The organism is Methylorubrum suomiense, from assembly GCF_022179765.1.
Taxonomy (GTDB): Bacteria; Pseudomonadota; Alphaproteobacteria; order Rhizobiales; family Beijerinckiaceae; genus Methylobacterium; species Methylobacterium suomiense.
Window position 1 is genome coordinate 113805 of the sequence record NZ_BPRE01000008.1, and the last position, 55356, is coordinate 169160.

57 protein-coding genes and 1 riboswitch (1 of these 58 cut by a window edge) are annotated in these 55356 nt (G+C 67.8%); of the genes, 24 read left to right on the forward strand and 33 right to left on the reverse strand.

All coding sequences use genetic code 11. The annotated features are described in order from the left end of the window. The 3 genes from MFF26_RS14330 to trhA all read left to right on the forward strand — a co-directional run. Positions 1-176 carry the 3' end of a COX15/CtaA family protein gene (locus tag MFF26_RS14330; protein ID WP_137829598.1) on the forward strand. 955 nt of this gene lie to the left of the window's left edge, so 176 of the gene's 1131 nt are visible here — the last part of the coding sequence; the start codon falls outside the window, past its left edge; the stop codon is at positions 174-176. A gap of 3 nt (positions 177-179) precedes the next feature. Next, positions 180-1238: a glycosyltransferase family 61 protein gene (locus MFF26_RS14335; RefSeq protein WP_137829597.1), complete on the forward strand. Its 1059-nt coding sequence runs from the start codon at positions 180-182 to the stop codon at positions 1236-1238. 261 nt (positions 1239-1499) lie between these two features. Further along, complete coding sequence (gene trhA, locus MFF26_RS14340) at positions 1500-2180, forward strand: PAQR family membrane homeostasis protein TrhA (protein ID WP_137829596.1); 681 nt, start codon at positions 1500-1502, stop codon at positions 2178-2180. Between the two features lie 5 nt (positions 2181-2185). Here the strand turns inward: trhA and MFF26_RS14345 are convergent, their stop codons facing one another. Then, on the reverse strand, positions 2186-2437 hold the full coding sequence (locus MFF26_RS14345; protein WP_137829595.1) for a hypothetical protein: 252 nt from the start codon (positions 2435-2437) through the stop codon (positions 2186-2188). Positions 2438-2702: 265 nt separating this feature from the next. Beyond that, positions 2703-2808: riboswitch (TPP riboswitch) on the forward strand. 70 nt (positions 2809-2878) lie between these two features. Between MFF26_RS14345 and thiC the strand changes: the two genes are divergently transcribed. Both thiC and MFF26_RS14355 read left to right on the forward strand, forming a co-directional pair. Further along, on the forward strand, positions 2879-4771 hold the full coding sequence (thiC, locus tag MFF26_RS14350; RefSeq protein WP_137829594.1) for a phosphomethylpyrimidine synthase ThiC: 1893 nt from the start codon (positions 2879-2881) through the stop codon (positions 4769-4771). 305 nt (positions 4772-5076) lie between these two features. Further along, positions 5077-5319, forward strand: a complete 243-nt coding sequence (locus MFF26_RS14355; RefSeq protein WP_238308128.1) for a flagellar protein FlaG — start codon at positions 5077-5079, stop codon at positions 5317-5319. A 315-nt stretch (positions 5320-5634) separates the two neighbouring features. On the opposite strand, the gene MFF26_RS14360 is transcribed toward MFF26_RS14355, so the two are convergent. Then, complete coding sequence (locus tag MFF26_RS14360; protein WP_137829592.1) at positions 5635-6009, reverse strand: flagellar biosynthesis regulator FlaF; 375 nt, start codon at positions 6007-6009, stop codon at positions 5635-5637. A gap of 170 nt (positions 6010-6179) precedes the next feature. Between MFF26_RS14360 and MFF26_RS14365 the strand changes: the two genes are divergently transcribed. Beyond that, complete coding sequence (locus MFF26_RS14365; RefSeq protein ID WP_137829591.1) at positions 6180-6428, forward strand: hypothetical protein; 249 nt, start codon at positions 6180-6182, stop codon at positions 6426-6428. A 13-nt stretch (positions 6429-6441) separates the two neighbouring features. On the opposite strand, the gene MFF26_RS14370 is transcribed toward MFF26_RS14365, so the two are convergent. The 7 genes from MFF26_RS14370 to MFF26_RS14400 all read right to left on the reverse strand — a co-directional run bounded on the left by MFF26_RS14370 (position 6442) and on the right by MFF26_RS14400 (position 10686). Further along, positions 6442-6579 carry a hypothetical protein gene (locus MFF26_RS14370; RefSeq protein WP_171015468.1) on the reverse strand — a complete coding sequence of 46 codons (138 nt, stop codon included), beginning with the start codon at positions 6577-6579 and terminating at the stop codon, positions 6442-6444. A 158-nt stretch (positions 6580-6737) separates the two neighbouring features. Then, the gene (locus tag MFF26_RS14375; RefSeq protein WP_137829590.1) at positions 6738-7052 is read right to left on the reverse strand and encodes a hypothetical protein; all 315 of its coding nucleotides are present in this window, start codon (positions 7050-7052) and stop codon (positions 6738-6740) included. Positions 7053-7169: 117 nt separating this feature from the next. Next, positions 7170-7739 (reverse strand): metallophosphoesterase, encoded by a 570-nt coding sequence (locus MFF26_RS14380; protein WP_137829589.1) that lies wholly within the window; start codon positions 7737-7739, stop codon positions 7170-7172. 64 nt (positions 7740-7803) lie between these two features. Next, a complete protein-coding gene (locus tag MFF26_RS14385) occupies positions 7804-8865 on the reverse strand; it encodes an energy transducer TonB family protein (protein WP_238308129.1) in 1062 nt (353 codons plus the stop codon). A gap of 4 nt (positions 8866-8869) precedes the next feature. Further along, entirely contained in the window at positions 8870-9337 is a 468-nt protein-coding gene (gene tolR, locus MFF26_RS14390) for a protein TolR (RefSeq protein WP_137831311.1), read from the reverse strand. A gap of 180 nt (positions 9338-9517) precedes the next feature. Next, on the reverse strand, positions 9518-10222 hold the full coding sequence (locus MFF26_RS14395) for a MotA/TolQ/ExbB proton channel family protein (RefSeq protein WP_137831310.1): 705 nt from the start codon (positions 10220-10222) through the stop codon (positions 9518-9520). Positions 10223-10299: 77 nt separating this feature from the next. Then, complete coding sequence (locus MFF26_RS14400; RefSeq protein ID WP_238308150.1) at positions 10300-10686, reverse strand: Tat pathway signal protein; 387 nt, start codon at positions 10684-10686, stop codon at positions 10300-10302. A gap of 581 nt (positions 10687-11267) precedes the next feature. Here MFF26_RS14400 and MFF26_RS14405 point away from each other — a divergent pair. Further along, a complete protein-coding gene (locus tag MFF26_RS14405) occupies positions 11268-11699 on the forward strand; it encodes an Hsp20 family protein (protein WP_137831314.1) in 432 nt (143 codons plus the stop codon). 139 nt (positions 11700-11838) lie between these two features. Beyond that, positions 11839-12123 carry a BQ00720 family protein gene (locus MFF26_RS14410; RefSeq protein ID WP_238308130.1) on the forward strand — a complete coding sequence of 95 codons (285 nt, stop codon included), beginning with the start codon at positions 11839-11841 and terminating at the stop codon, positions 12121-12123. 45 nt (positions 12124-12168) lie between these two features. On the opposite strand, the gene MFF26_RS14415 is transcribed toward MFF26_RS14410, so the two are convergent. Continuing rightward, complete coding sequence (locus MFF26_RS14415) at positions 12169-12957, reverse strand: alpha/beta fold hydrolase (RefSeq protein WP_238308131.1); 789 nt, start codon at positions 12955-12957, stop codon at positions 12169-12171. 128 nt (positions 12958-13085) lie between these two features. Between MFF26_RS14415 and MFF26_RS14420 the strand changes: the two genes are divergently transcribed. After that, complete coding sequence (locus MFF26_RS14420) at positions 13086-14324, forward strand: glycosyltransferase family 4 protein (RefSeq protein ID WP_137831306.1); 1239 nt, start codon at positions 13086-13088, stop codon at positions 14322-14324. 167 nt (positions 14325-14491) lie between these two features. Next, positions 14492-15013, forward strand: coding sequence for a translation initiation factor IF-3 (gene infC / locus MFF26_RS14425; RefSeq protein WP_238308132.1), 522 nt, complete (start codon positions 14492-14494; stop codon positions 15011-15013). A gap of 100 nt (positions 15014-15113) precedes the next feature. Here infC and MFF26_RS14430 read toward each other — a convergent pair whose 3' ends face one another. Then, entirely contained in the window at positions 15114-15878 is a 765-nt protein-coding gene (locus MFF26_RS14430) for an alpha/beta fold hydrolase (RefSeq protein ID WP_137831304.1), read from the reverse strand. Positions 15879-15989: 111 nt separating this feature from the next. Here MFF26_RS14430 and MFF26_RS14435 point away from each other — a divergent pair, with 111 nt between their 5' ends. Further along, positions 15990-16820, forward strand: coding sequence for an FkbM family methyltransferase (locus MFF26_RS14435; RefSeq protein ID WP_137831303.1), 831 nt, complete (start codon positions 15990-15992; stop codon positions 16818-16820). A gap of 101 nt (positions 16821-16921) precedes the next feature. On the opposite strand, the gene sfsA is transcribed toward MFF26_RS14435, so the two are convergent. After that, on the reverse strand, positions 16922-17632 hold the full coding sequence (gene sfsA, locus MFF26_RS14440; RefSeq protein WP_137831302.1) for a DNA/RNA nuclease SfsA: 711 nt from the start codon (positions 17630-17632) through the stop codon (positions 16922-16924). 97 nt (positions 17633-17729) lie between these two features. Here sfsA and MFF26_RS14445 point away from each other — a divergent pair, with 97 nt between their 5' ends. From MFF26_RS14445 to MFF26_RS14470, 6 genes are all read left to right on the forward strand, one after another. Continuing rightward, complete coding sequence (locus MFF26_RS14445; protein ID WP_137831301.1) at positions 17730-18491, forward strand: competence/damage-inducible protein A; 762 nt, start codon at positions 17730-17732, stop codon at positions 18489-18491. A 91-nt stretch (positions 18492-18582) separates the two neighbouring features. Beyond that, complete coding sequence (fliN, locus tag MFF26_RS14450) at positions 18583-18903, forward strand: flagellar motor switch protein FliN (RefSeq protein ID WP_137831300.1); 321 nt, start codon at positions 18583-18585, stop codon at positions 18901-18903. An 18-nt stretch (positions 18904-18921) separates the two neighbouring features. After that, positions 18922-19965, forward strand: a complete 1044-nt coding sequence (locus MFF26_RS14455; protein WP_137831299.1) for a flagellar motor switch protein FliG — start codon at positions 18922-18924, stop codon at positions 19963-19965. A gap of 64 nt (positions 19966-20029) precedes the next feature. Next, entirely contained in the window at positions 20030-21094 is a 1065-nt protein-coding gene (flhB, locus tag MFF26_RS14460; protein ID WP_137831298.1) for a flagellar biosynthesis protein FlhB, read from the forward strand. Next, complete coding sequence (locus tag MFF26_RS14465) at positions 21091-21537, forward strand: BspJ family T4SS effector nucleomodulin (RefSeq protein WP_238308133.1); 447 nt, start codon at positions 21091-21093, stop codon at positions 21535-21537. Before flhB ends, MFF26_RS14465 begins: the two co-directional genes overlap by 4 nt. Positions 21538-21723: 186 nt before the next feature. Continuing rightward, entirely contained in the window at positions 21724-22407 is a 684-nt protein-coding gene (locus MFF26_RS14470; RefSeq protein ID WP_137831313.1) for a response regulator transcription factor, read from the forward strand. Positions 22408-22410: 3 nt separating this feature from the next. Here MFF26_RS14470 and MFF26_RS14475 read toward each other — a convergent pair whose 3' ends face one another. From MFF26_RS14475 to fliF, 6 genes are all read right to left on the reverse strand, one after another. Continuing rightward, positions 22411-23046 carry a transglycosylase SLT domain-containing protein gene (locus MFF26_RS14475; protein ID WP_137831296.1) on the reverse strand — a complete coding sequence of 212 codons (636 nt, stop codon included), beginning with the start codon at positions 23044-23046 and terminating at the stop codon, positions 22411-22413. Further along, positions 23000-24616 (reverse strand): flagellar hook-length control protein FliK, encoded by a 1617-nt coding sequence (locus tag MFF26_RS14480; protein ID WP_238308134.1) that lies wholly within the window; start codon positions 24614-24616, stop codon positions 23000-23002. Before MFF26_RS14480 ends, MFF26_RS14475 begins: the two co-directional genes overlap by 47 nt. A gap of 308 nt (positions 24617-24924) precedes the next feature. Beyond that, the gene (locus MFF26_RS14485) at positions 24925-26205 is read right to left on the reverse strand and encodes a MotC family chemotaxis protein (protein ID WP_137831294.1); all 1281 of its coding nucleotides are present in this window, start codon (positions 26203-26205) and stop codon (positions 24925-24927) included. Further along, on the reverse strand, positions 26202-27623 hold the full coding sequence (locus MFF26_RS14490) for a MotB family protein (RefSeq protein ID WP_137831293.1): 1422 nt from the start codon (positions 27621-27623) through the stop codon (positions 26202-26204). Before MFF26_RS14490 ends, MFF26_RS14485 begins: the two co-directional genes overlap by 4 nt. Position 27624: 1 nt before the next feature. Continuing rightward, on the reverse strand, positions 27625-28356 hold the full coding sequence (locus MFF26_RS14495; protein ID WP_137831292.1) for a hypothetical protein: 732 nt from the start codon (positions 28354-28356) through the stop codon (positions 27625-27627). Then, the gene (fliF, locus tag MFF26_RS14500; RefSeq protein WP_137831291.1) at positions 28356-30044 is read right to left on the reverse strand and encodes a flagellar basal-body MS-ring/collar protein FliF; all 1689 of its coding nucleotides are present in this window, start codon (positions 30042-30044) and stop codon (positions 28356-28358) included. Before fliF ends, MFF26_RS14495 begins: the two co-directional genes overlap by 1 nt. A 207-nt stretch (positions 30045-30251) precedes the next feature. Between fliF and MFF26_RS14505 the strand changes: the two genes are divergently transcribed. Further along, the gene (locus MFF26_RS14505) at positions 30252-30479 is read left to right on the forward strand and encodes a hypothetical protein (RefSeq protein ID WP_137831290.1); all 228 of its coding nucleotides are present in this window, start codon (positions 30252-30254) and stop codon (positions 30477-30479) included. A gap of 306 nt (positions 30480-30785) precedes the next feature. Here MFF26_RS14505 and fliP read toward each other — a convergent pair whose 3' ends face one another. The 10 genes from fliP to flgB all read right to left on the reverse strand — a co-directional run bounded on the left by fliP (position 30786) and on the right by flgB (position 37179). Next, positions 30786-31550, reverse strand: coding sequence for a flagellar type III secretion system pore protein FliP (fliP, locus tag MFF26_RS14510; RefSeq protein ID WP_137831312.1), 765 nt, complete (start codon positions 31548-31550; stop codon positions 30786-30788). 77 nt (positions 31551-31627) lie between these two features. Further along, positions 31628-32113, reverse strand: a complete 486-nt coding sequence (locus MFF26_RS14515) for a flagellar basal body-associated FliL family protein (protein ID WP_137831289.1) — start codon at positions 32111-32113, stop codon at positions 31628-31630. Between the two features lie 114 nt (positions 32114-32227). Next, positions 32228-32938: a flagellar basal body L-ring protein FlgH gene (gene flgH, locus MFF26_RS14520; protein WP_137831288.1), complete on the reverse strand. Its 711-nt coding sequence runs from the start codon at positions 32936-32938 to the stop codon at positions 32228-32230. Beyond that, on the reverse strand, positions 32938-33549 hold the full coding sequence (locus MFF26_RS14525; protein WP_137831287.1) for a MotE family protein: 612 nt from the start codon (positions 33547-33549) through the stop codon (positions 32938-32940). The genes flgH and MFF26_RS14525 overlap by 1 nt, the downstream gene beginning before the upstream one ends. Continuing rightward, positions 33546-34673 (reverse strand): flagellar basal body P-ring protein FlgI, encoded by a 1128-nt coding sequence (gene flgI / locus MFF26_RS14530; RefSeq protein WP_171015574.1) that lies wholly within the window; start codon positions 34671-34673, stop codon positions 33546-33548. Before flgI ends, MFF26_RS14525 begins: the two co-directional genes overlap by 4 nt. Before the next feature lie 11 nt (positions 34674-34684). Further along, positions 34685-35182: a flagellar basal body P-ring formation chaperone FlgA gene (gene flgA, locus MFF26_RS14535; RefSeq protein ID WP_137831285.1), complete on the reverse strand. Its 498-nt coding sequence runs from the start codon at positions 35180-35182 to the stop codon at positions 34685-34687. A 50-nt stretch (positions 35183-35232) separates the two neighbouring features. Next, a complete protein-coding gene (gene flgG, locus MFF26_RS14540; protein WP_137831284.1) occupies positions 35233-36021 on the reverse strand; it encodes a flagellar basal-body rod protein FlgG in 789 nt (262 codons plus the stop codon). A 14-nt stretch (positions 36022-36035) separates the two neighbouring features. Next, a complete protein-coding gene (gene fliE, locus MFF26_RS14545) occupies positions 36036-36368 on the reverse strand; it encodes a flagellar hook-basal body complex protein FliE (protein ID WP_137831283.1) in 333 nt (110 codons plus the stop codon). An 11-nt stretch (positions 36369-36379) separates the two neighbouring features. Then, complete coding sequence (flgC, locus tag MFF26_RS14550; protein ID WP_137831282.1) at positions 36380-36796, reverse strand: flagellar basal body rod protein FlgC; 417 nt, start codon at positions 36794-36796, stop codon at positions 36380-36382. After that, complete coding sequence (gene flgB / locus MFF26_RS14555; RefSeq protein WP_137831281.1) at positions 36796-37179, reverse strand: flagellar basal body rod protein FlgB; 384 nt, start codon at positions 37177-37179, stop codon at positions 36796-36798. Before flgB ends, flgC begins: the two co-directional genes overlap by 1 nt. 146 nt (positions 37180-37325) lie before the next feature. Between flgB and MFF26_RS14560 the strand changes: the two genes are divergently transcribed. Beyond that, positions 37326-40004, forward strand: coding sequence for a heparinase II/III domain-containing protein (locus tag MFF26_RS14560; protein ID WP_238308136.1), 2679 nt, complete (start codon positions 37326-37328; stop codon positions 40002-40004). Positions 40005-40093: 89 nt separating this feature from the next. Here the strand turns inward: MFF26_RS14560 and MFF26_RS14565 are convergent, their stop codons facing one another. From MFF26_RS14565 to dnaG, 3 genes are all read right to left on the reverse strand, one after another. After that, positions 40094-40468 carry a hypothetical protein gene (locus tag MFF26_RS14565; protein ID WP_137829346.1) on the reverse strand — a complete coding sequence of 125 codons (375 nt, stop codon included), beginning with the start codon at positions 40466-40468 and terminating at the stop codon, positions 40094-40096. Between the two features lie 316 nt (positions 40469-40784). Continuing rightward, entirely contained in the window at positions 40785-42782 is a 1998-nt protein-coding gene (gene rpoD, locus MFF26_RS14570) for an RNA polymerase sigma factor RpoD (protein ID WP_137829345.1), read from the reverse strand. 205 nt (positions 42783-42987) lie between these two features. Continuing rightward, positions 42988-44901 (reverse strand): DNA primase, encoded by a 1914-nt coding sequence (dnaG, locus tag MFF26_RS14575; RefSeq protein ID WP_137829344.1) that lies wholly within the window; start codon positions 44899-44901, stop codon positions 42988-42990. A 106-nt stretch (positions 44902-45007) separates the two neighbouring features. Between dnaG and MFF26_RS14580 the strand changes: the two genes are divergently transcribed. Continuing rightward, positions 45008-45976, forward strand: a complete 969-nt coding sequence (locus tag MFF26_RS14580) for an SMP-30/gluconolactonase/LRE family protein (RefSeq protein WP_137829343.1) — start codon at positions 45008-45010, stop codon at positions 45974-45976. A gap of 215 nt (positions 45977-46191) precedes the next feature. Beyond that, on the forward strand, positions 46192-47346 hold the full coding sequence (locus MFF26_RS14585) for an L-dopachrome tautomerase-related protein (RefSeq protein WP_137829342.1): 1155 nt from the start codon (positions 46192-46194) through the stop codon (positions 47344-47346). Positions 47347-47355: 9 nt separating this feature from the next. Here the strand turns inward: MFF26_RS14585 and MFF26_RS14590 are convergent, their stop codons facing one another. Beyond that, entirely contained in the window at positions 47356-47814 is a 459-nt protein-coding gene (locus MFF26_RS14590; RefSeq protein ID WP_137829341.1) for a GatB/YqeY domain-containing protein, read from the reverse strand. A 205-nt stretch (positions 47815-48019) separates the two neighbouring features. Here MFF26_RS14590 and carA point away from each other — a divergent pair, with 205 nt between their 5' ends. The 3 genes from carA (at position 48020) to MFF26_RS14605 (ending at position 54797) form a co-directional block, all read left to right on the forward strand. Next, complete coding sequence (gene carA / locus MFF26_RS14595) at positions 48020-49279, forward strand: glutamine-hydrolyzing carbamoyl-phosphate synthase small subunit (protein ID WP_137829340.1); 1260 nt, start codon at positions 48020-48022, stop codon at positions 49277-49279. A gap of 216 nt (positions 49280-49495) precedes the next feature. After that, positions 49496-50509 carry an adenosine kinase gene (locus MFF26_RS14600; protein ID WP_137829339.1) on the forward strand — a complete coding sequence of 338 codons (1014 nt, stop codon included), beginning with the start codon at positions 49496-49498 and terminating at the stop codon, positions 50507-50509. A 259-nt stretch (positions 50510-50768) separates the two neighbouring features. Continuing rightward, positions 50769-54797 (forward strand): PAS domain S-box protein, encoded by a 4029-nt coding sequence (locus MFF26_RS14605; protein ID WP_171015460.1) that lies wholly within the window; start codon positions 50769-50771, stop codon positions 54795-54797. Positions 54798-54898: 101 nt separating this feature from the next. On the opposite strand, the gene MFF26_RS14610 is transcribed toward MFF26_RS14605, so the two are convergent. Continuing rightward, positions 54899-55318: an FKBP-type peptidyl-prolyl cis-trans isomerase gene (locus tag MFF26_RS14610; protein ID WP_137829337.1), complete on the reverse strand. Its 420-nt coding sequence runs from the start codon at positions 55316-55318 to the stop codon at positions 54899-54901. Positions 55319-55356 lie beyond the last annotated feature (38 nt).

A 55356-nucleotide genomic window follows, 5' to 3' on the forward strand; every position in this document is an offset into this window, starting at 1 on the left:
TCGTCACCCTCCTGCTGCAGGTCCCGCTCTGGGCCGGTCTCGCCCATCAGGTCTTCGCCATGGCGGTCCTCGTGATGGCGACGGTCCATGCCCGGCTCAGCCTCGGCCTCGGCGCGGCACCGATCGTGTACCGGCCGACCGTGCCGATCGGCTTCGAAGCCCTCGCCGGACGATAACCGGTGGCGCGGCCGGCGCGGGGTCGGCTCCAGCCCTGCCGAACCCTGTGGGGCACCTGCGAGCGAGTCGAGGCGCCGCCCCGCCTCCGGCGCTACGGTCACGTCGATTTTCATCCCGTGCGCACCGACGGTCCCTGGGGCCTGTTCGGCCGCGATGGGCGCTGTCTCGGCGCCGGGCGCGCTCCCGTCGCTGGGGAGAGCCTGACGGAACCGGATCGGGTCGAGACCGGTCCGCTCCTCTTCATCGGCCTGCTGGCGCTCCATTACGGGCATTTCGTCGTCAACACCCTGCCGCATCTCTGGCCGCTCGTGGGCTGGACGGGGCCCCGGCCCAAGCTGCTGTGCCATGCCGAGCCCGGAAGCTGGCATCGGGCGCCCTTCCTCGAACGCATTCTGGAACGCCTCGGATATCGTCTCGACGATCTCGTCACCTTCGACCGGCCGGTGCGCCTCTCCGACGTGCTGGTCCCCGATCCGGCGCTCCATGAGCAGACGCGCGTTCACACGGTCTACGGCGATCTCTGCCGCATGGTCGGGGAGGGCTTCTGGGCGGCGTCGGAAGCCGATTCCGTGTCACGCCCGGTCTATCTCGCCAAGACGCGGCTCACGTCGGGCGTCACGCGCTTGGTCAACGAAATCGAGATCGCCGACGAACTCGATCGGCACGGCGTCGAGATCGTCACCCCGGAGACCCTCGATTTCGGGGCGCAGATCCGCCTGATGTCGAGCCGGCGGGTCCTGCTCGGCACGGTCGGCTCGGCTTTCCACGGTTCGGTCTTCGCGGCACCGGGCCGGCGCCTCGTCGGCCTCAACTGGCAGCCCGCGCTCAATGCCAATTTCCCCCTGCTCGACGGGCTCAACGGCACGCAGGGCCGCTACTACCATGCGCCCGGCACGGTCCTGCGCGAGCCCGGGGCCTTCGAGGTCTCCTGGGAAGTGCCCGATCCGCGCGGGCTCGCCCGCGACCTGCTGGAACGGGCCGAGCGTCTCGACCGAGGGGAGCCAGACCCGCGGACGGGCATCTGGCAGCGACGGATCCGCGGCTTTCGGTCCCGATCCTGATCCGGACGCCGGTTTCAGCCGTTGGCCCGGAACCTGCTGCGAGACGGGGGTCGGTTCATGAAAGCGTCGCGAACCGTGTCGATTCTGTCCCATCGCTCGAACGGCAATGCAGCATGAACTTCGTCTTTTCTTGCATTGCACAAGGTGGGAGTAGTCGTCGTTTGTTCACGAAGGGTGTGGAACAAGATGGAATGCGTAGTTCGCTGATGGAACGACTCGTGACGCTGAAGACTTGAGGTTCGACCAGTACGGGAGCAGAGGATGATTCTCGCTGAGGACGGCCGGCCTGTGGCTCTGACGTGGAACTACACGCCCAGTGAGATGCGGGCGGATGGTGCCGTCCATGTGGCGGGAGTCGTTCTCGGAGTTCTCGGCGCGGTTTGTCTGATTGTGACAGCGGCGCTCACGCATCTCGGTTGGTTGGAGCGGGCCTCTCTCCTTGTCTACGCGACCGCAATGGTGGCGATGCTCGGCGCGTCGGCGGCCTACAACATGTGGCCCGTCTCGCCGCGCAAATGGATTCTGCGCCGCTTCGATCACGCCTTCATCTATCTGATGATCGCCGGCACCTACACGCCGGTCGTCGCCCTGGTCGGCTCGGGGCCGGTCGCCTGGAGTCTCCTGGCCCTGGTGTGGACGGTGGCGCTCGCTGGCATCGCCATCAAGATCCTGATGCCGGGCCGCTGGGACCGTGTCTCGATCGTGCTCTACCTGATGCTCGGCTGGAGCGGCGTCCTCGCCTACGAATCGGTCATCTCGGGCCTGACGCCTTCGGCGTTCTGGCTGCTCGCTGCCGGCGGCCTGCTGTATTCGGTCGGCGTCGTCTTCCACGTCTGGCGCGGATTGCCGTTTCAGAATGCGATCTGGCACGGCTTCGTGCTCGCCGCGACCGCGTGCCATTACGGCACGATCATCACCAGCGTTCTCGCTGCCGGAGCCTGAGCTCTTCAGGCGGTCTCGGGTTCGCTGCCTTCCCCGATCGTATCCGAGGCCCGCTCGACGGCGCTGATCGCGTCGAGAAGGTGCTGAACGCTCCGCTCGACCTCGATCTGCGGGCGATTCATGGCTGCTGCCCGCTCCACCAGACTTTCGAGTTGATCCAGCAGCTCCAACAAATCGCTGGCCACGGCAGCGGCATCGCTGGCAGCGCGGCGATGCGTGGCGGGTTTCAGTTTGCGGAAGGGGACAACCGTGCTCATCGAGTGTCTGTGTCGCGGATGGCGCCGCCAGGCACCACCCCAGGACCCGCGCCCATCCACATCTGCGGGGCGATTGCGGCGCGTCTGCGGGCTTTCCTGCTCGGATTGGTGAGTTTTGGGTGAGGCGCTTCTTCTGGATACGCGGCAAACCGGCAAGGTTCGGGCGAGGCGCCCACTCACCGGAAAGCCGCCGGTAAAACCGAACACTCCGATTCGTCCGTTTCACGGCACGGATTGACAAGGATGGCGCGGCGGAAGAGGTTGGAATCGTTCCGAGGGGGGCCCTGTACGGGGCTGAGAGTGGGCGAGACGCCCTGACCCTTGAACCTGATCCGGCTCGTACCGGCGGAGGGACGGGAACCTGTGGCCGGCGCGAGAGGCGTCGGCCTTCCGCACCATCGTCGGGACCACGGGTCGCCTCCCACGCCAGGAGCGACAGCGATGAACGCACCCGTCCGTCCCAAAGATTTTCCCCAAGGCACTCCCGCCAGCGTCACGACCGGACCGGTCCAGGGCTCGCGCAAGGTCTACGACGCGGCCCCCGGCCATCCCGATATCCGGGTGCCCTATCGCGAGATCGGCCTGTCCGATCCGAAGGAGGCGCCGGTGCGGGTCTACGACCCGTCCGGCCCCTACACCGAAACGGATGCCGCCATCGATCTCGAGAAAGGCCTCCCGACGGCGCGCGAACCCTGGATCGCCAAGCGCGGCTACGCGGCGGTGAAGCCCCGTGAGGTGAAGCCCGAGGACAACGGTTTTGCCTCCGCCGATAAGCTCGTCGCCCCGTGCCCGGCCGAGCGGACGATCCGCAAGGCGGCGCCGGGTCAGCTCGTGACGCAGTACGAGTTCGCCAAAGCCGGCATCATCACCGAGGAGATGATCTACGTCGCCCACCGGGAGAATGCCTGCCGCGCCCAGATGCTGGATCAGGCCCAGGCCGCCCTCGCGGACGGGCAGAATTTCGGTGCCGCGATCCCACCCTTCATCACCCCCGAATTCGTGCGCGAGGAGGTGGCCCGGGGCCGTGCCATCATCCCGGCCAACATCAACCACCTCGAACTCGAGCCGATGGCGATCGGCCGCAACTTCCTGGTGAAGATCAACGCCAATATCGGCAACTCCGCCGTGACCTCGTCGGCGGCGGAAGAGGTCGAGAAGCTGGTTTGGTCGATCCGCTGGGGTGCGGATACGGTCATGGATCTTTCGACCGGCCGCAACATCCACAACATCCGCTCCTGGATCGTGCGCAACTCCCCGGTGCCGATCGGCACGGTGCCGATCTACCAGGCACTGGAGAAGGTCGGCGGCGACCCGCTCAAGCTCGACTGGGAAGTCTTCAAGGACACGCTCATTGAGCAGGCCGAGCAGGGCATCGACTATTTCACGATCCATGCGGGCGTGCGCCTCGCCCACGTTCCGCTCACGGCGCGCCGCACCACCGGCATCGTCTCGCGCGGTGGCTCGATCATGGCGCGCTGGTGCCTCGCCGGGCACCGCGAATCGTTCCTCTACGAGCGGTTCGACGAGATCTGCGACATCATGCGGGCCTACGACGTCTCGTTCTCGCTGGGCGATGGTCTGCGCCCCGGGTCGATCGCCGATGCCAACGATGCGGCCCAATTCGCCGAGTTGGAGACCCTGGGCGAACTCACGCAGATCGCCTGGGAGAAGGGCTGCCAGACCATGATCGAGGGCCCCGGCCACGTGCCGATGCACAAGATCAAGGTCAACATGGAGAAGCAGCTGCGCGAATGCGGCGAGGCGCCGTTCTACACCCTCGGCCCGCTGACGACCGACATTGCTCCGGGCTACGACCACATCACCTCGGGCATCGGTGCGGCCATGATCGGCTGGTTCGGCTGCGCCATGCTCTGCTATGTCACGCCGAAGGAGCATCTCGGCCTGCCGAACCGCGACGACGTGAAGACCGGTGTCATCACCTACAAGATCGCCGCCCACGCCGCCGACCTCGCCAAGGGTCACCCCGCCGCGCAGCTGCGCGACGATGCCCTGTCCCGCGCCCGGTTCGACTTCCGCTGGGAGGATCAGTTCAACCTCTCGCTGGATCCGGACACGGCGCGCAGCTTCCACGACGAGACCCTGCCGAAGGACGCCCACAAGGTCGCCCATTTCTGCTCCATGTGCGGCCCGAAATTCTGCTCGATGAAGATCACGCAGGATCTGCGCGCCGACGTGCTCGCCATGGAGGAGGCCGGTATCGTGCTCGGCGAGGCCAAGCCTCTCTCGGAAGAGGAGCGCAAGGCCGGCATGGCGGCGAAATCGCAGGAATTCTTGGCCGAGGGCGGCAAGCTCTACGTCGAGGCGGCCGAGTAAGGACGAGAGGGGGCGGTCACGAGGGCCGCCCCTTCTTCTACCAGAGGGAACATTCGCTCGAATTGTTCGGACCCTCTCAACAGACTATCGACGGTATCCCACGTCGGTAGGGGAGAGTCGCCAGCTCTTAAGACTCCGCTCACGGGAATCGCGATGTCTTGAGGTTCATGCTTCGTGCTTGAACCGAAAGGACATCTGTCATGGACCCGATCCGTCCGTTGTCCCCATCGCCCTCCGTCGGGCCTTCCAACGCCGTCACGCCGGTCCGCCCCATAGTCGGAGCGTCGAATGGATCGGAGTCTCGGGTGCTTGATCCCGCCGTCTCCATCGATGTGCGCCCGCAGGCGGGTGACGCCAAGCCAACCGAGCCGGATCGGCGCGCCTATGTCCGCGACCGTGATAGCGCGGCACTCGTCTTCCGCGTGACCGATCCCAAGACCGGCGACGTGGTGATGCAGATCCCCGACGAAGTCGTCCTGCGCGCCCGCGCCTATGCCCGTGAAAACACGACGGCGTTCAGCGGCGAACGGCTCGTCAAAACAGCTTGAACGGCGAGCCTCCGATCGGAAATCCCGCTCGGTTGCTCTCGCGCGGAACGGCTCGACCCGACATTTCTCGGGAAGCTCCGATGAAACGCGCGCATATCAATGGCCGGTCGTCGCGATAGCGAACTCCGTCTGTGGACCTCGCCGATCAGGGGTGAGGCAAAGCTCATTTCTCGGTGAGGCGATCAGCCCATCGTGGGCCAATTCGGCAGCGCATCGCCGTCGCGCTTCAGCGTCGGCATGAGTTTGAAGACAGATGCGGAAACGCGACGTGGTTCGCTGAGCCGACGCCCCTCGAACCGGCGCTCTGCAATGCGCTCAGGCGCTCGCGCCGGGATCGCCCTGGAGGCCGGCGGCGATGTGGTTGTTCAGCGAGACCAGCGACTCGATCTTCTCGCGGTTCGGCTCGATCATCGCGTCGACGATCGTGCGGAACACGTAGATCGACAGGCGGCTGATGCCGGTGCGGATCTCATCGGGGATCGGATTGGCCGGGTCCGTGACCGCGGCAGCGAGAATCGTCCAAACCCGCTGATTAAACACCAGGGCTTCGTTGAGGGCGGTACCGGAGGTGATCTCGGAGCCGAGGGCCTGAAGCTTGCCTGCCGCCTTCAGCAGAACGGCAGCTTCCGCCTCACGGGGTGGAAGCGCGACATGCGCGACCTTCGCGTAGGCACTGGCCCCATACGACATCGGCTGATCCCTCGTGCGCCGGACGCATATGACGTCCGTCCGGCCCATGTGGCATCCGGTTTATTAAAACCCCGTATGCAACATGGGTTGCCGTAATGGCGCCCCGAAAGGGGGCGAGGGGTCTGTTGTGGACAGCTCGCGCCGCGATCCGGGTCCGGGACCCGACACGAATGACGAATTTCTTTTTAGGTCTCATTGCCGGCTGCATTATTGCCGGCGTCGTCACAATCTCGGCGGCGCGCAATCCCGTCGTCCAAACGCGTCTCGGGCTGATGCCCACCGTCGCTCAGGCTTCTACGCCCCCGACGCCGATGGCCCGAATCGAGCCGCCGCGTTGCCCCGAAACACGGGCGGAAACGCCCGTCGGTCGAACTGACATGCTGTTCTCGCGGAGCCGTCTGTGGTCGATCAAGCCCTGAGGCTCGAGTGACATCAGACGCTGGTGCCGATCAGGAACATCACCATCGTGGTGGCCAGCGTGCAGCCGAGGAAGCCGCAGAGAGCTGCCGCGAAGGACGGACCGGTCTGCAGCGAGGCGGTCTGGGTGGAGGTGTCGGCCACGATGTTCATGACAAGGCTCCAAATCAAGCGATCTCGTTGAATTGACGATGTGGCGAACGGTCAGGCTCGGCGGTGCGTGGACGCACGTCGAGGCTCGACAGAACAAGGCTCTGCCGGGTCACGTCAGGTGATGTGTGGGTGGGGTAACGTCGCTGGCGACGCCGCCCTCAATCGCAGCGATTCAGGCGCTTGGCGACGCGGAGATCGCGAAGTTCGCTGCGGAGATCGATCGAGACCACGTCGGCCCCGCAATCCTCGAACGCGTCCTGCGCCTCGTGATAGCGGTCACCCACTTCGTCGAGGGTGTCGCAGACCCGATCGTGATTGCCCAGACGCGCTTCTTGGCGCGCCTGATAGCGAAGAGCGCCCGCTTCCTCGACCTTGCGCCGGCCGTCCAGGCAACCGGGCGCCGCAACGGCGGATGTGGCGATGCTTGCGCCGACGAGAACGGCCGTGAGGCCGGCAAGAACGGTGTAACGCATGGACAAACCGACGATGTTTCGACCGAGGTCGTGGGGGGTGTAACCTTGCGAGACCGTTACTCTCTCAGCTTTCGCTGCGACGCATCGCCCTCGCTTATGGTCTGATGAACGGTGCGGCTAAGCCGATGGTTCCGGCAACTTTTCAACGCCCTTGACGGAACCTTTGCGGGACGACCGTGGGCTCCCGCCTCGCCGGCGCGATGACAGAATTTGCGCCAGCGTCACGGGCCGAAGGCTCTGTGCATCGACGCCGACATCGTATTGGCGTGGGATCGGCTTGAGCCGTCCGTGGGAATGGCCGTGGAGATTGATGGCGCCGCGTCCGAGGCCATTCCACGTTCGGAACGCGTAGTGACAGAGCACCAGCCGGCGCTCGTCGACCGCAATCTCCGCGTAATGCGCCACCGATGCCCAGCCCGGCGCGGACAGCGTTGCGGCCTTATCGTTGTTGCCGACGATGAGATGTTTGTGCCCGTTAAGAGCGGCCAACATTTCAACAATGCGTTCGGGCGGCGGCCCGAGGGCGAAGTCGCCAAGATGCCAAACCGTGTCGTCGGGACCGACGACGGCGTTCCAGCCGTCGATCAGGGCTTGGTCATGGGTCGGGAGGTCGGGGAAGGGACGCCGGTCGATCCGGAGGATGCGCGGATCGCCAAAATGCGTATCGCTGGTGAAGAAGGTCGCCATCGAGGCGGCATGTAGTGCGGCGAGACCGGGCGCGACATGCCCGGTCTCCTGATGCAAATCGTGCTCAGTCGGTGAAGCGCATCGGCACCGTCACCGACAGGCTCGGCTGGTCGAAGCCAGCGGGAGCCGGCGGCAACGAGCCCCGAACCGCCGCGAGTGCAGCGGAATCGATCGCTGGAACGCCGCTGCTCGATGCCAGAGAGGCACTCGTCACCGAGCCGGATCGGGTCACCGTGAAGCGAACGGTCGCGACGCCGCCGCCGGTACCGCTGGCGGCATTGCGGTTCATGCGACCCCTGATGGTCGAGGACAGCATGCTCTTCCAGGCCGCCAAGGCGTTCGGATTGCCGCCGCCGCTGCGTTGGAGTTGGCTCGCCTGCTGATTCGCCTGCGCGGCACCCTGGGCGTTCTGCGTGGCTCTCCGTACCGCGTCTCGCTCGGCCTTGGCTTTGATCGCGGCCTTGCGCTGTTCCTCGCGGACCTCACGGCGCTCCGCCTCACGCTTCCGCTCCAAGAGCTCCTTGCGGCGGGCCTCGGCGATCTTGGCCGGATCGGGCTCCTTGGGCTTGGGCTTCACGGGCTCCTTCGGTTTGACCACGACCGGTGGCGGGGGCGCCAGCGGCTCGGCCTCCGGCGCCTGCGAGGTGATCACCTGCTCTTCTGGGGGCGGGGGCGGAGTCTCGGGCGGCATCTCGGCCACGGCTTCCGGCGGCGGAGGCGGGGGCTCCACTTCCTCCGGCATGACCTGGGTCATCTCGGTGGGCGGCGGCGGCGTCACCTCCTGCGGTACGACCTCCGTGACCTCCGGCGGCGGGGGCGGCGGAACGGGCGTTTCCTGGGTTTCGATCGGATTCGCCGTCGTCGGCTCGGCCTCAGGCTTGGCTTCTTCCGGCACGGGCTCGGCCGGCGCCGCTTCCAAGGCTTCCTGCGGCTGAGCCTCCTCCATCGGGGGAGTCAGGTCGATGGAGATTTCCTGCTCGCCCGCCGATTCCGGAGCGTGCAGATTCATGTAGGCGAGGCCCGCGAGCCCCAGCAGGTGCAGCAGCAACGCGACGGCGAAGGCGGCGACGAGCGGACCCTGGCCCCCATCGGGACCGCCAGGGGCGCGTTCAGCGTAAGCGGCCATGGTGCTACTTGGCGGCTCCGGCGGCGGGGGCGGCGCCGCCCGGCGATTGGGCGATCAGCGAGACCTTGGTGAAGCCGGCCTGGGCCACGACGCCCATGGTCTCCAGGATCTTGCCGTAATTCGCGTCGCGATCACCGCGTACGAGGACGACCTGATCGGGATTCTCGCCCTTCAGCTCCTTGAGGCGCGGCAGCAGCGTTTCGGCGGTGAACGGGTCCTTGGCGATGTAGGCGTTGCCATCCTTGTCGATGGACACCTCCAGCGGCTTCTGCGCCTGCGCCACCTTGGCCGCGCTGGTCTTCGGCAATTGCACCGGCACGCCGGTGGTCATCAGCGGTGCTGCCACCATGAAGATGATGAGCAGCACCAGCATCACGTCGACCATCGGGGTGACGTTGATTTCGGACATCGGCGTGGCGTCGAGGCCGTCCTCGTCGTCGCCACCCCCGGTGCGCAGGGATCCCATGGCCATGTGTTTCGCCCTCCCGGGCAGCGCGCCTTCGCCGGCCGGGCGGAGATCGCGTTGGAGTTGGTGTGTCGGATCGTACGAAGGGCGCAACGCTGACCGGGCGGCCGTTTCAGTGGGGCCGCACCGAGGCGTCGAGGCCGGAGCGCTCAGCGACCGGCCGGAGCCGGTCCTACGCCTGTTCGATTATTCGGCCGCGGCGGCCCGGGCCTGCGGACCGCGGTCGCGGGCGAGGCGATTACCGAGGATCGAGATGTACGAGACGAAACCCGACTGGATGCGTGCCACGTCGCCGGAGAGCTTGTTGTAGGCCATCACCGCCGGGATCGCGACGACGAGGCCGATGGCGGTCGCGAACAGGGCCTCCGCGATGCCCGGCGCCACCACCGCGAGGCTGGTATCCTGGCTCTTCGCGATCGACGAGAACGAGTTCATGATGCCCCACACCGTGCCGAACAGGCCGATGAACGGGGCGGTGGACCCGGAGGTCGCCAGCAGCGGCAGACCTCCCTGCAGGCGCTTCACTTCGAGACTGAGGGCGCCCTTCATGGCGCGCTCGATGCGGTCGCGGCGCTCGGCCCGGCTCTCGCTGGGATCCTGGTCACGCCATGCGTCGAGGCCGGCATGGACGATGCGGCCGGCGATGCCGTCCTGCTTGGTGTCCACATGGCCTTCCTTGCGGACCATCGCCTCGAACGCCTTGGCTTGGCGCTTGGCAGCGGCGAGCCGCACGATCTTCTCGAAGACGACGGTCCAACACGCGAGCGAGGCGACGACCAGGAGGATCATCACGCCCTTCACGATCGGATCGGCTTGGAGAAACAGACCGATGAACGAGAGGTCATGGCCAGCCGCAGCGGCGGCTTGCACGGGCGCGGACGTCGAATCCATCTGAAACTCCTCGTCATTCGGTGTCGGTTCGCCCCGCCCCCCGGGGCCGTGCAGCCGGCGAGCCGGCTGGTCTCAAATCAGCGGTCGAAAGCGGCCGGCGTCTTGGTGGCGGTCTCGATCCGTTCCAGGCAGGTCTCGCGGCTCGCGTCGCCCCCCTCGCAGGCCAGCACGTCGTTGAGCAGGATGCGGCCGACCTTCGGGCAGGCGAGACCGGTGAAGTCGAAGAGCCGGACGACCGTCTTCTTCTCCTGCAGCGGGCCGAGTTCCACGGCCAACCGCTTCTGCGCGACGCCCTCGGTGTCGAAGGCGAACAGATCGACCTTGAGCGATTTCAACGCCGGCCCCCGGCCATTGTCGACGAGCATGTAAGTGCGGCAGGCCTCGCCCGCCGGTTCGAGCCGGTTCAGCTCGATCTTGAGCGGTGCGCCCTTGGTCCCACTCTCCTGAGCCACAGCACCCGTCATCGTGAGGGTCAGGGCGATACCCGCCAGCATTCCGATCCCGCGTACTGCGCGCATCATTCCCCTGGTTCCCTGCATCACGACGCGTGTCCCTCCCTGTCGCGGCTCGGCGTCTGACCGCCCGCGGACCTCACCTTCCGCTCGGATGAGCACGAGAACCTTGGATCGCTCTCGACCAGTGCGAATGCTCCAGCGGACATTGTCCGCGCGGCGATCCTAAAATGTTCCGGATACGGCGAAGCCCGAGCAGCGCGCTCACCACGAGTGCATTGCCCATATTATTCGCGTGCCTATCCGAGAAACAGGTCCGGGATCAAGGCGAAGCCTGAATTTCAGAGTAATTCCAAACTGTTACTTGGGCTCAGCTTGGCCGTAAAATTATGCCGATTCATCCCGTGATTGTTTGCGCAATGTCCATGGACAGGCCTCCAAAGCGGCGGGCCCGATGGAGGGGGCGCATCTTGATCGCCGGGGATTCGCTTTCCATATCGGCGTCAAGGCTGCTGCCGTCAGGCGGGCCCGAGACTGTGAGGCGCCACCGGGATCGCGCATCCCAAGGGCCTTGCTGGAGGTTCGAGTTGACGATGACGCGGCCATCACCGTTCGGGCACCCATTCTTGCTCGGCTTCGATGAGATTGAGCAGGCCCTTGATCGTGTGGCGAAGGCAGGAAGCGATGGCTACCCGCCTTACAATATCGAGCGCGTATCCCGTAACGAGCGAGAGCCGGAGCGGCTTCGAATTACGCTGGCGGTTGCCGGCTTCACGCAGGACCAACTCGACGTCTCGCTCGAGGAGAACCAGCTCGTCGTCCGTGGTCGTCAGGTCGACGACAAATCGCGACAGTTCCTACATCGCGGAATCGCGGCGCGGCAGTTCCAGCGGGCCTTTCTCCTAGCCGATGGCATGGAGGTGCTCGGGGCCGATCTGGCCAACGGGTTGCTTTCGATCGATCTAGTCCGGCCCGAGCCGGAGCGGATCGTCCGCAAGATCACGATCTCCTCGAAGGACGACTGAGGCGCGTCGCCTCTCGGACGCGGCGACGCACCGCAGGCCGGGTCCTTCGAAACACGAATCGCTGTCAACAACCGGGTTTGTGGTCGCCGAAGTGCGGGACCATATCCGGCTTACGCTCTGCCTCGGAAGGAGGGCACTGATGAACGAGTTCACCATCACCGAATCAACCGTCGATACCGCTGCGACCCCCAGCATCGATCCGGCCGAGTTTGCCGCGCTCGGCGAGGGTCACATCGCCTATGTCCGCCCGATCCGTTCGGACGAGGTGCGTGCCCTGTTTCCGCAGGCGCCGGAGATGAGTCCAGGCCTCGATCTGTTCGCCCTCCTCTCGGCATCTGGCGCTCCGATCATGCTGACCGACTCGCGTGAAGTCGCGGTGGCGAATGCGATGGCCCATTCGCTCTATCCGGTCAGCCTCCACTGATCCCGCGCTGACCGCCGCGCCGGCCCTATCGGGCCGGCGTTCGTCTCACGACGTCATCGCCGCCACTGTCCGAACCAGGAGTTCGATATCCTGCGGACGCGAAAGGCGATGATCGGCATCCTTCACGAGGGTGAGGCGCGCGCCCTCCGCCGGTAGGCGTTCCAGGATGCGCAGGGCGTGTCCGTAGGGGACGTCGGGGTCGCGCATGCCTTGCAGGATATGGACCGGGCCTGCCGGATCCAGATCGGCGTCGAGCAGAAGGTGCCGACGTCCATCCTCGATCAGCGCCATCCGGATCGGGTCGGGCTCGGGAGCATAGTCGGTCGGGCGATACCAGACACCGTCGCGCTCCAACGTCGCGCGGATCTCCGGCGGGAACGAGTCCCACATCAGCTTCTCGGTGAAATCGAGGGCGGGGGCGATCAGCACCATGCCGCCGAGCTTTTCGCCCCGCCGCGCGCGGTTGCGGGCCGCGAGGCAAGCAATCCAGCCGCCCATGGACGAGCCGACGAGGATCGGACTTTCGCCCGCATGGGCGGCGATCACGGTCTCGGCATCCGCCAGCCAATCGGAGATCGTGCCGTCCTCGAAGCAGCCTTCCGATTCGCCGTGGCCGGAATAATCGAACCGGACCATGCGGCGGCCCGCCCGCGCGGCCCAGGCGTCGAGGGCGGCGGCCTTCGTTGCCCGCATGTCGGAGCGGAAGCCGCCGAGCCAGACCACGGCCGGGCCTGCGCCGTCGCGTATCCGCACCGCGAGCCGCCGGGGCCTTTCACCGTCGGTGGTCAGAAAATCCACGGGCAGGTCGTCGGGGGAGGGAGGCGTCGTCGTCACGTCCGCGTTGATCCTCGCAATTCGAGAAGACCCGATGGGGTTTCGTTTACCGAACCGTAAAGCGCTTGGGTTGATTCATAGGTGATGAACGTGTTTCGAGCGACCCTCCCGCAGCCGCGGATCCGGCGATGAACGGGGTCGGCTTGTCCGGCGGCCCGGTGCGAACGGCCGAACCTTCACCTCTCGCCGGTGCCTCGATCCTGCAGATCATTCCGGCTCTTGAAGCGGGCGGCGCAGAGCGCACCACCGTCGATGTCGCCGAAGCCTTGGCCGCCTCTGGCGCCCGTGCGCTGGTCGCCACGGAGGGGGGGCGCCTCGTCGGCGAGCTTCAGGCTAAGGGCGGCGTCTGGGTGCCGTTTCCGGCCAACACCAAAAACCCGTTCGCCATGGCCCTCAATGTCGAGCGGCTCGTCCGGCTCTGTCGCCGCGAGGGCGTGCAGATCCTGCATGCCCGCTCCCGCGCCCCCGCCTGGGTCGCCCTGGGCGCCGCGCGCCGTCTCAAGATTCCCTTCGTGACGACCTATCACGGCAGCTATTCGGGCCGGACTGCCGTCAAGCTGCTCTACAATTCGGTGATGGCCCGGGGCGATGTCGTCATCGCCAACTCGCATTACACGGCCGATCTGATCCGCCGGGCCCATCCCGATCAGGCGGGCGATCGCATCGTGGTGATTCACCGGGGCACGGACCTGTCGACCTTCACCCCATCGGCGGTCGCGCCGGGCCGGGTCGAGGCCCTGCGCCGGGCCTGGGGCGTCGCCCCGCACCAGCGGGTCGTGCTTCTCGCCGCGCGGCTCACCGCATGGAAGGGGCAGCGCGTGCTGATCGAGGCTTCTTCACGCATGCGCGATCGCGGCCTGACCGATGTCGCGGTGGTTCTCGCGGGCGACCCGCAGGGCCGAGCCGCCTACGAGCGCGAACTCGATGCTCTGATCGAGGCACGCGGGCTCAAGGAAATCGTGCGCCGGGTCGGTCATTGCACCGACATGCCGGCAGCCTTCCGGGCGGCCTCGGTCGTGGCGGTGCCCTCCGTCGAGCCCGAAGCCTTCGGGCGTTCGGCGGTCGAAGCGCAGGCCCTCGGCATTCCCGTGGTTGTTTCCGATCTCGGGGCCGTGCCGGAAACTGTTCTGGCGCCGCCCGATACCGATCCCGCTCAGCGCACCGGCTGGCGCGTGCCGGCGGGCGATGCCGCGGCCCTATCGGACGCGTTGAGCGAGGCCCTCTCCCTCGGGGCGAGCGCACGGGACGCGATGGGGCGGCGGGCTCAGGCCCATGTCGAGGCGAATTTCTCCCTCGACCGCATGATTTCGGGCACGCTCGACGTCTACGCGGATCTTCTCGGACGCGGATCAGGGCTGAAACGGTGAACCGAACTCAGTTCCACGAGTTGACTCCGCAAGAAGATTTGCCAAGTTAGCGCCGTCCGGCCGAGCCGGATCGATCGGTGGCCGGGGCTCGCTCGACGCGGGATCTTCAGGCTGCCGTTTCGTCGTTGATACAGGAGAACCAAGCCATTCGCAGACCAATGAGAGCCATGCCGGCCCCGCAGAAGGACGGGCCGCGCGCCAACCGGGACATCCGCGGCGTACGCGAAGTCCAGCTGATCGACCAGGACGGTCAGAACCGGGGCGTCGTGCCCTTCTTCGATGCGCTCGCCATGGCCGAAGAAGTCGGCCTCGACCTCGTCGAGATCGCGCCGAACTCCGCGCCGCCCGTCTGCAAATTCCTCGATTACGGGCGCTTCCGCTTCAACGAGCAGAAGAAGCAGAACGAGGCTCGCAAGCGGCAGAAGACGGTCGAGGTGAAGGAGATCAAGCTCCGCCCCGGCATCGACAAGCACGATTACGACGTGAAAATGAAGGCCGTGCAGCGGTTCTTCGAAGAGGGCGACAAGGTCAAGGTCACCCTGCGCTTCCGCGGTCGCGAGATGGCGCACCAGGATCTCGGCCTCAAGCTGCTCGAGCGCGTCAAGAGCGAGACCCAAGAGGTCGCCAAGGTGGAGAGCGAGCCGATGCTCGAAGGCCGCCAGATGATCATGATCCTGGCGCCCCGCTAGAGAAATTCGTCCGGACCTTCGGACCAATGCGCTGCTCCCTCGGGAGCGGCGCATTTTTTTGTTGGCGGAACGCGTTGCGCAGTCCGCATCGGGCGCCGCGTCAGGGCCGTTGCGCGAGGAATTCCAGGACGCCCTTGCGGTGCAGTTTGTCGCCGACGGCGGTGGAGTGGTCGCGCCCGGGCAAATCGAGGGCACGGGCATTCGGCATCAGCCGAGCGAGTTCGCTGCCCGAGCCGGCCACGGTGTCGAGTGTGCCGACTGAGACCAGGGTCGGCGTGTCGATCGTGGAGAGTTCTGCCCGCGAGAGCGTCTGCCGTGAGCAGCGGATGCAGGCGGCGAGCGCCTTGAGGTCGCTTTTCGTCTGCTCGGCGAACAGGCGGAAGGCGGCCGCCGTCGGGTTGGGCGCGGGGGTGCCGGCCGGTGCTTCGAGAGCTTCGGCGATCCCCTTCGGCAGGCCATGCCCGTCGACGAGGTGGAAGCCGAGGCCGCCGATCAGAAGGGACCGGACCGCTTCCGGATGGTCGAGGGCCAGATGGGCGGCGATGCGCGCGCCCATGGAGTAACCCATCACGTCGGCCCGCTCGATGTCGAGATGACGGAGCAATCGCAGCCCGTCGCCTGCCATCCGGTCGGCGCCGTAGGCGTCCGGCTCGTAGAGCTTCTCGCTCCGGCCATGGCCGCGATTGTCCAGCGCCACGACCCGGTAGCCGGCTTCCGAGAGGAACTTGACCCACAGGGTATTGACCCAGTTCACCGCGTGGTTCGAGGCGAAGCCGTGAATCAACAGGACGGGATCGCCCGTGCCTCCCTGGGCCGGCACGTCGATATAGGCGATCTCGACGCCGTCGGAATCGAAGCTCTGCATGACTTCGACATGCCGTCCGGCCGCCCGGAATGTCAAAGGGCCGCGGAAGCGGATTTGCGTCATCGCCCGCGACTTGCCGCGGCCCCAATCGGCTGGCATCAGGCGCGCACGATGACGGATTCTCAGCCCTACGGCACCTACGCCCCGACCGGGATCGTCGCCCGGATCGCGCGGCGGACGCAGACGCTCGACGAGCATTCCTGGCGCGGGCGGCGGATGGCCATGCTGCTGCGCCGGATCGCCATCTCGCTGTTGCGAGGCCGCCCGCTCGATGTGGAGCGCTACGGCGCGCGGATGCGGCTGCACCCCTACAACAACAATTGCGAAAAGAAGGTCCTCTTCACGCCCCAGTTCTTCGATTCCGAGGAGCGGGCCCTCCTCAAGGCACGCCTGTCGGATGACGCAGTCTTCCTCGATGTCGGGGCGAATATCGGCGCCTACACCCTATTCGTGGCGGGCTTCACCGGGCCCCGCGCCCGGATTCTGGCGGTGGAGCCGCAGCCCGACGTGTTCGACCGGCTGATCTACAATATCGGCCAGAATCCGTTCGGCACTGTCAAGGCCATCGCCTGCGCCGTGGCGGACCGGGCGGGCGAACTGACGCTGTTCATCGATCCCCGCAATCGCGGCGAATCGAGCGTGAAGATCGTCGGCACCCACAAGAGCGCGGCGATCCGCGTGCCATCGGTGACGCTCCTGAGCCTGTGCCGCTCGGAAGGCATCGAACGCATCGACGCGATCAAGCTCGACGTCGAGGGGGCCGAGGACCTCATCCTCGAACCGTTCCTCCGGGAGGCGCCGGAATCCCTGCGCCCCACCCTCCTGATCGTCGAGAATGGCACCGACCAGTGGCAGCTCGACCTGCCGGGACTCTTGGAGGGTTACGGCTACCGCCGCATTGCCCAGACACGGCTCAATCTCGTGTTCGAGCGGGTGGGGTGAGGATCGCGCTGCTTCGCGCAGGCTTCTCTGGGTCCTGTGCGGCGGGAACGGATCTCTGTCGATTGCTTGCCCCGCAGGGTGGCTCATCGGTCCGATAAGGCTCAGCCCAGGATCGGCACCGGATCCGCGATCACCACTCCCTCCGGCCCGACCGCGCAACGGACGGCGTGGGCCTCGACGCCCGCCGCCCGGGCCGCCCGGAAGGCGCGGTCGAAGGTCGGGTCGATGTCGCGGGCGACGTCGAAGGCCTCCGCCCTCATCTGAATGACCACGATCAGCATCGCCCGACCGCCGGTCGTCACGACGTTGGCCAATTCCTCCATGTGACGGGCCGAGCGGGCCGCCTTGCAATCGGGGAACTCGGCGAGGCCCGGCCGACGCATCAGGTGACAGTTCTTCACCTCGACATGGCAGGGCGGCAATCCGCCGCCGCTCGCCAGGAAATCCACCCGGCTCGCCTTGCCGTAGGCGACCTCCGGGCGGAGCGTCTCGTAGCCGACGAGCGGCGCGAGCTGGCCCTCGTGAAACGCCTCCGCCACCAGGGCGTTGGGGCGCGCCGTGTTGATGCCGACCCATTGCGGGCCGCCCGGGAGGTCCGCCTCCACCAGCTCCCACGAGAACGGCAGCTTCCGGGCCGGATTGGTGGAAGCCGAGAGCAGGACCCGCGCCCCTTCCGCGTTGAGGCCGAGCATCGCGCCGGGATTGGCGCAATGCGCCGTGACGAGGCGACCATCCGCGAGGATCACGTCGGCGAGGAAGCGCTTGTAGCGCCGCACCAGGCGCCCTTCGGTCAGCTCTGTGGGAAAGCGCATCGGTCGCACCCGTGACGCCGAGCAGGCATCGCACGGCCGCTTCGCCTTCGCCGATCGGCGCTCTAGCTTCCAGGGCCGAATTTGCCGCCGAGGCCGCATGTCCCAGGAATCAGACACCACCCGACAGGGCACGTCCGAGATCACCGCCGCGATCCTGATCATCGGCGACGAGATCCTGTCGGGCCGCACCAAGGACAAGAACATCGGCGCCATCGCCGACGTGCTGACCGAAATCGGCATCGATCTCCGCGAAGTGCGCATCGTGCCGGACGTGAAGGAGGAGATCGTCGCGGCTCTGAACGCCCTGCGGGCGCGCTACACCTACCTCTTCACCTCCGGCGGCATCGGCCCGACCCACGACGACATCACCGCCGACAGCGTGGCCGAAGCCTTCGGTGTCGGCATCGACGTGGACGAGCGGGCCCGTGCCATGCTGCTGGAGCGGCACCGTCCGGAGGATCTCAACGAGGCGCGGCTGCGCATGGCCCGCATCCCCCACGGGGCCGACCTGATCGCCAATCCGATCTCGAAGGCGCCGGGGTTCCGCATCGGCAATGTCCACGTCATGGCCGGCGTGCCGCAGATCATGAACGCCATGCTCGACGAGATCCGACCGACGCTGGCCTCGAACGCACCGGTCATCTCGGAGACGATCGAGGCCGGAGCGATCCCCGAGGGCAATTTCGCGGGAGCTCTGGGAGGTATCGCCGCGGCGCATGGAGGGGTGTCGATCGGTTCCTATCCGTCGATGACGCCGGAGGGGTTTCGCAATCGGATCGTGGTGCGCGGGCGCGACGCGGAGGCCGTGGCGGCGGCCCGTGCCGCGATCGAGGCCATGCTGGCGGGTTTGAGCGGGTAACGCCGCCGGATCGACGGGGCGACAGCCTCACGTCAGCCAAGCGGGATAGACCCGTGGGAAGGCCAAGCCTCAGACCCACGAGTATTCCGCGATGAGCAGCCCCTTCCCCGATGCCGAGCCTCCCGCCGACCCTCTGATCGGCGAGGGCCGCAATCTCGATTCCATCCTGCGGATCCCGGTGCTGATGCAGGTGGTGCTCGGTTCTGCGACCATGCCGGTCGCCAATCTGATGAAGCTCGGCCGCGGGGCCGTCGTCCCGCTCGACCATCGGGTCGGCGAGCCGGTGGACGTGATGGTCAACGGCCGGGTCATCGCCCGCGGCGAGATCGTCATCGTGGAGGAGGACAATTCCCGCTTCGGCGTGTCCCTCACCGAGATCGTCGGACCGTCCGCCAGCGATCAGAACGGCTAGCGCTCCGGCAGGGTGAGGATGTCCGCGAGCCCCCTTCCATCTCCCCCACCGGGCCGTGCCGTCGCGCGCCGCCTCGATCCGACCGATCAGGTCGCCACGCTCCTGCTCGCCATGGGCAAGCCGGCGGCCGGTCGACTCATCAAATATTTCGAGCCGGACGAGCTGAAGCGCATCACCCGCTCCGCCTCGCAGCTCGGTGCCATCAGTCCCGCTCAGCTCGACGCGGTCATCGAGATGTTTTCCGCCGAGTTCTCGGCGGGCAACAGCCTCGTCGGCACCGCCAACGAGATCGAGAAGCTGCTCACAGGACTCCTGCCCGCCGACCAGATCGCCGAGATCCTGTCGGAGGTGCGCGGCAACGCCACCCGCACGGTCTGGGAACGGCTCGGTACGGTGCAGGAGAGCGTGCTGGCGAGCTATCTCGTCAAGGAGCATCCCCAGACGGCGGCCCTGATCCTCTCGAAGGTGAAGCCCGCCACCGCCGCCAAGGTGATGGGTCATCTGCCCGCGCCGCTGCGCAACACGGTGATGCGGCGGATGCTGAGCTTCAAGTCGATCGTCGACGACGTGCTCCAGGGCGTCGAACGGACGCTGCACGAGGACTTCATGATCAACGGCGCCCGCAATTCCGGCGCCGACACCCACGCCAAGATGGCCGACATCATCAACAAGATGGAGCGGCATCAGATGGACGACGTCCTCTCCAGTCTCCGCGAATCTCGCCCGAAATCCGTGGAGATCCTGAAGGGGCTGCTCTTCACCTTCGACGACATCGTCAAGCTCTCCCCCCGCGCCCGCACCACCGTGTTCGATGCCGTGCCCAACGACCGGCTCGTGCTGGCGCTCAAGGGGACCGACGCGGAGTTCCGCGGCACCGTCCTCTCCGCGCTGTCGGCGCGCGTGCGCCGCATGGTCGAGCACGAACTCAACGGGGGCGAACCGGCCGCGCAGCGCGACGTCATGGAGGCCCGGCGCTCCATCACCGACATGGTCATGGAGATGGCCGGTCGCGGCGAGATCGAGATCAATCCGGGAGGCGAGGATGAAGCCCTCATCCGATGAGGGGCCTCTCGCCTATGCCGAGGCAGCCGCGCCCCTGGTTCGAAGCGCCGGGCGGATCTGAGGCGTGGCCGAGGACACCGACAAGGAGAGCAAGACCGAAGCCGCGACCGAGAAACGCGTGCGCGACGCGATCGAGAAGGGCGACATTCCGTTCTCGCGCGAGGCGCCCGTCTTCGCGTCGATCCTCGGCTTCCTGCTGGCGCTCGCCTTCTTCGCCCGAGGACAGACGGCACAGCTGGCCCAGGATCTCTCCCTGCTTCTCGACGATCCCCGGGGCTTCCGCCTGGAGAGCGGCGAGGATGCCACGATGCTGCTCAACCAAGTGGCGCTCGCGGCCGGCCGCTTTCTGTTGCCGTTCCTGTTGCTTCTCAGTGTCTGCAGCCTCGCGGCATCCCTGCTGCAGAATCTGCCGCGCCTCGTCGGCGATCGGATCGCGCCGAAATGGTCGCGGGTCTCGCCGATGGCCGGTCTGTCGCGGATCTTCGGGCTGCAAGGTCAAGTCGAGTTCCTGAAGTCGGTCGTTAAATTCCTCTCGGTCAGTGTCGTCGCCCTCCTGCTCCTTCGCTCGGAGCGGACAAGAGCTGTCAATGCCATGTTCGTCGATCCGAGCCAGTTGCCTGAACTGATCCTGACCGTCGCGATCCGCCTCGTCTCGGCCGTCGCCATCGCGATCATCGTCATCGTCGCGGGCGATCTGGTCTGGTCGCGGCTGCGATGGCAGCGCTCGCTGCGCATGTCGCGTCAGGACATCAAGGACGAGCACAAGCAATCGGAGGGTGACCCCAGCGTGAAGGCGCGGCTGCGCTCGCTCGCCCAGGATCGCGCCCGCAACCAGATGCTCGCCAATGTCGATCGGGCCACGGTGGTGATCGCGAACCCGACCCACTTCGCCGTGGCCCTGCGCTACGAGCCCGCCGAGAATCCCGCCCCGCTGGTGCTGGCCAAGGGGCAGGACCTGATCGCTCTCCGGATCCGCGCGATCGCCGAAGAGAACGGCATCGCCGTGATCGAGGACAAGCCTCTCGCAAGATCGCTGTACGAAGCTGTGCAGGTCGACCAGACGATACCCGCGGAGTTCTATCGCGCCGTGGCGCAGATCCTGTTCTTCCTCTTCGCGAGAGCCCGATGACCTCTCAGGCCGCTCCTCTCTCGCCCGGACGGCCCGGCTTGCCATCCGGGCTCGCGGCCGCGGAGGAGATCTTCGCGCACGCGCTTCGCGACTTCATCCGCGAGTTGTGCCTCATCGATGGCGGCGTGCTGATCGGCTGGATTTGCGGCCAGCATCACGGCAACATCGCCGATATGGTGGCGTCCTCCGCCGAACTCTTCTTCAACGACTCCGTCCTGACTTACGCCGACGGTGCCGACGTGTATCTCGATTTCGGTCATTCCATGCAGGTTGTGCTGGATATGGAATTCTCGGCACAGCCTCTCACCGTATTCTTCAAGCTCGTTCTCGACGAGATGTTCGCCGGCGTCGCAATCCAGCGGGTCGTCGCCGCCGACGCGGCCGCACTCTGCCTCGACGGCTTCGCCGACATTTTGACCCGGGCTCGGCTGCGACGAGCCTGAGCGTGGGAATGCAACGGTCCCGCCAAAAATTAAAATATGTTATAGTCTGAATTGACCTCATCGCCGCGCCGCGACATGGATGAAGGGCGGTCGCGAATCGGGGTTGGCGACGGCTCCCAGCCTTGAACGCCCAACCCTCCGCGACACCCGGCCGATGCCATGGCCGGATCGAGGGATGAGCCGTCGATGTACTTCATGGTCGATCCACGGGAATCGGTGAATGCCGGCTATAGGGCCAGTTTCGACCGGGAAGGGGTGTCGTCGTTCGGACTATTGCCCGACGAGTTCCTGAGCTGGATCGAGACCGCGTCTCAGACCGACCTCGACGCAATCCAGGGGTTCCTCCTCGGCGATTTCGAAGACCGCGCCAAATGCGCGACCTCCATCCGCCGCCATTCCCGCGCGCCGATCATCGCCCTCGCCGATCTGCGCTCCTTGGAGCTGACCGTTCAATTGCTCGATGCCGGCATCGACGACGTGCTGCCCAAGCCGGTTCATGTCCGCGAAATCCTGGCCCGCTCCGAGGCAATCTGGCGGCGAGTCAACGGAGCCTTGTCGTCACCGGCGGAGACTGCTCCGGCCCCGGATCGCCTCAGGGTGTTTCACGACGGGCGCGACCCTGAGATCGACGGAACGCCCCTGTGCCTGCCGCGACGCGAGCGCCATATCCTCGAATATCTCGTGCGCAACCGTGGGCGCCGGCTGACCAAGACGCAGGTCTTCAATGTGGTCTACGGCGTCTACAGCAACGGCGTCGAGGAAAGCGTGATCGAGGGGCATGTCAGCAAGCTTCGCAAGAAGCTCACCGAGCGTCTCGGCCACGATCCGATCGAGGCCAAGCGCTATATGGGCTACACCTATATCGGCTGATCGTCAGCCGGGCTGACAGAAGGCTCGGGCGCCCGGCGTCCAATTGCCGAAGCCCGTGGCGACCATGTTGGCGATGACCCGGCAGACATAGACCTTCTGGGCCGGGTTGTTGTGCGGGCCCGCATGGTAGCGGGCCACCGCCAGGGTCCAACTGCCCTCCCTGTCCCGCAATTCCCGGAGAAACCGCGTCGCGTAATCGACGTTCTGAGCTGGATCGATCATCGCTTCGAGCGATGCGAACTTCTCGCGGTGATAGTGGTGGTTGATCTGCATGCAGCCGAGATCCACCAGCCGCACGCCGTCGCGCTGCGCCTGACCGAGCCGCGCGATCACGTCCGCCGGACCCGAGCCGAAATAGGCTTGGCCGCCGATATTCATGGCGTAGGGCTGAAGCGAGCCGCGCTTGCCGCTCTCGGTGAGGCCGACGGCGTAGAGCATGCCGAGGGGAACCCCGTGCCGAGTGGCCGCACGCGCCATCTGCTGCTCGCATACGTTGGAGCCCGCCTGCGCCCCGCTCTCCGGCCCGTCCGCAGCGGTCGCATGACGCGCGCCCTCCACGCTGTTCGGAAGGGCCATCGCGGCGGTGACGGCGCTACAGATACACGCCGCCGCGATCACCCGCGCGAGATGTCGTGTCATGATCCTGTTCCCTGGCATGCGGGGCAGCCCCGTCCTCCTGGCGGAATGGGCGCCGGCCCGGCTGCTGGTCTGGTGCGGCGCCGCCCTGATCACGGGCCTGCCCGCCGGCCAGGCCGTTCTGCGCCGTCCCGCGCTCGGCGGTGGTCCCGGTTGCCGGATGACTGGCCTCGATGGTCAGCGATTGCGGCGCGTAGCCTGCTTCCTGCAACAGGGCGGACAGGGCGCCGCCCTCCCGGCGGAGGCGTTCGGCAGTCTCCTCGCGACCGGTGCGCAGATTCATCTCCAGGCGCCCGTCCTGAAGCCGCATCCGGACAAGCACGGTGCCGAGATCGGCCGGGTGAAGCTGCAGCGTGAGGATGCGCAGCGGTCCGGCCTCTAAGGGTATTCCGGTCCGGGCTGGGGTTGCGGGCGCAGCCGCCGGAAATTGTGCACTCACCGCATCGACGATCTGGCGCAGGGGCGAGGCCGGCATCGATGGAGCGGACGGCGCTGCCACCGTCTCCGCCGACCCGGACGAAGCCGGGATCGCCTCGGCCGTCGGCGTCGTCCCGAAGGATCGATCCGAAGCAATGGCCGGCTCCCGGCGTCCTTTTTCCGCAGCTTGAGCTGCCTCCGGGCGCTGAGCCGGGGGGATGGCATCCTGTGCGGATGATCGCGTGTCGAAAACGGCGTCAGACCGATCCGCCGACACGTCTACCAAGTCGCCAGCCCCATTCGGAGAATCGCTCGTCGCCGGGGTTTCAGAGCCGCTTGCGGATGGAACCCCGACGGGGCTTCCGCTGGCGGGAAGGCGGGCCGAAGTGCTTGCGGATGAGGGCGTCGCCGTCTGCAAAGCTGCGACGCTTCCCACCGCGGGCCTGTCCGCGACGGACCAATCGTCCGTCGAAGCGGCATCGCCCGTGAAATCCCGTGCATCCACCTCGCCGCGCGCGGGGGGCGAATACCCGGCGGCGCGGAGTGGACGTCCGTGACCGGCTCCGGTCTCGATGGCCACCCGGTCGGCCAATACGGCGGGTTGGGGCGAAATCTGAGGCGGGCGCTCCGATGCAGAGCCTTTGGACGCCAATGCGAGGCGGGCTTCCGTCGGATCGCCCAGGCCTGCCGAGCGTGCTCCCCGGTCGGCAACGTTGGGCACAACCGCGGCGTGCTCGTGCACGGTCCGATCGGGCACCAATCCGCGATCCGCCTGCGCCGAGAGCGCCCCGTTCGACGCGTCACCGGTACCGGTGCCGGTGGTGAATTTCGCCGCTGTGATTGGCCGATCGAGCGCGTCCGGCATCGGTGCCGACCCAATGAGACCGGCCTGGATACCGAACGCTTCTGTCTGTGGGCGGGCAGGGACGCCTGTTGCCGCTGTCGAAGGCGTGGCTTGCGCGACCTCCGCAACGGCGGCGGGTCGCACGGGGGCGAAATGTGTCTCGACGCCGACGAGGGTGATGCGCAGCTCGGGACGCGGTGCCTCGGCGGTGGCATTCGCGTTCCCGCGTGCGACCGCCCGCTGAACGACGGCAGTCAGGGAGGCGTCCGGCGGCACCGGAGGCGTCGCCGGCACCGGTGCGGTGAGGGCCATCAGTTCCCGCAAGTCTGCTCCGACGTTGTCGGATCCCGACACATCGCCGGTATCGGCGGGTGGGGGGGGCGGTTTCAATTCCTTCGCCTCTCCGGACACATCAGGCTCCTCGGGAGCGGAACGGGTCTCGAAAGCGTCGAGCATGGCTCCGAAATCGGGCGATGCGCGCCCTCCGGCCTCATCGCCGGCGGGCGAACGGCCAGGGTCGGGCTTCGGACGCAGCAGGGAGAGAGGATCCAGGGAGGTCATCACGTGGGAGCAGTCCACCGTCTGCCGAGAGGTCGGGTCCGAGTTGGGTTCTCGTGGGCTCAGGGGGCGAGGGCGCGTTCGGCGCGGGCCAGGGCGTCCCGGGCCCGGCCGATGGCCGGCGGTTCCGGCACGGCCCGGCGGGGCGGGGCTTCGGTGGCCGGCGGTTCGATGACACTCGGCAGCGGGCCGCGAATCTGATTGGCGGCGGAGAGGGCGGCGTCGAGTAGCTCGAGATCGCCAGCCGCCAGGGCCGCACGGTCGAGGCCGCGCAGGGCCTCGCGGCCCTCCTCGAACCGGCCCTCGGCCACGATCAGCGCGGCCCCTTGGTAGAGTCGGGCTTGGGCAGCGGCGTGGATGTCGGACCCGGCGAGACCGGCGGCGCGCTCGGCGGCGAAGAGAGCAGTCTCCCGGCGGCCCTGTTCGAGCGCGGCCCGCGCCACCAGCAGGTAGAGGTCACGCCGGCTCTCGGGCTCGATCTCCTCGAGCATCCGCTCCAGGCTGGCGACGCGCGTCCGGTCATTGTCGAAATTGAGCCGGGTCAGGGCCGCGGCGAAGCGCTGGCGGAAATTGCCGGCATAGACCGAGCGGCGGAACCGCCGCAGATACTGGATCGACAGCGCCTCGAAGCGCGCCGCGCTTCCCCCCTGCGCCACGACAAAGATCTGGCGGCGCAACGCGCCTTCCTCGACGAGGGTCCCCGGTGCCAGCAGGCGAGCCAGGTCGAGAAGCTCCAGCGAGCGGATCGGCGCGTCGCGCACCAGCAGCGCGGATTGTGTCAGCGCGAGCTGGCCGGAAAGGCTTGCGGGCATCGTGCGGGCATCGATCCCCCCGAGCTTCGCGCGCGCGTCCTTCTCCCGGCCTTCGAGATAGGCCAAAGCGCCCTGGGCCAGCGGCGTCTCCGCCTCCGTCACCTGACCGGTCGCGAGGATGTGGCGGAGCACGCCGGGGCCGCCGCCGGCCAGACCGAAGGCGACCGCGGCACGCAGATTCGCGACGTCGGCCCAGGTCTCGGGTTCGCTCTCGATCAGCTTCCGCTCGATATGCGTGAGCAACTGGCGCTGGGCGAGATGCGCCTGGGTCGAGCCGCGGGCGATGCGATCCTGCAGGAGCTGAAGGGTTCGCACCAGTTCCACCGGCAATCCGTGCGGCATCACCGGCAGCGGCTCGATCACGTTGGTCGGTCCCGTGGGACCGCCATGGGAATCGGCCGAAGCGGTGGCTTCGGCAGGTGGCGCGGCCTGTCCATTGTTCTCGTCCGCCGCGACGGCGGGAAAAGCGAGGCAGATGGCGAGACAGAGGGAGATGCCGATCCGTCCTGCCGGGACGCGAAGCCGGGTCATTCCGGTGATCCTCGCAGCAGGATCTCGATCCGGCGGTTCTCCGCGGCCTTCAGATCGCCGGCGATACGGGGCAGGCGGTCGGCATGACCCTCCACCCGCTCGATCCGTCCGTCGTCGACGCCGCCGCGGATGAGCATGTAGGCGGCCATCTGGGCACGGGCCGAGGACAGCCGCCAATTGTCGTACGTCTCCGACTTGAAGGGTCGCCCATCGGTATGGCCGCGCACGACGATGCGGCCGGGGCGCTGGCTCAGGAGCTTGGCAATGCGCTCCAAGGCCTTCACGACCTTCGGGCTCGGTTCGGCGGAGCCGATCCCGAACATGCTGAATTGAATGGCGTCGGTGATGCTGATGAGGATGCCCTCGCCGATGCGGCGCACCTCGACATTCGGCGCAGGGCTTCCCAGAGCCAGAGGCTGCACCGCTCTGGCGATCTCGGCCTTCAGCGCCGCGACCGCCGCCGTCTCGGCTGCCTTGGCCGCGATTTCCGTCTTGGCGGGCTCGTTCATCGCAGCCGGCTTGATCTCGGGGCGACCACCCTGATCCGCATCCGGGGCGGGCATTTCGGGCAGGACGGCGGTTGCCGCTGGGACGCTCGCCGGCGCCGGTCCTTCGGCCGGTTTCGGGTCAGCCTCCTTGGCAATGGCATCCTTCCCGGCGGACGGAGCCTCGACAGAAGCCAGTCGGACACCCGCCAGCTTCATCGCCTCCCGCAGGCTCTGCTGCGCGGCTTCGCTCGACGGATCTTTGGCACTGTCGCGTCGATCCACCTTGGTCGCCGTCCCACCGGACTGCGCCCTGGCGTCGAGGCGGGCCTCGGAGGGTGCGGCAACGGCGGTGTCGAGGGGGCCGGGCGCCTCGGTGCGCCGTCGCGGCAGCGCCGCCACCTGCCAGTAGAGCGGGTCGAACGGGTCGCGACCGGTCTCGCCGCCCGCCATACCGGGCCGGCCGGCTTCGAAGGCGGAGGCATCGGCACTCGCCGCTTCCAAGGCCGCATCGGCCTCCGCGGCGAGCTTGGCGAGCACGGCGTAGGGGTCCTGGAACAGGGCCGACTCGCGGCCTCGGCTACCCGGCGCACCGGCCGCATCGGGCTTGCCCCGCGCCGCCTCGCTGCTGCCTTCGCCCGTTTCGCCCCCCGTGCCTCTGCCCTCCGGGGCCTGATCGTTCGGCACGTTCTGCGGGTCGTTGAGGCCCTTGCGGTCATGCGTGACCTCCGCGAGCTTCACCGGATTGAAATACTCGGCAATGGTCTGCCTCTGCTCCTTGCTGGTCGAGTTGATCAGCCACATCACCAGGAACAGGGCCATCATCGCCGTCATGAAATCGGCTAGGGCAATCTTCCATGCGCCCCCATGATGGCCGTCCTCTTGGTCGCCGTTGCGCTTGACGATGACGATCTCGGGTACGCGCTCGGTCACCTCACGCCTCCGCCACGGCCGCCGCGATCAGCCGACCCCAGGCCGAAAGCTCGGTCTCGATCACGGTCTCGCCCGCGCACACCGTCACCTCGGCGACATCGGCGGCCGTGAAGGCGATGGCTGCGGACAGGCCGGAGAGCCGCCCGGATAAGGCCGCGATGAGATCCTCGGGACCGGTGATGGCGATCGCCGACGGCTGCGGCTCGGCGAGCAGGCGCGTCACCGCCGCAGACAGAGCGTCGACCGCCTGTCGCCGCAGGGCATCGGTGAGGACGGGAGCGAGAAGCCGGGCGACGCGCTGGGACAGCGTCGCGTCGAGCTCGGCGAAGGCCGCATTCAGCCCGCGGGCGAGGGCCGCCCCCTCGGCCTCGGCCCAGTCGCGGCGGGCGCCCGCGAGGCGCTCCTCGAAAGCGACGCGTTCGGCGGCGATCCGCGTCTCAGCCTCGGCCTCGGCTTCGGCCCGGCCGGCCTCGCGACCCCGCGCCTCGGCCGCAGCGATCAGCGCCGCCCGATCCTCGACCTGCCAAGCCGAACCGGAGAGGATGCTCACCGGTGTGAAGCCCGCGATGTCGGCCTCGGGTGTGCCGGGCACCGTCGCGGCGTCGGCCTCCACCGGTCTCCCAGCGCGTCGGGTCGGGCGGAACCAGTGCCGATCGAAATCCGGCGCGGCGGTCGCGACGGGAGGAGGCGCCTCGGCGAAGTCCGGAAGGAGTCTCGACAGCATCGTGGGCATCACGCCGGCTCCTCACGCATGAGCCAGCGCTTGAGGACGGCCGCGACCTGCTCCTCGTCGATGTCGATCAGCTGCTCCAACCGCTTCTGCGGCGAGCGGGCCATCTTGTCCTCGAACTCGCCGATCATGCCGGCGACGCCCGGAGCGGGCAGCTTCTGCGCCTCGGCGGCATTCGTCGCCGCCGGTGCCGCGAGGGCGGGGGCTCCCTCGGCAGATCCGGGTGCCGCGGCGAGGGCCGGCGCGGCTTCAGGAGCGGCGAGCGCGGCGATCTCCGCCTGCTGTGCCTCCGGCACGGCGAGAATCGAGCGCAGGGCCGGCCGCAGGCCGAACCAGATCAACAGGGCCGCGACGACGAGGATGGTGACGGCGTTGATGAGCGTGCCCGATTGCTTCATCAGCACGTCGCTGATGGAGAGCGGGGGCAGCGGTTCTAGCGGCTGACCGTCATTCACGAAGCCGACGGCCGCCACCTTGATCGTGTCGCCCCGCTCCTTGCTGAAGCCCGCGGCTGAGCCCACCAGCTCCTCGATCTCGGCGATCTGCTTCTCCAGAGCCGTCTTGTCGTCGGGGCCGGCGAGGGCCGTGAGCCGCGAGCGGTTGACCAGCACGGCGACCGACAGGCGTCGGATCGCGTAGCCGTCGCTCACGGTCTGAACCGTTTTCTGAGAGATCTCGTAATTGGTGAGATCTTCCTTCTTCGAGCTCTCATTGCTCGACTGGTCGTTGCCGTCCGAACGGGTCCGCTGATCGGGCAGGTTCTCCTGGGCGCTGGTCGGGCGCTGGCTGGCGCGGTTCTGCGCGTTCTCGCTCTCGCGGACGGAGCGGACCGAGCGCTCGACGCGCTGATCGGGATTGTAGATCGTCTCGTTGGTCGAGGTCTTGTCGGTGTTGAGCTGGGTCGCGACGCTGACCTCGAAGTTTCCGACGCCGAGATAGGGGGCGAGCGTGCGGCGGATATTGTCCTGCATCTCGCGGCTGACGGATTTCTCCAGGGTCGCCATCTTGCCGGTGGGGGCCGTGCTGGCATCGTCGCCGGCGAGCAGCACCGAGCCTTCCGAGCCGATCACGGTGACGCGGTCGGGCTTCATGCCGGGGATCGCCGAGGCGACGAGATGGCGGATCGCCTGCGCGCCGGACACGTCGTCGGCGGGCTCTGTACGCACCACCACGGAGGCCGAAGCCGGTTGTTGATCGCGGCGGAACGAGCCGCGATCGGGCAGAACCAAGTGGACGCGGGCGGCGCGCACGCCCTTCATGCCCTGAATGGTGCGGGCGATCTCGCCTTCGAGGGCGCGCACCCGTGTCACCTCCTGCATGAAGGAGGTCATGCCCAGCGAGCCGAGATCGTTGAACAGCTCGTAGCCGGATTTCGAACTCTGCGGCAGGCCCTTCTCGGCGAGCAGCATCCGCGCCTGCGCGGTGTGCCCGTAGGACACCAGCACCGCCGAGCCGTCGGAGGACACGTCGAACGGAACGCCGTTGTCCTTCAGCACGGCGCCGATCCGGCCGACATCCTCGCGCGACAGCCCCGTATAAAGCGTCTCCTGCGCCGGACGGCTCAGGTAATAGGCGCCGACGCCGACGCCCAGGAATACCAGCAGGCCGACCAGCCCGAGGGCGATCAACCGCCTCGCGCCGAGGTCGACGATGTTGGTCCACAATCTCTCGGCTTGCTCGCGACCGGGCATTCTGGGCCATCCCGAACCGGACCTGATCCTTGGTCCGATGACCATCTTGCCGGTCAGTCTTGCGCGGGGGTTGCGCGGGTCGTTGCCGTGGTGGGGTGGCCGATCAGGTGACACGCAACGCTACGTCTATCGACACCGGTCAGGCGCGCGCTCTGAATTCCGATATTCGCCAAAGTCGCTCTCGCGCACGGTGCAGGAGGTCGGGGCATGACCAAGCGGCTGGAACAGGCCATGGACCGAGCTCGATCTCTCCCGGCCTATATGCAGGACGAGATCGCTAGCCTCGACCTCGCCTATGCCGGTGAGGATAAGGCGGTCCTCGTGCTGACGCCCGAGGAAGAGGCCGATCTTCTCGAAGCGCGAGGTGAGATGGAGCGCGGCGAGTTCGCAGATACCGCGGCTGTCGAGGCCGTATTCGCCAAGTATCGCGGGTGAATTCTTCGACGCGCGACCTGCGCTTCCAGGCGCGGGCGCTCCAGCAGATCGACGCGGCGCTCAGTTATGTCCAGGCCCGCTCGCCGCAAGGTGCGGCGAATATCGAGGCACGGCTCACATATCTCGTCCAGTGTCTTCGAGAACATCCGCAACTCGGGGTCAGGACGTCGGTCGCCGGGTTACGTCGTATCTATCTCGTCCCCTACCCCCTACCTGATCGATTACGTCGTGACCGATGTCGCCATCATCGTGCAGCGCTTCCGCCATACGGCACGGCGGCCCATCTCTTAGAGGTGGGGCGAACTGTCAGAAGAACGACCGCACCAGCCCGCTGACCAGCAGATTCCACCCGTCGATCAAGATGAAGAACAGCACCTTGAACGGCAGTGAGATCACCGTCGGCGGCAGCATCATCATGCCCATCGACATCACGATGGTGGAGACGATGATGTCGATGACGAGGAAGGGCAGCACGATCAGGAAGCCGATCTCGAAGCCGCGGCGCAATTCGGAGATCATGAAGGCCGGGATCAGGATGCGCAGATCGATCTTGTCCCCGGCTTCCGCCTTGGGAAAGTTGCGGCTGGCGAGATCGGTGAAGGTTTTGAGATCCTTCGGCCGCACGTGCTGGGTCATGAACTCGCGGAACGGCTCGACGATCTTGGCCAAAGCTTCCTCTTCGCCGATGCGGTTCTCCTGCAGCGGCTTCACCCCCTCGTTCCAGGCGCGGTCGAAGGTCGGGGCCATGACGTAAAACGTCATGAACAGGGCCAGCGACACGAGGAAGAGGTTGGCCGGGGTGCTCTGGAGGCCGAGGCCCGAGCGCAGGAACGAGAAGGCCACGGCGAAGCGCGTGAAGCTCGTCACCATTACGAGCAGGCCCGGCGCCAGCGACAGGACGGTCAGCAGCGCGACGAGCTGAATGATGCGCCCGCTCGCCGCCCCGTTGCCGGGGGGCAGCAGCGCGTCGAGCCCCGGCACGCCGGTGACCCCGGCGGGGGCGGAACCTTGCGCGAGGGCGGCGGTGGCGGTGAGGCCGACGATGCCGAAGGCACCGAAGACCGTCGGGATGGAACGGCCGAGCCGCTGAAATCCCGCTCGCGTCGGCGAAGATCCGTTCTTCGGGCAGGCGGCCGCCATGATCGCGCTCACTGAATCACCAGCGATTCGACGATGAGTTCGCGCACCAAGCCCTTGGTACGGATGGCGACGCGCTCGTTCAGATCCTCGCGGAGATGCTGGAGTCCGTTCGCGCCCTCGATCTGGGCCAGGGACATCGTGCGCAGATAGGCGATCGCGTCGGCGCGAATCTCGGCGATGGTGACCTCGGGATTGGGCAGGGCGCCGGTCTTGAACACGATGGACGATTCGATCCGCACCCAGGCATCGGCGGGCTCGGCGAGATTGGTCACCGCGGAGCCGACGCTGCGCAGACTGAGATCGCCCGTGTAATTCAGCACCTTGACCGCCTTATCGGCCTCTTCACGCTTCTTGAGGTCGACGGATTTCTCGACGGTGCCCAGCAGGTACATGCCGAGCCCGCCCCCCGTGCCGATGGCGACCAGCGTGACCAGGGCGAGCGCCCCGATCCAACCCAGGCCGCCCTTCTTCGCGCCGTCCTTGTCCTCGGCCATGACTTTCTTCCATTGGGTTTTACGCTGTCCGTGAGGTTCCAGCGCCTCGACCGCACGAGACGGACGGCGCAGCCCGGCATGTCCGGATGGGGCGGGCCGTTACTCGCCCTGCCGTCAGAACGGCGTCACGGTTTCGAAGATCTGTTGGCCGACCGTCGGGCTCTGCACGTCGGTGATGCGGCCTCGCCCCCCGTAGGAGATTCGGGCCTCGGCGATCTTGTCGTAATCGATGGTGTTCCGACGGGAGATGTCGCGCGGGCGGACGATGCCGGCGACGTTGAGCACGCGGACCTCGTTGTTGACCCGCACCTCCTGCGAGCCGGAAATCACCGCATTGCCGTTGGGCAGCACTTCGGTGACGACCGCCGCAACCGAGAGGCTGAGCGATTCCTTGCGGTCGATATTGCCCTGGCCCTTGGTCGAGGTGCCGGAGCGGATACCGGTATCGGCGGTGGCCGAATCCTTCAGCCCCGAGACGCCGTAACCGAAATCGAAGCCCAGGAAGCTTTTCTGGCTGCGCTCGCGCTCGGTCGCGTTGTCGAACTGCGCCTTGTCGTTGATCGCGATGGCGACCGTGATGACGTCGCCGACATTGCGGGCGCGCGGATCCTGGTACAGCTCCGCGCTCGCGGGCGACCACGTGGAATGGTAGCCGTGGCGGCGGCCATAGGCGCCGAAGGCGGTCGGCAGCGGCTCCCGCGGGGCGTTGAGGCCCGTGCCGATCGGCGTCAGGACGGGCGGACGACCGAGGCGGTCGAGATCGCTCTGGCAGGCGCCGAGACCCAGCGTCAACAGGCTCGTAAAGGCCGTACGAAAGCCACGCATCACGACCTCTCGTTCTTCTTCTTCGCCGGCTCCGGGGTGTCCCCGGCCGGGGCGTCCCGGCGACCGGTCTCGGTCATCTTGCGGGCGAGGCTCGCCGCGCGGGATGCCTCCATCTCCGCGAGGATGGCGCTGGCGGTGCGGGCATTGAGCTTGGTGAGAAGGGCGGCGGCCGATTCCTCGGACATGTTGGCGAACTGCAGCGCCGCCGCGTCGGGTCGCATCTTGGCGTAGACGGCGACCACGCTCTCGTCGGCCTTGGCCAGGAACTCGTTGCGTCGCTTGAGCCACGCTTCGTACTCGGCCCGCTTCTCCTCCAGCGCCTTAATGCGCTCCTCGACCTGACGTTCGAGCGCGGCGAGCTGCTCCTTCTGCCAAGCGAAGCGGGCATCGGCGGCGGCGTCGGCGATATTGGCGCAGTAGCCGGATTTCGCCGGCTCCTTGGCGACGAAGTCCTGAGCCGAGACGTCCTTGGGCGCGTCGCGGATCGCGAGAGCCTTGAGGGCGGCCTCCTTCGCGGCATCACTGCTCTCACCGCCGGCCGCCGATGCGGCGCCGGCGGGAACGAGGCCGAGGACGAGCCCGACGATGAGATTGCGCGCGAGGCGGCTCATTGGACGACCAGCTCCGCCTGCAGGGCGCCGGCGGTCTTCACCGCCTGCAGGATCGCGATGATGTCGGAGGGTTTCAGCCCGACTTGGTTGAGTCCGCGAACCAGGGTCTGAAGATCGGAGCCGCCGAGGATGGCGAGCTTGCCCATCTGCTCCTGGGCGGCGACTTCGGTGCGCGGCACCACCACCGTCTGGCCGTTGGAGAAGGGCGCGGGCTGGGACACCTCGGGCGATTCTGTGACCCGCACGGTGAGATTGCCGTGGGTGACCGCGACGGTGGAGATCTGCACGTTGCGGCCGATCACGACCGTGCCGGTGCGTTGGTCGACGACGACGCGGGCGGGGGTGTCTGGCTGAATCGTGAGATCGCCGATCTCGGCGACCAGCCGGGTCTGGGCCATCTGGCGCCCGCGCATCACGACGACGGAGCGCTGGTCGCGGGCCGAGGCGATGCGGCGCCGGAAGGCGCCGAGCGACCACGTGTTGATCGCGTCCGCGATCTGCGTCGCGGTCTTGAAGTCGGGATTCTTCAACTCGAACACGAGTTCGGGCAGATCGCGGAACGTGCCGGGCACTTCCCGCTCGATCAGGGCACCGTTGGGAATGCGCCCGGCCGTCGGCACGCCCTGGGTCAGTTGCTCGGCCTGTCCCTGCACGGTGAAGCCCGAGACCGCGAGCGGCCCCTGCGCCGCCGCGTAGACGAGGCCGTCGCCGCCGGTGAGCGGCGTCATCAGCAGGGTGCCGCCCTTGAGCGAGGTCGCGTCGCCCATGGAGGTGACGGTCACGTCGATCCGCGAACCGGTGCCGGTATAGGGCGGCAGATCTGCCGTCACCATCACGGCGGCGATGTTGCGGGTGCGCAGCCGCGCGTCACGCACATTGATGCCGAGCCGATCGAGGAGCGATTGCAGCGACTGCTCGGTGAATTGAGCGTTGCGCAGGGTGTCGCCGGTGCCCTGGAGACCGGTGACGAGGCCGTAGCCGAAGAGCTGATTGTCGCGCACGCCCTTCAGCGTGGCGATGTCCTTGATGCGCGTGCCCGCGGCCCGGGCGGGACCGGCGATCAGCGCGAAGCCGAGCCCGGTGATGAGCCCGAGCAGGATGGCAAGGAGGACGCGGTTCGGCAGGCGCGGTGTCATCACTGCGCGCCGATCTTGATGCGGCCGTCCGCCATCACGGTTCCGAGAACGATGCGATTGGTGTCGGTGTTGCGCACCCGGATCGTCTCGCCGAGCCCGCCATTCTGGAGCGGCGCGCCGACGGTGGTGATGACGAGGCCGTTCTCCTCGAACACCATCTGGGTCGGGGTGCCGCGGCTCACGAGGCGGGGATCGTCGACCGCGTTGACCGGCACCGGTTCGCCCGGCAGCAGCATCCGCCGGGCCTGCCGCCCGATGATCGCCTTCGGAGCGTCGATCACCGCCGAGCGCGCCCGGAAGGTCGACGGATAGGCGCGCATCCGCAGCATCGAATCCTTGATCGTGTCGCCCGCGTAGATCGTCACCACCGGCACCGGCAGCTCGATCTCCGCGGCGGCCATCTCCTCGGCGGCGAGGGTCGGCCCGGAGGTGCCCACGGACAAAGCCACGGCGAGGAACGGCAGGAGAAGGCAGCGGGCGAGAAGCGTGCGGGCCATGGGGAACGCGCCGAGACGGGAGCAGGGGAGGGGCGGGCGCGACGCGCGCGTCAGCGGATGCCCTTCGAGACGGTGCCGGCCATCTCGTCGGCGGCCTGGATCACCTTGGAGTTCATCTCGAAGGCGCGCTGGGCCGTGATCAGGTTGGTGATCTCCTTCACCGGATCGACGTTCGAGCCCTCGAGATAGCCCTGGTGCAGGCGGCCGTAGCTGACATCGCCGGGATTGCCGACGACCGGCGCGCCGGAGGCGGGCGTCTCGCGGTAGAGGCCGTTGCCCAGAGGTTCCAGACCGGATTCGTTGGCGAAATTGGCCAGGGTGAGCTGGCCGATATTCTGGAGAGCCACCTGCCCATCGACCTTGGCGAAGACCTGACCCGATTCGTTGATCGTCACCTGAGAGGTGTTCGGCGGGATCAGGATGACCGGATCGACCGCGTAACCCTCGATCGTTACCAGCTGGCCGGCGCTGTTCTTGTTGAACGAGCCGGCGCGGGTGTAGTGGATTTCGCCGCTCGGGCTGGTGATCTGGAAATAGCCGCGCCCGTTCACCGCCAGGTCGAACTGATTGCCGGTATTGGCGAGCTGACCTTGCCGGTGGAGGTTGCGGATCGCGGCCGCACGCACACCGAGCCCCAGCATCGCACCCTCGGGCACGGCCTCCTGGCCGGCTTGGTTCGGCGCGCCCTGCTGGCGTTCGGCTTGGTAGAGCAGGTCGGTGAATTCGGCCCGCGCGCCCTTGTAGCCGGTGGTGTTGAGGTTCGCGATGTTGTTCGCGATGACTTCGAGATTGAGCTGCTGGGCCGACATGCCCGTGGCGGCGATGGCGAGAGCGCGCATGGTCTTGGGTCTCCTCAGATCGGCATGCGGCTGAGTTCGAGATAGGCGGCCACGACCTTGTCGCGGATCGCCACGACGGTCTGGAGGCTCTGCTCGGCGGACATCACCGCCTCGACCACCTGCTGCGCCGTGGCGTGGCCCTGGATGCCGGCGATGGAGGTGGCCTCACCCAGCCGCAGGGCGTCGCGCGCCTGGGCGGCGAACTGGGCCATGACGTCGCCGAACTCGGCCCCGGCCGGCGCCGGGGCCTGGACCGGCAGCGCCGCCCGCTGGACCGGAGCGGTTTCGGAGAAGGCGGTGCCGGCGACCTTGTCGAAGGCCGATAGCGAGGTGAGTGCCTCGATCATCGTGCTGGCTCTCAGGATTTGAGGAGATCGATGACGCCCGCGACCATCGCGCGGGCCTGCTTGATGACTTGGAGGTTCGCCTCGTAGGAGCGGTTGGCCTCCCGCATGTCCGCCATCTCGACGAGCATGTTGACGTTGGGCAGCTTGACGTTGCCGTCCTCGTCAGCGGCGGGATTCGCCGGGTCGTGCTCCGTGCGGAACGGCGTCTTGTCGGTGCCGATCTGCGAGAGACGCACCGAGGCGAAGCCGGCAGCCCGGTCGAGCTCGGCCCGGAACGTCACGGTCTTGCGGGCATAGGGATCGGCGCCCGGCGTCTCGCCGGTCGATTGCGCGTTGGCGAGGTTCTCCGAGACGACGCGCATGCGCATCGACTGGGCCTGGAGCCCGGCAACGGCCAGCCGGGACGCGGAGAGCAGAGGATCGATCATCACCCGCTCCGTACGGCGGTCATCAGCATGCGGTGGAATGACTTGACCACCGCATTGTCGAGGTTGCTCTGCCGGGCGACCTCGCCGCCCTTGAGCATTTCCTGCTCCAGGCTCACGCTGCTCGACGTGGCGAGCACGTCCCAGTCGCCGGCGGGCTGGGTCCGGAACGGGATCCGGTCGCTCTGCTGCGCGAGATGGGTGCGCGACGTGGCGGACAGGTCGAGGCCGGTTCGGGCCAGCACCTGGGAGAACGGCACCACATCCCGCGCCTTGAAGCCCGAGGTGTTCGCGTTGGCGACATTGCCCGCGATGGTGGCCTGCCGCACGGCGAGGTAGCGCGCGTGCTGCGAGGCAAGGTCGAACAGGTAGACGCCCGTCGTCATGGCAACGCCCCCATCCTCAAACGGCCCCTTCGATTGGTGGAGGGAAAGCGAAACCTTCCCCGTCTCCTGTGGGGTTTAGGTCGGTAATCTTGCACGAGGCTGGCTCTCGGCTTGACAGGTGAGGGCCGCCCGGTGCGCCTGCAGCCATGGACAGGCGCGACGAGGAACGGGAGCCGCAGGGCGATGACGGGCAAGGGGCGGTGCCGGTCCGCGTGCCGGTCGCTGTCCGCTATGCCGGTGGGGCGGGGCAGGGCGGGCATCCCGGCCTGCACCTCATCACGCCGAACCACCGCTTCGCCCGCGCCGTACTCGACTTCGAGGATCTTCGGCCCGGAGCTTGGTGCTGCCTTCGCTTCGATCTCGCCTCCGACGAGGACGAGGCGGCGAGCCTCGTGGCCGACGCTGTCGCGATCGGCTTCGACTTCCTGGCGGGGGATGGATCGAGCCTCGATCTCGACCACGTGCCGGGGCTGGTGCGCAGCCTGCTTGATCCTCACGTCGCCTGGATTCCGGGGCCCGATCTCACGGACCGTCCGGTGCGCATCGGCTTCCGGATGCCGGAACAGGCCCGCGCTCTCGCTCTGACGGTACGGTCCTGGCGCAACACGGCACCCGTCATCCTGTCCGACCCGGCCATCCTCGTCGGCCGGCCCGATCCCGGCCCGCCGCCGCGGCGGTGGATCCTCGACGAGAGCCCGGTCACCTTACGTTTCGCCCTACCCGACGCGGTCGGCCTCGTGCTGCGTGGCCAGATCTACGCACCGGAGCCGGATGAGCACGCCGCGCGGGTCAAGCTCGTCTACCGCGACCATGCGGGCGCGCAGATCGCACCGCCCTATCCCGGCACGGTCTCGGTTCCGGGACTGGGAGCGGTCGTGAACCTGTCGGCCGTGCCGCAGGCGCGGCGCTTCACTCTGGCGCTCCGCCCGCCCAGCGGCGCCGCGTTCGTCGATCTTGATTTCGGTCCCTGGGAAGACGCGCCACGCCCGAACGGTGCCGAATTGCTCGCCGAGCCCGAAATCGCGCTGGAAGACGATTTTCGCCTGGAGAGCCTGTGCTCCGACGATATTCTCGACGCGCCGGCCTTCCTCGCCCGCCTCGCCGAGCGCCTCGGTCTGCCGGGAGCGGCGATCGCCGACTGGGTGCCTCCGGTCGCAAGCGGAGGCGTGATCGCGCCCCTGGCCGGTGCCCGTGCCCTGAGGGCCGGGACGGATCGCGGTGCCCGGATCGATCCGACGGGGGGCGTGGCGCTCGAGCTGGCCGGCCTGCCGGTTTGGACACTGTCCGAGGGCCAGAACTGGCGGGAGGACCCGTTCCGCTCGGTGGCTTGGCGGCTGGCCTATCAATCCCTCTCATGGCTTCTGCCCCTCGCCGCCCTGCCGCAGGGGAGGGAACGCGCTGGCGCGCTCGCCGCCTCGTGGTCGGCGGCCAATCCCTGGGGGCAGCCGAGCGATCCCCTCAGCCTGCATCCGGCGGCCCTCGCGCCGCGCGCGGAGGTTCTGGCGAATCTGCTCGATGGGGAGGGCGCGGAGCGCGCTGTGATCACGGCCGAGGTGGCACGGCACGGCTTCGCCCTGGCTGAGATCGTCGGTCAGAACACCCTGGCCCGCAGCCTCACCGGCATCCAGGCGTCGGCCGCCCTTCTGGTTCTTGCCCGGGCGCTCCCGTCCTTCCCCTTCGCCTCGTTCTGGGAGACCCTGGCCCGGCGCAGCCTCGAACAGGGATTCGAGGCGATGCTCGGCCGCGACGGTGCGTTTGCCGATCCCGCGCTCCAGACTCGCCTCGATCTGTTGGGTCACGGACGCACGGTCGCGGAGGCCCTCGGGGACGATTCGCCCGGTCCGATGATCGCTGCCCGCGTCACGGCGGCCCTTCCCGGCCTCGCCCGGCTGGTCGATCCTGGCGGGCGGTTGCCGTCCTTCGGCGACGGCGCGAGTCCCCACGACCTGGGCGGCTGGGTGACGCGGCTGACCCGTCGCCCCGATGTCGGCGCGCTCGTCGTCGCCTGTGGCGAGGTTGTTCCCGAGCCGGAGGCCTCAGGGATCTCGACGTTGCGCTACGACGCACCGGAGCGGGGTTGGGCGCAGTTCGCCTGTCTGCACAGCGGACAATCGGCTCTGGGCCACCGCGACGGCACCTCCTTCACCTTCGCGACGGGCGGTCTGCGCTGGATCGTGGATGGCGGCGGGGAGGGGACGGAGACGGGCGCCATGCGCCACTATCTGCTCTCGTCACGAGCCCACAACGTCGCGCGCCCCGATGGGCGCGAACCTGTCGCCGGGCGTGCTTGGTTCACAACGCGTGTGGACCTCGACGGGGCACAGCTGCTGGCCTTCGCCAGCAACCTGCACGGGCCCGAATATGCCCATGCCCGTCTCTTTCTGGTCCTCGATGATCTGGCCGGACTGGCCGTGCTCGATCGCTTCGTGCGGCGCGGCGCAGCGGGACGGTCGATCTCGTTCGAGGGATTGTTGCACCTGCCCCCCGATACCCTCGTCGCCCTGTCCGGTCCGCACCGCGCCCTCGCCCGGCAGGCGGGCGGACGCCTCGATCTTCGCGCCTGGACGGTGACGGGGCAGGGGGGCGGGATGGACGTGGTGATCGGGCGCAGCGATCGGCCGGGGCGGATGCAGGGCTTCGTCGCCACGGGCTCCGGCGGGTGGAAGGCCGCTCCGGTGCTGCGCTACGCCTTCACCGGTCGCGGCAGCGTCTGCGGCGGCCTGATTGTCGCTGCCGATGCCGAGGCCGAGCGGCGTCTCGTCCACTTGCTCGGCACCGAGCGCGTGCGGCACCTGAGCGAGCCTATCGAGCCGACCGTCCCGTGACCGAATCCGGGCCGGCCGGCGAGGTTTCGTGACCGCAGCGATTGTTCGCGAACGCCGGGACTCGTCCTCCGGCCCGTGGCGACCGCTTGTCAGAAGCCGGCCAGCAGAACCGCGACGGCCCGGTCGATCGACAGGTAGAACACGCCGAAGGCGACGGCCGCCGCGGCGGCGAATTCGAGCGTCTGGTTCGGCAGGGTCTGGAAGCGGCGCATGGTCTCGCGGCCGAAATAGGCGGAGGCCCAGGCGAAGGTCAGCACGGCCGGCAGGATGAACAGGTAGGAGAGCGTGCTCTCGACCCGGAGCGGGCCGGCAGGGTCGATCAGCGCCCGGATGTTGCGTACCCAGGGCGCATTGGCCGCTGCGTACAGCGCCGTCAGCCAGGACAGCCCCACCGCCACGCCGAGATGCAGCGTGAACTGCCGATGCAGCCGCGAGAAGTCGTCGCGCGCGTCGTCGAACGTCATCCGGCAAACCCCCAAATCGAGCCGGCCGGTGATTCTGGCGTCCCCGGCCGCGGTGGTTCCGGGATGCCCGGGAAGTCTGGGTTTTTTGTGACGGGACGGGAACCTTTGGGCGGAACGCATTGCGAAGCGCGGCGCGGCCCGATCGGCGTCACGCTTCTAGTGAGGGGCCGAACACGGCTCGGGGCATGATTCTATCGGTTCGTCGCGTCCCGTGAATCCAAGGGGTGGCAAGGTTTGCAAACAAAAACGGCCGCCAGAAAGCGGCCGTTTACGTGATGTCGTCAAGCTCGGGGCGGATCGTCTCCGCCTCTCCGGCTCAGTTGTCGAGGAAGCTGCGCAGCTTGCGCGACCGGCTCGGGTGCTTGAGCTTGCGCAACGCCTTCGCCTCGATCTGACGGATACGCTCGCGGGTCACTGAGAATTGCTGGCCGACCTCTTCGAGGGTGTGGTCGGTGTTCATGCCGATGCCGAAGCGCATCCGCAGAACGCGCTCCTCGCGCGGGGTCAGCGAGGCCAGAACGCGGGTCGTGGTCTCGCGCAGGTTCGACTGGATCGCCGCATCGATCGGCAGAACGACGTTCTTGTCCTCGATGAAGTCGCCGAGATGCGAATCCTCCTCGTCGCCGATGGGCGTTTCGAGGGAGATCGGCTCTTTGGCGATCTTCAGGACCTTCCGCACCTTTTCCAGAGGCATGGCCAGCTTCTCGGCCAGCTCCTCGGGCGTCGGCTCGCGGCCGATCTCGTGCAGCATCTGGCGCGATGTCCGGACGATCTTGTTGATCGTCTCGATCATGTGCACCGGGATACGGATGGTGCGCGCTTGGTCGGCGATCGAGCGGGTGATCGCCTGCCGGATCCACCACGTGGCGTAGGTCGAGAACTTGTAGCCGCGGCGATACTCGAACTTATCGACCGCCTTCATCAGGCCGATATTGCCCTCCTGGATCAGGTCCAGGAACTGAAGGCCGCGGTTGGTGTACTTCTTGGCGATGGAGATCACGAGGCGAAGGTTGGCCTCGATCATCTCCTTCTTGGCCTGGCGCGCCTCGCGCTCGCCCTTCTGGACCATCGCGACGATCTTGCGGTACTCGCCGATCTGGAGGCCCGTCTCGGAGGCGAGCGTGAGAATCTGCTCGCGCAGATCCGCGACCTGCCGGCCGCCCTTCTCGACGAAGTTCTTCCAGCCCTTGCCGCCGAGCGTGCCGACGCGCTGCATCCAGTTCGGGTCGAGCTCCCAGCCCTGATAGTGGCGGAGGAACTCGTCGCGGGCGACGCCGTGGCTCTCGGCGGCGCGCATCAGGCGGCCCTCATGGCTGATGAGGCGCTTGTTGATGTCGTAGAGCTGCTCGACCAGGGCCTCGATGCGGTTGGCGTTGAGCGACAGCGACTTCACGTCGGTGACGACGATGTCCTTCAGTTCCGCCTGCTTCTTGCCCTGAGCGGCCGTCGGCGAGCCGCCGGAGGTCTTGAGCTCGGTCTCCTCGTTCTGCAGCTTGCGCAGCTTACGGTAGTTCGAGGCGATGTTGTCGAAGGTCTCGAGGACGCGCGGCTTGATCTCGGCCTCCATGGCCGCAAGCGACACGTTGTTCTCCATGTCGTCCTCGTCGTCGCCGCCTTCCGGCGGGACGGGACCGTCGCCATCCTCGGATTCCTCGCTCTCCTCGGCTTCCTGCGGCGCGCCGCGGGCATCCGGGCCAGCATAGGTCGCTTCGAGATCGATGATGTCGCGCAGGAGCACCTTGCCGTCGACGAGCTCGTCGCGCCAAATGATGATCGCCTGGAAGGTGAGCGGGCTCTCGCACAGGCCCGCGATCATCGCCTCGCGGCCGGCCTCAATGCGCTTGGCGATGGCGATTTCGCCCTCGCGGGACAGGAGCTCCACCGAGCCCATCTCGCGCAGGTACATGCGCACGGGATCGTCCGTGCGGTCGGTCGGCTCCTTGGTGGTGGGCGTGGCGACGGCGACCGCCCGGGCGGTCGTGGTCTCGGCGACCTCGCCCCCCTCGGACGCCTCTTCGTCCTCGCTGGCCTCGCCGTTGGCCTTCGCCTCGGTCGCGGTCTCTTCGGATTCCTCGGCCTCGACGACCCGGATGCCCATGTCGTCGAGCTGCGCGAGGACGTCCTCGATCTGGTCGCCGTCGACCTGACCGTCCGGAAGGACCTCGTTGATCTCCTCGTAGGTGACGTAGCCGCGCTTCTTGGCGAGCTTCACCATCCGCTTGACCGCGGCATCCGTCAGGTCGAGGAGCGGGCCGTCCGTCGGTTGCTCCTGAGCGGCGTCCGCATCGTCCCGCTCGGTTGCCTTCGTTGCCATGCTCAGCCTATTGTTCTCGTGGCGGCGGCCGGGCCGCAGCCCGCGCGCTTCCCGCGAAGACCCGTCGCAATGTAGGGGAATGGCGCGCTTGTCGAGTGCCCGCGCCGATTCTCGTTGTTCTCGCTCTACCTCGGCGCCCCTTGACCGACCGTTAACCATAACGGCCAATTCACTGCCGTCGCAGTTGGGCCACGCTGACGCGAAATCATTCCTCCCGAGCAACCTCCGCTTCCGCTTCGGCCGCGGCGATCACCGCGAGTTGCTGCTGCACGTCGCATAGCCACGCGAAGTTGGCCTCGGACCCATCCTCGGCAAGGGCGCGTTCGGCTTGGTGAAGTTCGCTATGTAGCGCTCCCGACTGCCGGTGCAAGATCACGGCTTGATGCAGGGTATGTTCCAAGCGCTGCGGATCGGCATGCGGATCGAGCATCCAGCGGTCTCCGGGATTGACCAAGGCGGCGAGCCGGGCATGCGCCTCCTCCAGTCCGGAGCGGCGAAGGCGCGCCTCGAGCAGTTCCGGCTCCAGCGCCTCGACCTCCGCCGCCCGGTCGAGCAGCAGGTTGCGCAGGACCTGCGCATCCGGATTGACGAGTTCGAGCGCGGCCAGCGCCTCCTCCTCGATCCCGAGAAGCTCCGGGTGGGCCAGGAGGCTCGCGACGATCATGGCCTCGCGCTTGGCCGCCCGCCCGCCTTGCACCGGTGCCGGGGCCGTCACCTTGAGCAGCGGATTGAAGCCGGTGACGATGCGCGGCGAGGGCGGTGGATCACCGGGGCGCGGACGTCGCTGGAATGGAGCGGCACGGGGCGGGCGTGACGCGGTGGCGTATCCGCCCTCGGAGCGCTCGGGCCGTCCGCCCGAGAGCCCGCGCAGCCGTTCCGCGATCTCGTCGCGGTAGAAGCGGCGCACCGTCTCGTCACGGATGCCGGCCACCGCCTCGCGCAGCGTCTTGGCGAGGCCGGCGCGCCGCTCCGGGGTGTCGAGGGGGCCGGCCTCGGTCTCGCGCGCCCACAGCACATCAACGAGGGGTTGCGCGCTTGCGAGCACCGTGTCGATCGCCGAAGCGCCGCCCGAGCGGGCGAGATCGTCCGGGTCCTGACCCTGCGGCAGCATGGCGACACGCAGCGACTTGCCGGGCTCCAGCATCGGCAGGGCGACATCCAGCGCCCGGAAGGCGGCGCGCTGCCCGGCCCCGTCGCCGTCGAAGCAGAGGATCGGCTCGTCGGCGTGCCGCCAGAGCAGGGCGAGCTGATCCTCGGTGAGCGCGGTGCCGAGCGGCGCCACCGTCTCGGGAAAGCCCGCCAGCGTCATGGCGATCACATCGACATAGCCCTCCACCGCGACGATGCGCGAGCGGTCATGGGCGGCCTTGCGGGCCAGGTCGAGGTTGTAGAGCATCCGCCCCTTGTGGAAGAGCGGCGTCTCCGGCGAATTCATGTACTTCGCCTTGGCCTCGGCCTGCATCGCCCGGCCGCCGAAGGCGACGACCCGGCCGCGCACGTCGCGGATCGGAAACATCACCCGGTCGCGGAACTTGTCGTAGGGAACGGCGACGCCCTCGGCCGTCGCGAGCAGTCCCAGTTCCAGCATCACGTCGCGCTCGATGCCCTTGGCGGCGAGATGGTCGCGCAGGCCGTAGCGGGCGCCGCCGGCATAGCCCAGCCGGAATTGTTTGCGCGTCGCCTCGCCGAGACCGCGCCGGTCGAGATAGGCCCGGGCCTCACCGCCGTTCGGGCCGCGCAGCTGCTCCTCGAAATAGAGGGCGGCGAGTTCCATGATTTCCAGGGCGCCGGTGCGGCGGGCCTCGGCCCGTTCGCTCTCGACGGTCATCTTCGGCAAGGTGACGCCCGCTTCGCTCGCCAATCGCTCGACCGCCTCGGGGAAGGTGACGCCCTCCGTCTCCATCAGGAAGGTGAAGATGTCGCCGTGCTTGCCGGACGAGAAGCAATGGTAGAACTGCTTTTGGTCGTTCACGTAGAAGCTCGGCGACTTCTCCGCGTTGAACGGCGAGAGACCGCGCCATTCGCGGCCGGCCTTCTTCAGCCGCACCCGTCGCCCGACGACGTCGGAGGCGGGCAGCCGCGTGCGAATCTCTTCGAGGATGTGGGGCGGATAGCGCACGGATCTCTTTTTCGATGGCCGACCGCGGATGCCCTCCGGCGTGGGGACTCACGCTAACGTAGGCATCTTAACGGAGCCTTCGCCACGTCGGTGCGTTGGCCGGCCGATGAATCACCGTGCCTCCCCCGCTCGCGGCCTCACTCGACGGCCCCTTCTCGGCCTCGCGCTGCTGGCCCCGCTCGCTGCCCGGGCCGGGAACGCGCTCTCCGTCGTGATCGATCCGGACGCGCGGGTCGAGACCCTCTATGCCGAAGGACAATGGTGCGAGGGACCGGTCTGGATTCCGGCTCTGACCAGCCTCGTCTTCAGCGACGTGCGCCGCAACCGGATGATCCGCATTCCCGATGGCGGACGTCCAGAGCCGTTTCGCGATCCGTCCGAGAACGCCAACGGCAACACCCTCGACGCTCAGGGCCGCCTCATCACCTGTCAGCACCGCACCGGGCGGGTGGTGCGGGCGGAGGCCGACGGCGCATTCACGGTGCTGGCCGAGCGCCACGGCACGGGTCGGCTCAATTCGCCGAACGACGTGGTCGTGGCAACCGACGGGGCCGTGTGGTTCACCGACCCGACCTTCGGCATCTCGGTTCCCTCGGAGGGCGAGCCCCGTGCCTCCGAGCAGGCCGGGAGCTTCGTCTACCGCCTCGCGCCGGATGGCACGCTCACCGCCGTCGCGACCAATTTCCACGAGCCCAACGGCCTCGCCTTCTCGCCCGACGAACGCATCCTCTATGTCGCCGAGGCCGGCAAGGGGCCGGACGGCTCGGCGCAGCGGACCATCCACGCCCTCGACGTCTCGGACGGCCGATTGTCGAATGAGCGCGTCTTCGCCCGCGTGGAGAACGGCATTCCGGACGGCCTGAAAGTCGATTCCGACGGTCGGGTCTATGCCGGGACCGGCGACGGGGTGCGGATCTGGAACGCCGATGGCGCGCCCGTTGGCCGGATTCCCACGGACGGCCCCTGCGCCAACATCGCCTTCGGTGGCCCGGATGGGCGCCGGTTGTACATCTGCGCCGGTCCGAAGGTGCTGACGGTCGAGACGCGGGTGCGCGGCGCGGGGCTTCGCGGGTGAGGGCCTCCGGTCGGCGTCGTGATCGAGACAGTCATCGAGGTGGGTTTCCCACCAAACCCCCTCATCCTGTGGTGCGTAGCGGAGCGGAGCCTCGAAGGAGGGATCCAGGGATCGCGAGGTTGTGTGGCCCCCCCCTCCGAGGCCGCTGACGCGGCACCTCAGGATGAGGGGAGTGATGGGATCAATCAATCAAACAGCCGCTGAAAGATGACGGGATGACAGACATGCAACGGCGCCATCTCCTCGGCGGCGCGGCGGGGCTCTTCGCCGCGAATCTTGCCGGCTTGCGTCCAACCCTGGCCGAGCCAGGAGCCGGTCCCCTCGAACTTGCCGTCGCCGCCCGCGCGCCGACGACGCCGACGGGGCTGACGCTCGCGCCCGATGGGCGCATGTTCCTGTTCATGCCGCGCTTCGACGAGCGGACGGTCTTCACCGCGGGCGAGGTCTTGCCCGATGGCCGCGTCGTTCCCTATCCGAATGAGGCGACCAATCGCCCGGATCCGGACCGGGCGGAGGAACGCCTGTTCCATGTGCCCAACGGCGTCGTCGATGCCCGCGGCCGGTTGTGGCTTCTCGATGCCGGCCTGATGGCGTCCTCCGGCGAGCCGGTCCAGGGTGCGGCCAAGCTCGTCTGCATCGATCTCGCGACGAACGCGATCGTGCGGACGATCCCGCTGCAGGGTGTCGTGACCAAGACATCGTCGCTGAACGACTTGCGGGTCGATGCCCGGCCGGGCCGCGACGTGGCCTATGTCACGGATCAGGGGCAGGACGGACAGGGGGCGCTGATCGCCGTCGACCTGGCCAGCGGCCGGGCCCAGCGCCGACTCGCCGGTCATGCCAGCACGCAGTCGGTCGAGGGTACGGTGAAGATCGTCGAAGGCCGCGTTCTTCTCAAACGCAAGGCCGATGGCTCCACCAGCCCCATCCAGGGCGGCGCCAACGGCATCGCACTGAGCCCCGACGGGGCGCGCCTCTACTACACGCCGTTGATGAGCCGCCGCCTCTACGCGGTGGACACCGCCTCCCTGCTGGATTCCGCCAAGGACGAGGCGGCGGTCGCCGCGACCGTGCGCGATCTCGGCGAGAAGGGTCTGACCGGCGGGCTCGCCGCCGATTCCCGCGACCGGATCTACCTGAGCCTTCAGGAATTCAACGCCATCGGCCGGCGCGACACGGAGGGGCGGATCGAGGTTCTGGCCCGCGATCCGCGCCTGGTCTGGCCCGACACGTTCTGGATCACCCCGGACGGCTGGCTCTACCTCTCCGCCGCGCAGGCGAATCGCCGGCCGGAGCACAACGGCGGCACCGATCGGCAGGACCCGTCCTACGCCATCTTCCGGATGCGGATCGACGCCGGGCCGGCCTAACGGGCCGGCCTACTTGCCGGCGAGGGCGTCCTTCACCAGCCCGCTCGCCCGGCCGAAATCCATGCGGCCGGTATACTTGGCTTTCAGGGCGGCGATCACCTTGCCCATATCCTTGGGGCTCGCCGCGCCGGTCTCGGCGATGGCGTCCGCGATCGCGGCCTTGGTTTCGGCCTCATCGAGCTGCTGCGGCAGGAAGGTCTGAATGATCTGGGCTTCCGCCCGCTCGGTCTCGGCGAGTTCGGGCCGTCCGCCCTGCTCGTAGACGCCCGCCGCCTCCTGGCGCTGCTTGATCATCTTCTGGAGCAGGGCGAGGATGTCCTCGTCGCTGGTCTGGCTCTTGCCGAGGCCACGGGCCTCGATGTCCTTGTCCTTGAGCGCGGCCTGAATCATGCGCACCGTCGAGAGCTTCTGCTTCTCGCCGGCCTTCATGGCGTCCTTCATCTCGGCGGTGATGCGCTCGCGCAGCATGATATTCCACTCCAGGCGTGAATGAGTGCGGGTCCGGCCTGTTTTCCGCCGGGCTTACTTGTCTAAGACGTTGCGCGAGCGTAGGGGCGCGACCAAGTTGACCCCGAAGCCGCCGGCTCGCTATGAGCCCGGCCGAGATCCCGCACATCCCCGCGGCCCTGACGATGGGCCGCGCGAGGCGGCGGACATAAGCCGGATCGGACCCATGCTGCAAGACGAACCCGCGACCCTGCGCGCCGATCCCGCGCGCAACACCCCCGAGCCGAAGATTCCTGAGCCCTGGGCCGAGCCGCTGGCCACGGCGCTGCTCGTGCTCGCCGACGGCACCGTGCTGGAAGGCTTCGGCATCGGTCAGACGGGCGTCGCCGATGGCGAGGTCTGCTTCAACACCGCCATGACGGGCTATCAGGAGATCCTGACCGATCCGTCCTATGCCGGGCAGATCGTCACCTTCACCTTCCCGCATATCGGCAATGTCGGCACCAACGACGAGGATCTTGAGAGCCTCGATCAGGCACCGGCCTCCGGCGTGCGCGGTGCGGTGATCGCCTCGGCGGTCACGAAGCCCTCGAACTGGCGATCCTCCTCCCATCTCGACGGTTGGCTCAAGGCCCGCGGCATCGTCGGCATCACCGGGGTCGACACGAGGGCGCTGACCGCGCTGATCCGCGACCACGGCATGCCGAACGCCGTCATCGCCAACGACCCGCAAGGCCAGTTCGACCGCGAGGCCCTGAAGGCGCGGGCCGCCGCGCTCGCCCCGATGGAGGGACTCGACCTCGTGCCGCCGGTGACCTCCCGCGAGGCCACCGCCTGGACCCAGACCGTCTGGGCGGTGAAGGGCGGCTACGGCTCCCGCGCGGCGGGGCAGGGCCTCAGGGTCGTGGCGATCGACTACGGCGTGAAGCGCAACATCCTGCGGCTTCTCGCCGAGGCCGGCTGCGACGTGACGGTGGTTCCAGCCACGACCAGCGCCGAAGAGATCATGGCGATGAAGCCGGACGGCGTGTTCCTCTCCAACGGTCCCGGCGATCCGGCCGCGACCGGTGAATATGCCGTGCCGGTGATCCGCCAGCTTCTCGACGAGCGGGTGCCGACCTTCGGCATCTGCCTCGGCCACCAGCTGATGGGGCTCGCGCTCGGCGGCCGCACCGTGAAGATGGGGCAGGGCCATCACGGCGCGAACCATCCGGTGAAGGACCACACCACCGGCAAGGTCGAGATCGTGTCGATGAACCACGGCTTCGCGGTGGATCCGAAGAGCCTGCCGGAAACGGCGGTCGAGACCCACGTCTCGCTGTTCGACGGATCGAATTGCGGCCTCTCGCTGACCGACCGTCCGGCCTTCTCGGTGCAGCACCATCCGGAGGCCTCGCCCGGTCCCCGCGACAGCCATTACCTGTTCGAGCGCTTCGTGAAGCTGATGCGGGAAAACAAGCCCGAGAGCGCGCAAGCAGCGGGCTGACCGCATCCAATGGGGGCGGGCCCTGGCTTCGCCCCCACCCATCGCGACGGTCGATCGCACGCGACGCTTCGCGGTGCCGGAAGCGTTTCGCAATCCTGGTATCGACTGATCCGATCGAGAAGGCGCCTCACACGCCTCACCGCAGCTTTGCTTGACGCCCCGTGAGGGCGGTGCGACAGGCGCGGGATACGCTGACCCGCGAGACAGGACGGACCGATGTCGCAGCCCCTCGATCTCCTCGTCCTTGGCAATGCCATCGTCGATCTCATCGCCCATGCCGACGACGCCTTCCTGGCGGATCAGGGCGTGGCCAAGGGCGCGATGCAGCTGATCGACGAAGAGCGGGCGGAGGCCCTGTTCTCGGTGATGGGCCCGGCCACCGTCGTCTCCGGCGGCTCCGGCGCCAATACCGCCGTCGGCGCGGCCCTGCTCGGCGCCAAGACCGGTTTCGTTGGCAAGGTCCGCGACGACGAGCTCGGTCGCCTGTTCAGCCACGACCTCAAGGCCACCGGCGTCGGGTTCGAGACCGTTCCGGCCGGGGACGGCCCGGCCACCGCCCGCTGCTTCATCCTGGTGACGCCGGACGGCGAGCGCACCATGAACACCTATCTCGGCGCTTGCCAGAAGCTGTCGTCGGACGACGTGGACGAGGCCGCGGTCCGCGCCGCCCGCGTCACCTATCTCGAAGGCTATCTGTGGGATCCGCCGGCCGCGAAGGACGCGTTCCGCAAGGCGGTGGGCATCGCCCACGGCGCCGGCAATGCCGTGGCCCTCACGCTCTCCGACGCCTTCTGCGTCGATCGCTACCGCGACGAGTTCCTCGGCCTGATCCGCGAGGGCAGCATCGACATCCTGTTCGCCAATATCGGCGAGCTGCAGAGCCTCTACTCCACGGACGACCCGGACAAGGCCATCGCGGCCCTGCGCGACGAGCGCGGCGGACATGGCAAGCACCTGCTCGGTCTCGTCACCCGCTCGGCCGACGGTGCCCTGGTCGTGCGCGGCGGCGAGGTTCGCCCGGTGGAGGCTTCGCCCGTGCGCGAAGTCGTCGACACGACGGGCGCGGGCGATCTGTTCGCTGCGGGCTTCCTGGCCGGTCACGCGCGCGGCCTCGATTACGTGGCGAGTGCGCGCCTCGGCACCCTCGCGGCGGCGGAAGTGATCGAGCATATCGGCGCCCGCCCGCAGCGCGACCTGCTGGCGCTCGCCCGTGAGCGGCGCCTGATCTGATGCGGAGCGGATCGCCGGTGCGCTTCTCGGTGCCGCCGAGGGCGCGCACGGCGGCTTAGGCCCCCGGGGCGCGTCGATTTATCAAGTGTCTTCCAGCCTTTATCGGTAGAATGACAAAACGTTCGACCTGCTCATTGTCCTGTTAACCATTATTTGTCCGGTCTGGTAGAGATTACTCGGTGCCGGATACTGATTCGGCATTCTTGTCGCGATGCCGGCTGCCCCGAGGTGGCCGCCCTCACGAAAGGCCGACCGAGTCGTGCGCCAGAACCTGCGCCAGCGCTCCCGCTTTCTCCGTCTCGGTCCGGGGGCGGTCACGGCTTTCGGCTGCGCCATCCTCATCGTCGTGATCGGCCTATGGCACGTCTCGCGGGCCTGGGACGCGGCGATGAGCGGCGCGCGGGACGACGTCGCCAACCTCAGCCGATCGCTCGCCCAGCACGCCACCGGCCTCATCGACGGCATCGACCAGACGCTCGCCGGCATGGCGGAGCGGGCGGCCGCCGATGATGCGCCCGCTTTGTCGAACTTCATCCGCCGTCGTGGGGCGACGTCGGGGCATGTCCGCTCCTTCGCCGTCCTCGATGCCGAGGGGCATTGGCTCGCCGATTCGCGCGATCCGGAGGGGACGCGTCGCACGTCCGAGGCCGGTCGGGACGACATCCGTTGGCACCGCGAGCATCCTGGCGCCGAGCTTCACATTGGTACGCCGCGTCCGGATCGTCCCCGAGCCGGATCCATCATCCCACTCTCGCGACGCTTCAACCGGCCCGACGGCAGTTTCGGCGGCATCGTCCTGGCCGCTTTCGATCCCGCGATCCTCCAGGGGGTCTACGACGGCGTCCGGCTCGACGCGCAGAGCGCCATCGCCCTGTGGCGCGACGACGGGCGCCTGCTCGTACGCCGGCCCGCAATCGACTCGATCGATCGCGATTTCGCCGAGACCGACTTCTTCCGGGCGCTCGTGGCGGGAACCGGAACCTCCCACTCGTTCGAACTGCCCGGTGCCGTCGACCGCGTATGGCGGCTGACCGGCTACGAGCGCCTCGCCCCATACCCTTCGCTGATCGTCGCGGTGGGTGCGAGTCTCGACGGGCTCGTTGCCCGCTGGCGTCAGGAAGCCCTGATCGAGGCGATGGCCCTCGGGGTCTCGGTGCTCGCCCTGATCGGCCTCGGCATCGGGCTGGAGCGACGCGAGCGTCGGATTCGGGCCGTGGAAGCCCAGACCGCCGAGGCCGAATCCCTGTTCCGTGCCCTGTTCGATCACGCGACCGATGCGCTCTTCGTCCATCGGATCGGGACGGATGACAGCATCACCCTCGAGACCCTGAACGGCCGGGCCGCGGGCATGCTCGGCGGACAAGCGAGCGATCTCAAGGGTCGGGCCTTGAGCGAGGTCCTGCCGCCGAGCCTGTACGATCAAGTGACGGCCGACCTTCGCGCGACCATCGAGAGGGGCCAGCCGCAGGCCTTCGAGCTGCGGGAGGGTGAGGAAGCGGGCGGACGTATCTTCGAGGTCGTGCACGTGCCCCTGCGGGGGCCGGACGGGCAGATTTCCCGCGTCTTCGCGGGCGCGCGCGACATCACGCATCTGCGCGCGGCCGAGACCGCGGCCCTCGATGCCAATCGCCTCCTGCTCCTGGCCGAGCAGATGGCGCAGGTCGGGCACTGGCATCTCGACGTGGTGAGCGGTCGCCTGCGCTGGTCCGACGAGGTCTACCGCATCCACGGCCGTGATCCGGCGACGTTCCGCCCGACCCTCGAGGACGGCATCGCTGCCTATCACCCCGAGGATCGCGAGATCGTCGCCGCCATGGTGGCGAATGCCATCGAGCGGCGCGGCAGCTTCGAATTCACCCTACGGCTTGTGCGGTCGGACGGGGATATCCGCCATGTCCAGGCACGCGGCATCTGCGTGCTGGGCGGGGCGGGGGAGGACGGGGAGCCGACCGTCGTCGGGCTGTTCGGCGTGTTCTCCGACATCTCTCAGCGCGTCCGGGCCGATGCCTCGGTGGTATCGAGCGAGGCGCGCTACCGCATGCTCGCGGATGCCGCCACCGACATGGTGGTTCAGGTCGATCCAGCGGGGATCTGCCTCTACGTGTCGCCGGCCATTCGCGATCTGCTCGGTCGCGAACCGGAGGCGCTGACGGAAAGCGCCTTCGCCAGCCTGATCCACCCCGACGATCAGGGCGAGTTCGCCGGGATCCTGGCCGATCTCGCCTCCGGCCAAGGGGACCGCGCCGTCAGCGTCAGCCGCCTGCTCCATAGCGAGGAACGCTGGATCTGGGTCGAGACGTCGCTCAAGACCCTGAGCCTGCCCGACGGTCGTTCCGGCGGCTTCGTGGCTTCCGTGCGCAACATCGACGAACGGCGCCGGGCCGACCAAGCCCGCCGCGAGAGCGAGGACCGCTACCGGCTCCTCGCCGACAATGCCTCGGACCTTATCGTGCTCGGTCATGCCGACGGGCGGCGCAGCTACTACTCGCCGGCCGTCACCACGATCCTCGGCTGGACCGTCGAGGAGGCGCACAAGATGACCATGCGGAAATGGGTCCATCCGGACGACCTCGAGAAGGCCTTCGCCGCCACGGCCGGCCTGACCGATGAGCGCCCCCACGCGAAGGTTGTCTACCGCTTGCGCCACAAGGCGGGGCATTACGTGTGGACCGAGGCGGCCTTCCGCCTCGTGGCCGGCGATGCCGGGGACGTTCGGATCGTCACGGCCATCCGCGACGTCACCGAGCGGCAGGAACAGGCCCGTCATCTCGAACAGGCCAAGGCCGAGGCGGAGGCAGGCGCGCGCATCAAGGCCGAGTTCCTGGCCAATATGAGCCACGAGCTGCGCACGCCGCTCGCCGGCATGCTCGGCACCCACGATCTCTTGCAGAGCGATCCCAGCCTCACGCCGGCTCAGCGCCGCCTCGTCGGACTCGCCCAGGAATCCAGCCGCTCGCTCCTGACCATCGTCAACGACATCCTCGACTTCTCGAAGATCGAGGCCGGCGAATTGTCCGTCGAGAATGTCTCCTTCAGTCTCTCCGATCTCGTCGAGAGCTGTCGCCGTCTCGCCGCCGAGGCCGCCCGTGCCAAGGATCTCGCGATCACCGTGTCGATCGCCCCGGATGTTCCGGACTGGCTCAAGGGTGATCCGACCCGGATCCGCCAGATCCTGCTCAACCTCGCCACCAACGCGGTCAAGTTCACCCAGGAGGGACGCGTCCTCATCGCCGTCACGCGCCAAGCCATGGAAGGCGGTGTCGTGCGCGTGCGGATCGCGGTGACCGATACCGGTATCGGCATCGCCGAGGAGGCGATCCCATCCCTGTTCGAGCGCTTCAGCCAGGCCGACGGTTCGATGGCGCGACGATTCGGCGGCACCGGTCTCGGTCTCGCGATCTGCAAAAGGCTTGTGGCCTTGATGGGCGGCGAGATCGGCGTGGAGAGCCGGATCGGCGAGGGTTCGACCTTCTGGTTCTCGCTGGCCTTGCCGCTGACCCAGCCGGAGCGGACGGCATCGGGGCAGATGGAGCTGCTCGGGGCATCGCCGCGTGTCCGGCATATCCTGCTCGCCGAGGACAACCGCATCAATCAGGAAATCCTCACGACGGTTCTCGAACGGAAGGGGCACACCGTGACCCTGGTCGAGAACGGTCGCGCGGCCCTCGCCGCCGTTCAGGCCGGTACGGGTTTCGACGTGATCCTGATGGATGTGCAGATGCCCGAAATGGACGGGCTGGAGGCTACTGCGGCGATCCGGGCGCTGGAGCGGACAGAGGCGCGCGTCCGCACGCCGATCATCGCGCTCACCGCCAATGCCATGAGCCAGGAGATCGAGCGCTGCCGATCCGCCGGCACCGATGCGCACGTAGCTAAGCCGGTGCATTGGCCCGACCTGTTTGTGACGATCGATCGATTGTGCCGCCCGCAGGGCGAGCTGGCGGAGATCGACGGTCCCGTGCTCGACGAGGACATGCTGGAGATGATGGCGGGCGTCGTCGGCCTCGATCGGATCAGGGACCTCCTCGCCGTGGCCATGCGCGAGATCGAACGCCGCATCGCCCTACTCTGCGAGCCGGATATCGAAGCGGCGTCCTTTGCCGCCGAGGCGCATGTCCTGATCTCGCTCAGTGGTCAGCTCGGCTTCACCGAGCTGTCGAACCTATGCCGTGAGCTGGAGGGACGCGCGACGGGACAGGACGGACGCAAGCGCGTCCCCGAATTGCGGGCAGCGCTGGAACGCGCCCGCACGGCCATCTCTACCTGCCCCTACGCCCGGGCGGCGTAGGCGCAAACCGATCGGGTCGGGCACCGCCCGCCACGCGCGAGCCTCACCCCGGATCCGGTGATCCTGATGAGGCTCGCCCTGAAACGGGCGGACGAACCGGCTCAGCGCGAGCCGATCAGCTCGACGTCGAAGATCAGCGTGGCGTTCGGCGGGATGACCCCACCCGCGCCGCGGGCGCCGTAGCCGAGCTCCGGCGGGATCGTCAGGATGCGACGACCGCCGGCCTTCATGGTGGCAACGCCCTCGTCCCAGCCGCGGATCACCTGGCCCGCGCCGATCTTGAAGCTGAAGGGCTGGCCGCGATCGCGGGAGGAGTCGAACTTCTTGCCCTGCTTGCCGCCGCCGGCATCGAGCCAGCCGGTATAGTGCACCGTGACCTGCTGACCGGTCTGCGGCTCGGGGCCGGTGCCGACGACTTCGTCGACATAGGAAAGGCCCGAAGGCAGGGTGACGGGCTGGGCGGAGGCGGCTGCGGTCATGGCGAGGGCGATGGCTCCGGCGATGGGAAGGATCGAACGCATGGATCTCTTCTCGACGCGTCGTTCGTGACGACGGGCCG

Coding starts and splice junctions, on each gene's coding strand:
- trhA (WP_137829596.1), top strand. CDS start 1,500: ATGATTCTCGCTGAGGACGGCCGGCCTGTGGCTCTGACGTGGAACTAC.
- MFF26_RS14345 (WP_137829595.1), bottom strand. CDS start 2,437: ATGAGCACGGTTGTCCCCTTCCGCAAACTGAAACCCGCCACGCATCGC.
- thiC (WP_137829594.1), top strand. CDS start 2,879: ATGAACGCACCCGTCCGTCCCAAAGATTTTCCCCAAGGCACTCCCGCC.
- MFF26_RS14360 (WP_137829592.1), bottom strand. CDS start 6,009: ATGTCGTATGGGGCCAGTGCCTACGCGAAGGTCGCGCATGTCGCGCTT.
- MFF26_RS14365 (WP_137829591.1), top strand. CDS start 6,180: ATGACGAATTTCTTTTTAGGTCTCATTGCCGGCTGCATTATTGCCGGC.
- MFF26_RS14370 (WP_171015468.1), bottom strand. CDS start 6,579: ATGAACATCGTGGCCGACACCTCCACCCAGACCGCCTCGCTGCAGACC.
- MFF26_RS14375 (WP_137829590.1), bottom strand. CDS start 7,052: ATGCGTTACACCGTTCTTGCCGGCCTCACGGCCGTTCTCGTCGGCGCA.
- MFF26_RS14380 (WP_137829589.1), bottom strand. CDS start 7,739: ATGGCGACCTTCTTCACCAGCGATACGCATTTTGGCGATCCGCGCATC.
- MFF26_RS14385 (WP_238308129.1), bottom strand. CDS start 8,865: ATGGCCGCTTACGCTGAACGCGCCCCTGGCGGTCCCGATGGGGGCCAG.
- tolR (WP_137831311.1), bottom strand. CDS start 9,337: ATGGCCATGGGATCCCTGCGCACCGGGGGTGGCGACGACGAGGACGGC.
- MFF26_RS14395 (WP_137831310.1), bottom strand. CDS start 10,222: ATGGATTCGACGTCCGCGCCCGTGCAAGCCGCCGCTGCGGCTGGCCAT.
- MFF26_RS14400 (WP_238308150.1), bottom strand. CDS start 10,686: ATGACGGGTGCTGTGGCTCAGGAGAGTGGGACCAAGGGCGCACCGCTC.
- MFF26_RS14405 (WP_137831314.1), top strand. CDS start 11,268: ATGACGCGGCCATCACCGTTCGGGCACCCATTCTTGCTCGGCTTCGAT.
- MFF26_RS14410 (WP_238308130.1), top strand. CDS start 11,839: ATGAACGAGTTCACCATCACCGAATCAACCGTCGATACCGCTGCGACC.
- MFF26_RS14420 (WP_137831306.1), top strand. CDS start 13,086: ATGAACGGGGTCGGCTTGTCCGGCGGCCCGGTGCGAACGGCCGAACCT.
- infC (WP_238308132.1), top strand. CDS start 14,492: ATGCCGGCCCCGCAGAAGGACGGGCCGCGCGCCAACCGGGACATCCGC.
- MFF26_RS14430 (WP_137831304.1), bottom strand. CDS start 15,878: ATGCAGAGCTTCGATTCCGACGGCGTCGAGATCGCCTATATCGACGTG.
- MFF26_RS14435 (WP_137831303.1), top strand. CDS start 15,990: ATGACGGATTCTCAGCCCTACGGCACCTACGCCCCGACCGGGATCGTC.
- sfsA (WP_137831302.1), bottom strand. CDS start 17,632: ATGCGCTTTCCCACAGAGCTGACCGAAGGGCGCCTGGTGCGGCGCTAC.
- MFF26_RS14445 (WP_137831301.1), top strand. CDS start 17,730: ATGTCCCAGGAATCAGACACCACCCGACAGGGCACGTCCGAGATCACC.
- fliN (WP_137831300.1), top strand. CDS start 18,583: ATGAGCAGCCCCTTCCCCGATGCCGAGCCTCCCGCCGACCCTCTGATC.
- MFF26_RS14455 (WP_137831299.1), top strand. CDS start 18,922: ATGTCCGCGAGCCCCCTTCCATCTCCCCCACCGGGCCGTGCCGTCGCG.
- MFF26_RS14465 (WP_238308133.1), top strand. CDS start 21,091: ATGACCTCTCAGGCCGCTCCTCTCTCGCCCGGACGGCCCGGCTTGCCA.
- MFF26_RS14470 (WP_137831313.1), top strand. CDS start 21,724: ATGTACTTCATGGTCGATCCACGGGAATCGGTGAATGCCGGCTATAGG.
- MFF26_RS14475 (WP_137831296.1), bottom strand. CDS start 23,046: ATGACACGACATCTCGCGCGGGTGATCGCGGCGGCGTGTATCTGTAGC.
- MFF26_RS14480 (WP_238308134.1), bottom strand. CDS start 24,616: ATGGCCCTCACCGCACCGGTGCCGGCGACGCCTCCGGTGCCGCCGGAC.
- MFF26_RS14485 (WP_137831294.1), bottom strand. CDS start 26,205: ATGACCCGGCTTCGCGTCCCGGCAGGACGGATCGGCATCTCCCTCTGT.
- MFF26_RS14495 (WP_137831292.1), bottom strand. CDS start 28,356: ATGCCCACGATGCTGTCGAGACTCCTTCCGGACTTCGCCGAGGCGCCT.
- fliF (WP_137831291.1), bottom strand. CDS start 30,044: ATGCCCGGTCGCGAGCAAGCCGAGAGATTGTGGACCAACATCGTCGAC.
- MFF26_RS14505 (WP_137831290.1), top strand. CDS start 30,252: ATGACCAAGCGGCTGGAACAGGCCATGGACCGAGCTCGATCTCTCCCG.
- MFF26_RS14515 (WP_137831289.1), bottom strand. CDS start 32,113: ATGGCCGAGGACAAGGACGGCGCGAAGAAGGGCGGCCTGGGTTGGATC.
- flgH (WP_137831288.1), bottom strand. CDS start 32,938: ATGCGTGGCTTTCGTACGGCCTTTACGAGCCTGTTGACGCTGGGTCTC.
- MFF26_RS14525 (WP_137831287.1), bottom strand. CDS start 33,549: ATGAGCCGCCTCGCGCGCAATCTCATCGTCGGGCTCGTCCTCGGCCTC.
- flgA (WP_137831285.1), bottom strand. CDS start 35,182: ATGGCCCGCACGCTTCTCGCCCGCTGCCTTCTCCTGCCGTTCCTCGCC.
- flgG (WP_137831284.1), bottom strand. CDS start 36,021: ATGCGCGCTCTCGCCATCGCCGCCACGGGCATGTCGGCCCAGCAGCTC.
- fliE (WP_137831283.1), bottom strand. CDS start 36,368: ATGATCGAGGCACTCACCTCGCTATCGGCCTTCGACAAGGTCGCCGGC.
- flgC (WP_137831282.1), bottom strand. CDS start 36,796: ATGATCGATCCTCTGCTCTCCGCGTCCCGGCTGGCCGTTGCCGGGCTC.
- flgB (WP_137831281.1), bottom strand. CDS start 37,179: ATGACGACGGGCGTCTACCTGTTCGACCTTGCCTCGCAGCACGCGCGC.
- MFF26_RS14560 (WP_238308136.1), top strand. CDS start 37,326: ATGGACAGGCGCGACGAGGAACGGGAGCCGCAGGGCGATGACGGGCAA.
- MFF26_RS14565 (WP_137829346.1), bottom strand. CDS start 40,468: ATGACGTTCGACGACGCGCGCGACGACTTCTCGCGGCTGCATCGGCAG.
- rpoD (WP_137829345.1), bottom strand. CDS start 42,782: ATGGCAACGAAGGCAACCGAGCGGGACGATGCGGACGCCGCTCAGGAG.
- MFF26_RS14580 (WP_137829343.1), top strand. CDS start 45,008: ATGAATCACCGTGCCTCCCCCGCTCGCGGCCTCACTCGACGGCCCCTT.
- MFF26_RS14585 (WP_137829342.1), top strand. CDS start 46,192: ATGACAGACATGCAACGGCGCCATCTCCTCGGCGGCGCGGCGGGGCTC.
- MFF26_RS14590 (WP_137829341.1), bottom strand. CDS start 47,814: ATGCTGCGCGAGCGCATCACCGCCGAGATGAAGGACGCCATGAAGGCC.
- carA (WP_137829340.1), top strand. CDS start 48,020: ATGCTGCAAGACGAACCCGCGACCCTGCGCGCCGATCCCGCGCGCAAC.
- MFF26_RS14600 (WP_137829339.1), top strand. CDS start 49,496: ATGTCGCAGCCCCTCGATCTCCTCGTCCTTGGCAATGCCATCGTCGAT.
- MFF26_RS14610 (WP_137829337.1), bottom strand. CDS start 55,318: ATGCGTTCGATCCTTCCCATCGCCGGAGCCATCGCCCTCGCCATGACC.